A 52827-nucleotide genomic window follows, 5' to 3' on the forward strand; every position below is an offset into this window, starting at 1 on the left:
TCTGGGAAAACCTGGCCAACGATGTGTTTGATGCCGACACCGGCGTCGACACCCACGGCAAACCCCATTCGGTGGTGAATCTCACCGGGCGGCGGGATCGGGTGGCCCTGCTGGCCAACGGCTGCCTGCTGCTGGGCCTGGCCCTGATGGCCCTGGTGGCCTGGCGCAGCACGCCGGCGGTGCTGGCCCTGGTGCTGGCCTGCTGCGGGCTTGGATATGTGTATCAGGGGCCGCCCTTTCGCCTGGGCTACCGCGGCCTCGGGGAGCCCCTCTGCTGGATCGCCTTCGGTCCGCTGGCCACCGCCGCCGCCCTGCTCGCTCTGGCGCCGTCTGGCGCTGCCAGCACCCTGGCCATTCCCTGGGGCACGGCCCTGCTGTTGGGCAGCGGTCCCGCCCTGGCCACCACCCTGGTGCTGTTCTGCTCCCATTTCCACCAGGTGGAGGAGGACGCCGCCAACGGCAAACGCTCGCCCGTGGTGCACCTGGGCACGGGCCTTGCGGCGGCACTGGTGCCCTGGTTTGTGGCCGGTGCCCTGGCCTTGCAATGGGCGCCGGTGCTGGTGGGCCAGTGGCCCCTCACGGCCCTGCTGGGGGTGGTGGGTCTGCCGCCGGCCCGGGATCTTATTCGCCTGCTACAGCAGCAGCATCGCCATCCGGAGCGCATCGCCGGCAGCAAGTTTCTGGCCCTGCGCTTCCAGGCGCTCAATGGGTTGGGGTTGGCCTTGGGTCTGGCCCTGGGGCGCTGGTGGCCGGCTTGATCCGCCTGCAGTGGCGGCCCTTTGGCTTTGCTCTGCCCCAGCCCCTGGCCACGGCGGCGGGCACGGTGCACCAGCGGCGCGGCTGGCTGCTGCGGCTGCAGGGAGAGCAGGGGGGCGCAGGCTGGGGTGAGGCGGCCCCATTGGATGGGTGGCTGGAGCCGGTGGCCGCGGTGATCGAGGCCCTCGGATCCAGCCATCCCCGCCACGGCCTGGAGGCAGCGCTGACGGCCGGCGATCTGCCAGCGGCCCTTGCCTTCGCCCTGGGAGCCGCCCTGGCGGAGCTTGATGGACTGCCGCAGCGCCGCTGGCTGGCGCCGCCGGCATCGGCCCAGCTGCTGCCGGCCGGGCCGGCGGTGTTGGAGGCCCTCGATCGCGGCGCCCCGGCGACCGTGTTCAAGTGGAAGGTGGCCGTGTTTGCTGATCCCCTCGAGCGCGAGCTGCTGGAGCAGCTGCTTCAGCGGCTGCCGGCAGCGGCGCGCTTGCGCCTCGATGCCAATGGCGGCTGGGACCGGCCCACCGCGGCCGCTTGGGCCGAGCGGCTGGCGAGCGAGCCGCGGCTGCAGTGGCTGGAGCAGCCCCTCGATCCCGCCGACCAGGCCGGTCTGGCGGCCCTGGCCGATCGCCTGCCGGTGGCCCTCGATGAATCGCTGCAATGCCAGCCAGCCCTGCGCCAGAGCTGGCCCGGCTGGCAGGTGCGCCGGCCCAGCCAGGAGGGAGATCCTCGGAAGCTGCTGGCGGCCCTGGAGCGGGGTGCCCCGCGGCTGATGCTGAGCACCGCCTTTGAAACCGGCATCGGTCGGCGCTGGCTCGACCATCTGGCGGCCCTGCAGGCCGAGGGCCCCACGCCCGTGGCGCCGGGTCTGGCGCCGGGCTGGCAGGCGCCGGGGGGCCTCGCCAGTGCCGATCCTGAAACGGTGTGGGCCGCCGCAGGGCCGTCTGCTGGAGTGGAGGCTCGATGAGATTCGAGCAGCTGCAGCAGGCTTGGGCGGCCGGCCAGATCGTGGCGCTGGCGGGCCCTGCTCCGCGCGATCAGGAGGCGCTGGCCGCGGCGATCGGGCCCCAGGGGCTGGATCCCTTGCAGCGGCAGTGGGGCCCTGGAGTGGTGCTGGGCAGCGGCGGCAGTAGCGGCGGGAGGCGCTGGTGCCTCCAACCCCTGGCTCACCTGCAAGCCTCCGCCACGGCCACGGGCTCGTGGCTGGAGCAGCAGGGGCTGAACCCGGCGGCTTGCCTGCATCTCAACCCCCTGCCGCTGCACCATGTCAGCGGCCTGCTGCCCTGGCTGCGGGCGCAGCAGTGGGGCGCTGCCCACCGGCACCTGCAGCCGGCCTGGCTGCGCGATCCGGCCCTGTTGGCGGCCGCTGCGCCCGTGGATCCGACTCGCCCCGCCCTGCTGTCGTTGGTGCCCACCCAGCTGCAGCGCTTGATGGCGGCTCCAGAGGGTGTGGCCTGGCTGCAGCAGTTGGGGCTGATCTGGGTGGGCGGGGCGCCGCTGCCTCCCCAGCTCGCAGTGCGGGCGCGTCAGGCGGGGCTGCGGCTTGCCCCTTGCTATGGCGCCACGGAAACGGCTGCCATGGTGTGTGCCCTCCCCCCCAAGCGCTTTCTGGCGGCTGCAGCCGGTTGCGGTGCGCCCCTGGTGGATGTGGAGCTGCGATTGGGCCCGGATGGGGCCGTGGAGGTGCGCAGCGGGCGGCTCAGCCCGGGTTGGCTGGCGAACGGCCAGTTGCAACCCCTGCCCCGCTCCGCCGACGGGTGGTGGCGCAGCGGTGATGCCGGCCGCCTGGGGCCGGCGGGCCTGGTCGTGGTGGGGCGTCTCGATAGCGCCATCCACAGCGGTGGTGAAACCGTCTTTCCTGAGCCTTTGGAGGCCCAGCTGCTGGCGCTGGCCCAGGCGGCCGGTCTGCCCGTGCAGGCGCTGCTGCTGCTGCCTATGCATGATCCCGAGTGGGGCCAGCGCCTGGTGGCCTTGGTGCGGGCTGAGGGGATGCAGCCCTGGCCGGATCTGCAGCGCCAGCTGCGGCAGCTGTGTGAGCCCTGGGCGCCGGCCGAGCGCCCGACGCGTTGGCTGTGCTGCCCCGAGCTGGCCCCCACCGCGCTGGGCAAATGGCAACGCAGCCGTTGGCGGGATTGGATGGATGAGCTAGAAGCAAATCAGAAGTCCCGACCCACATCGGCCGATGTCGACCCTCTCTGACACCGAAATCGGCAACAAGAAGCTGGCGGCGGGACTCACCGGCATCTTCCTGGGTGCCTTTGGTGTGCACAAGTTTGTGCTGGGCTACAACAAGCCGGCCATCATCATGTTGGTGGTGTCGCTGTTGACCTGCGGAGTGGGTTATTTCGTTTTTCAGGTGATTGGCATTATTGAGGGGATCATTTATCTCGCCAAATCAAACGACGAATTTCGAGCTGAGTATCTCGATGCTGAGAAAGACTGGTTCTGAGTCGTCGGCCCAACGGCTGACGCTCGTTGTTTTGTTGGCCCTTGCCGGGGCTATCAGCTTTGTTGCGGCCGGCAGCATTCCCCACGATGGCCTGCATCCGATGGCCCTCATGGCAGCCCTGTTGCCGCTCCAGCTGGCGGCGCTGCTCTACGTGTTCCGCCGGCCCTAAAGCGGCTGAATGCCCTGTCCCAGGCTCGAGGCCTCCAGCCAGCGGTTGATGGGTTCGGGCAAAGGGCAGCGCTGACGACTGCCGGCGCTGATGGCCAGATGCCGGGTCAGCCCCAGCGCCACGCTGCGATCACCGCTCTGGAAGCTGTAGCGCACTTCAAAGGCCCCGGGATCGAGGCGCTGGGGCTCCAGTTGGATGGCCAGGGGATCGCCGCAGGCCAGAGGGGCGAGGAAGTCGGCGCTGCAATGCACGATGGGCAGGGCTACGGCGGGCGCGTGCCCCGGCCGCGGGAAGACATCGGCGGCCGCAAGACCGAACCGTTCCAGGCTCTCTTCGTAGGCCTCGTGGCACCAGCGCAGCAGCTGCTGGAAGTGCATCACCCCAGCGGCATCGGTGTCGCCAAAGCGCACCGTGCGGCAGAGCAGCAACCAGGCGCTTGAATCAGCGATCAACCGACCCCATGATCACGTCGATGGAGCCGAGGATGGCCATGATGTCGGCCACCTTGGCCCCCTTGAGGATGTGGGGCAGGATCTGCAGATTGTTGAAGTCGGCGGCGCGAATCTTGAAGCGCCAGGGGGTGACATCGTTGTTGCCCTGGATGTACACGCCGATCTCGCCCTTGCCGGATTCCAGGCGGGTGTAGAGCTCACCCTCGGGGATCTTGAAGGTGGGGGCCACTTTCTTGGCCACATACTGCAGATCGAAGGCCGAGGAAGGCCCCCCCTTGCCTTCGGCCATCCGTTGGGCTTCCAGGTTTTCGGTGGGGCCGCCCGGGATCATCTGGCAGGCCTGGCGCACGATCTTGAGGGATTCGCGCATCTCCTGAACGCGCACCCGGTAGCGGGCGAAGCAGTCGCCCTCTTTCTCCCAGGCCACGGCCCAGTCGAAGTCGTCGTAGCACTCGTAGTGGTCCACCTTGCGCAGGTCCCAGGGCACGCCGGAGGCGCGCAACATCGGGCCCGAAAGACTCCAGTTGATCGCCATCTCGCGGCTGATCACGCCCAGTCCCTCGATCCGGCGGCGGAAGATCGGGTTGTTGGTGATCAGCTTCTCGTATTCGTCAATCTTGGGGCCGAACCAATCGCAGAAGTCGAGGCACTTCTCCAGCCAGCCGTAGGGCAGATCCGCCGCCACGCCACCGATGCGGAAGTAGTTGTTGTTGATCAGCCGCTGGCCGGTGGCCGCTTCCCACAGGTCGTAGATCATCTCCCGCTCGCGGAAGATGTAGAAGAACGGCGTCTGGGCGCCCACATCCGCCAGGAAGGGGCCAAGCCAGAGCAGGTGGTTGGCGATGCGGTTGAGCTCCAGCATCAGCACGCGGATGTAGCTGGCGCGCTTCGGCACCGGCACATCGGCCAGCCGCTCGGGGGCGTTGACCACGATCGCTTCGTAGAACATGCCGGCCGCATAGTCCATGCGGCTCACATAGGGCACGAACATCACGTTCGTGCGGTTTTCGGCGATCTTCTCCAGGCCGCGGTGGAGGTAGCCGATCACCGGCTCGCAGTCCACCACGTCCTCGCCGTCGAGGGTCACCACCAGCCGCAACACCCCGTGCATCGAGGGGTGGTGGGGGCCGAAGTTGACCACCATCGGCTCCGTGCGCGTCTCCAGCTGCGTCATGGGGCCGTGGCCTAAGGGGTCGAATGCCGAGATCTTAGGAAGGAAGCGCCCGCCGTTCCCGGCTTCCCGCTTGTTCGATTCCCCTGGGGCCTTCGCCCACGTGCCCGTGCTGGCCGAGCCGCTGCTGGCGGCGCTGCCGGGTGGCGGCGGCACGCTGATCGACTGCACCCTCGGCGGCGGCGGCCACAGTGCGTTGCTGCTGCAGGCCCATCCCGGCTTGCGCGTGGTGGGGCTGGACCAGGATCCAAGCGCCCGTGCCGCCGCCGCCGAGCGCCTCGCCCCGTTTGGCGATCGCGCCACGATCGTGGCCACCAACTTCGCCGATTACGTGCCAGCTGAGCTGGCTGTGGCGGTGCTGGCCGACCTGGGGGTGAGCAGTCCGCAGCTGGATGTGGCGGCGCGGGGCTTCAGCTTCCGGCTGGCCGGCCCGCTCGACATGCGCATGAATCCCACGGCCGGTGAGACCGCTGGTGAGCTGATCGATCGGCTCGACGAGACGGCGCTGGCCGATCTGATCTACGCCTACGGCGAGGAGCGGCTCTCGCGCCGCATCGCTCGGCGCGTCAAAGAGCAGGGCCCGTGGGCCCCGCGGGATACCGCTGAGCTGGCCTATCTGGTGGCCGGCTGTTTCCCACCCCAGGCCCGCCGGGGCCGCATTCATCCCGCCACGCGCACGTTTCAGGCCCTGCGCATTGCCGTGAACGACGAGCTGGGCGTGTTGGACAAGTTGTTGCACAGCGCCCCGGACTGGTTGGTGCCTGGGGGGCTTTTGGCGATCATCAGCTTTCACTCCCTTGAAGACCGTCGGGTGAAGACGGCCTTTCTGGCCGATGAGCGGCTGGAGCGGGTCACGCGCAAGGCGATTCAGGCCAGCCCTGAGGAAGCGGAGGCCAACCCCCGCAGCCGCAGCGCCCGCTTGCGGATTGCGCGGCGGCTCAGCTGAGCAGGCCGGTGCGGTCTTCGGCGCCGAACAGCTGGCGGTAGGCGGCGGTGGAGATGCACAGCACCACCGGCACCACCACCAGCAGGCCGCCGTAGCTGAACAGGCCGCCGATGGCGTGGATCACACCTTCGACAATGCCCAGCCACAGCACCATCCACCAGCTGGGGTTCACCACGTTCACGCCTGATCCAAGCGTGTTGGTGGCCTTGGAGGTGCCCAGCAGCGACACCTGGATCAGGAACTTCTGGGTGACCAGCAGCCACACATAAAAGATCGCCACCACGATCATCGGGATGACGGAGAGGGCTTCATTGAGCTTGCCAAGGCCAGCACCGATCAGGGCAGCGATGGCGCCGGCTACGGCCACCACAATCGCCAGCAGAACTGCCGAGCCCAGCAGCCGGGCGCTGGCGGGACGGTCCCAGCGGGTGAAGTCGGCGAAGCAGGGCTTGCGGCCCTCCAGGCTCAGCCAGGCACCACGGGTGAGGCCCACCACGGTCCACAGGGCCACGATCACGTAGCCGATCACGCCTGCGATCAGCGCGATCCAGCCACCCACGGGGTGCACGACCATCAGCTCCTCCACCTTGGCCAGGCGGGCGGCACCGACGGCGGTCAGGGCGGCAAAGGGCAGCAGGATCAGGCCCGCCAGGGCCTGAAACAGCAGGAAGGCCCAGGGAGCCCGGCAGAAGGCGCCCCACCCGTCTTCAACGGCTTGGAGAATGTGCAGGCGGCTGTTGTCGGAGGGGGTGAGGGCCATGACCAAGGGCAGATGGCCCGGACGGTAGCGATGGACACACAAGGGCGCATCCGCTTTGTGAAGCTTTGATGGAAGTAGCGCTCCTCAGCGCAGCTCCCGCACTGCCGCTGCCACCGCGTCGATTGCCAGGGTAATGTCGGACCCGCTGGTTTCCCGGCCCAATCCGAAGCGAATCGAGGCGGCGGCCTGGGCGCGACTGCGGCCCAAGGCCGCCAGCACATGCGAGGGCGACCCCTGGCTGCAGGCCGAGCCGCTGCTCACGGCGATCCGCCCGCGCAGCAGCCGGTGCAGCCGCTGGCCGTCGACGCCCTGCACCGTCACGTTGAGGTTGTGGGGAAGCCGGGGCGTCAGGCCTCCGTTGAGCTCGATGCTTCCGAGGGCCTGCAGGCCCTCCCAGAGCTGGTCCCGCAGGGCCCCGAGCCGCCCGGCCCGCTCCTCCCGGTCGGCCTCCGCCTGCGTCAGCGCCTCCCCCAGTCCCACGATCAGGGGCACCGGCAGGGTGCCGGCCCGGCGCCCGTCCTGTTGACCGCCGCCGTGCAGTTGGGGTGCCAGCCGCAACCCCGGCCTCACCAGCAGGGCCCCCACGCCCTTGGGGCCGTAGAGCTTGTGGCCGCTCAGGCTCAGCAGGTCGATGCCCAGGGCGTCCATGGCCAGGGGGATGTGGCCGGCGGCCTGGGCGGCGTCCACATGCAGCAGCACCCCCCGCTGGCGGCACAACTCGCCGATGGCGGCTAGGGGCTGAAGCACGCCGATCTCGTTGTTGGCGGCCATCACGCTGAGCAGCAGCACGTCGTCGCCCAGGGCGGCTTCGAGCTGGGCGAGATCCACCAGGCCATCGGGGCCCACCGGCAGCAGCTGCACCGGAAAGCCATGGCGTCCCAGATAGGCCAGCGGATCCAGCACGGCCCGGTGCTCGCTCACCAGGCTCAGCAGCCGCCGGCGGGGATGGCCCTGCTCCAGAGCCGCCTCGCACACCCCCTTGAGGGCCAGGTTGTTGGCTTCGGTGGCACCGCTGGTGAAGATCACCGCCTCCGGGGCGGCGCCCAGGGCGCGGGCCAGCTGGCCGCGGGCCCTCTCCACGGCGGCAGCGGCCTCCAGGGCCGGGCGGTAGAGCCGGCTGTCGGGGTTGGCGCAGTGCTCGCTCCACCAGGGCGCCATCGCCGCCACCACCGCCGGATCGCAGGGCGTGGTGGCGTGGTGGTCGAGGTAGGCGAGCATGGAGGTGCTTCTAGACCTCCATGGTGCCAACCAGAACCCTCACCCTGGTGGCCCTGGCCGCTTTGCTGGCATCGCCTGCCTGGGCGGAGGGCGGTGGGGTGCGGCCTCAGGACGCCCGGCCGCCGGGGCTGATCCTGCTGCAGGAGCGCCCCGGCCTGGGCGGCATGCAGGCGGTCGGCATCTACAACGTCGTGGCCGATCCCAGCAGCCCCGGCCTGTGGCGCATCAAGTTTTGGGACGAGCAGCCCAAGGATGTGAAGGTGCGCAGCGAAACGGTCCGCTGCAGCCCGGCCGCACCGATGCGGGTCACCAGCAATGGGGCCTACCTCTTCCTGCGCGAACTCAACCCCGGCGGCCCAATCACCCCGGCCAACCGCATCGACCACCTGGTGTGGTGGGCCACCTGCTTCCCCGAGCAGGCGGGCAAGGATCCGGCCGGCCTGGCGGCTCTGGCGCTCCAGCTGGGCTACAGCGGCACGCTTCGGGAATCCGAGCAGGTGTTGCCTGGACGGCCCCGCTGAGCGCCTGCAGACTTGCGGCCATGAACCTTGAATCCGATCCCACCCAGGCCACCGCGGCTCCGGAAACCCCGGCCACGCCCGTGCGCCTGCTGCTGGTCGACGACGAGCCCGGCCTGCGCACCGCCGTGAAGGCCTATCTGGAAGATGTGGGCTTCGCGGTCACCACCGCCAACGACGGCGAGCAGGGCTGGACGGTGGCCCAGGAGCTGCTGCCCGATGTGATCCTCAGCGACGTGATGATGCCGCGCTGCGACGGCTACGGCCTGCTCAAGAAGCTGCGGGCCGATGAGCGCCTGGGGGGCACGCCGGTGATCTTCCTCACCGCCAAGGGCATGACCGCCGATCGCATCGCTGGCTTCCAGGCCGGCTGCGACGACTACATCCCCAAGCCCTTCGATCCCGACGAGCTGGTGGCCCGGGTTCACAACGTGGTGAACCGTCAGCAGCGTCTGCTGGCCGAGGCCGCCCGCTTCGCCGACGCCGACATCGGCCAGCTCTCCAAGCAGATCACCGAGATCCGCTCGTTGCTCGCCACCGGTGGCACCAAGAAGCCGGCCACCACTTCGGAGCATGTGTTCACGCCGCGGGAGGCCAGCGTGCTGCAGCTGGTGGCCGAGGGAATGATGAACAAGGAGATCGCCCGGCGCCTGGAAACCTCGATCCGAAATGTCGAGAAGTACGTCAGCCGCCTGTTCATCAAAACCGGCACGGCCAGCCGCACCGAGCTGGTGCGCTACGCCCTCGAGCACGGTCTTGTGGACTGAACCGTCTTGTGGATTGAGCTGCCAGCGGCGTTCAACCGGGGCCACGCCTACCGCGATCGCGTGACTCCCCGCGACGGGGGCCAGTTGTTGAGCGCGTTTTACACAGCCCGCTACCCCCATTCCAGTGCGGCGGTGTGGCGACAACGGCTCGCCGCCGGCGAGATCTGCAGGAACAACCAACAGCTCCAGGCCGATGTCGCCCTCGCAGCCGGGGATGGGCTGATCTGGCATCGGCCCCCCTGGCAGGAAGCCGCCGTGCCGGTGTTGCCCGGCCCCTTGTTCGACGACGGCGACCTGCTGGTGTTCGACAAACCCAGTGGCCTGCCGGTGCTGCCGGCCGGTGGCTTTCTGGAGCACACCCTGCTGGCCCAGCTGCAGGCCCGCTGGCCTGACGCTCGGCCCGTGCACCGCCTGGGACGCTTCACCTCGGGGCTGCTGATCTGCGCCCGCCGCAGCGCCACCCGCGCCTGGCTTAGCGCCCAGCTGCGGGAGAGCACGGCACAACAACAGCGCCTTCAAAAAAGCTCCACAACTGTGACCACATTGGTGAGCCCCTGCCGCAAGACCTACCGGGCCCTGCTGCAGCCACCCGCCCCCGGCTCGCCTCTGCTGGCGCTGGAGCCCGGCGAGCTGCTCAGCCTCACCACCCCGATCGGTCGCTGTGCCCATGGGAGCCTGGGCACCATCTGGGCTGCCGCCCCTGCCGCCCCTGCGGATCCCGCCGCACTGCCGGCCTTGAGCGTGCTGCGCCTGCTGGAGCGGCGCGAGCGGGCCTGGTCGGTGGAGGTCACGATCGCCACCGGCCGCCCCCACCAGATCCGCATCCACACCGCCGCCGCCGGGGCCCCGCTGCTGGGCGATCCGCTCTATGGCCCTGGCGGTGGCGCCCAGGCGGGGGCCCTGCCGGGGGATGGGGGCTACCACCTGCATGCCCATCGGCTGCAGTTGGCCTGCCCCGATGGCGGCCTGCTCGAGTTGGAGGCGCCATTGCCCGAGGCCCTGCGCGGTGCCGCCGATGGTTGAGTTTTTGCATTCGGGGCTTGTTGAACAGACTGTTGAACGCCCTGGTCTGCACCTGCGCCACTGGCCGGCCTGGCTGCCGCCGGCCCGGGCGGCCGAGCTCCTGGCGGCGCTGCAGGCCGAGGTGCCGTGGAAGCAGGAGGCGATCACGCTCTATGGCCGGCGTCACCTGCTGCCGCGGCTCACCTGCTGGATGGCTGATCCCGGCTGCGGCTACCGCTACAGCGGCCTGGCCAACGCGATTGAGTCTTGGTCGCCGGCCGCCGCCGAGCTGCGCCAGGCCCTGCACGAGCTCACCGGCTGGCGCTTTAACTCCCTGCTGCTTAACCGCTACCGCGACGGCCGCGATGCCATGGGCTGGCATGCCGACGACGAACCCGAGCTCGATCCCGCTGCGCCGATCGCCTCGCTCAGCTTCGGGGCCCCCCGCGACTTCCGCCTGCGGCCCCGGCCCAGCCCCCGCCGGCCGCCTGGTGCTCCGCTGCCCGAGGGGTATGGCGAGGAGGGCATCAGGCAAGGCGACCCCTGCGCGCCGTTCAACATCGCGTTGCACAACGGCGATCTGCTGTTGATGGAACCCCCCACCCAGTTGTGGTGGCAGCACGCCCTGCCCAAGCGCCTGCGGTTGGAGCAGGAGCGTCTCAATCTCACCTTTCGGGTGGTGCGCTCAGGCGCGCAGGTCTGATCAGGCCCGTTCGAAGGCGATCAGGCGGGAGAAATAGAAGGGCGCCTTGTTGAGGCTGCGGCGCACGGGCCGGAAGCCGGCCTCGGCGGCGGCGGCCACGATGCCCGCCTCGCGCAGGGTGTAGGCCCGGGTGGTTTTGCTGGGGCCCGGGAACAGCTGGCCGATGCCCTTGAGCAGCGCCAGCAGCGGCGTGTAGGGGGCAAAGCTCACGATCAGGTGCTGCTCCGCCATGCCAGCCAGATGGCGCACCATCTCCTCTGCAGGGGCCTGGGGGTAGTGGATGAACACATCCAGGCAGATCACCGTGTCGTAGCGGCCGCTGAGGCTCTCCAGATCGGAGGCCAGGAAGTGGATGCGCCCCGGGGCGATGCCGGCTTCGACGGCGCGGCGCTCGGCTTCCTGCACCATGGCGGCCGACAGGTCGGAGGCGGCGATCGATCCGGCCCCCAGCTGGGCCAGGGGCAGGGTCAGGCTGCCCACGCCACAACCGGCATCACAGAAGCTGCGCTGCTCCAGGTTGCCCTGCTCCTGCAGCCAGGCCAGCACGTTGTCCACCGTTTTCTGGTGGCCGATGCGGATGTTGCGCTGCACCCGGTTGACGTCCTCGGACTCGCTGTAGATGCGGTTCCAGCGGTCGAAACCTGTGGTTTCGAAGTAACCCTTCACCTCGGCTTTTTCGGCTGCTGTTTCGGCTGCGGTATGCATCGAGCGGGGCAATGGGCCTCTGGATGGGCCGGATCCTAGGGAGCTACCCCCGTCTCAGAGCACCTGGAGTTCACGCCGCACGTCTGCCAAGGGGCGTTCGATCCAGGGCCAGAAGTCCCAATGGAAATCGCGGATCGGCCCGGTTGTGGCGCCGCCGCGCTGCAAGGCCTGCGCGAAGGCAGGGGCATCGAGCTGATCTTTCAGTTTTGGTGCAACGCTTCCCGCCAGGGGATCGGCGATGCCCATTTGGAACTGCAACAGTGCCGGCAGGCCAATCAGCAGGGCGTGGTCCGGGAACAAGCCCATCGCGAAGCCCAGCACCTGCAGTTCGCCGTTGGGATTGGTGGCGTACCCGCCGATCACATGGTGCAGGTCGTGGATGGCCACATAGGCGTAAGGAAGGCCCCTGCGACTCCCGGGGTAAGGGAAGTTGTTGTCGATGTAGTAAGCGTGCAGGCCTGCCCCCAAGCTGCCGGCTGGTGCCGCATTCAGGGCGGCGTAGCGGCTTTCGTGTTCCCGATCGATGCCCACGCCCAGCATTGGCAGGATGAAGCGGGCATAGCCCTGCACCACGCCATCGTTGTTGAGCGCATGGAAGGTGCGGCGGTACATGTCGCCGAAGCTCTTGAGCACGTGCCCGCGGCACACCTCCTCCAGATCGGCCATCGTTTCGGGCTCCACCTGGAGCTCGACGGCGATGCGCTTCAGGAGCTGCACCTTGGCCTGATCGAGCCGAGGCTCCAGGAAGGCCAGCAGCGTGAGCAGTTGCATCACCTCCTGCCGCTGGCGGCGGCTGAGCACCAGCCCCGATAACCCCACTGGGATGGTGGCGGCTGGATCTTTGGGCCAGGGTTGGCCCAACAAGGAGGGGAACAGCGTCGCCAGCAGTTCGCGCTCCCGCTCCGTTGGGCGCTCTTTCCCCTCGGCGCTGATCAGGGCCTCACAGGTTTGGGCAACGGCCCGCACCGCAGCGGGTGGCAGGGAAGCCAGGTCGTGAAACGCCATGGCGCCCGGTTGGTCGTCGGCTGTCCTGTCCTATCCACGCTTTGCTCGTACTGCAACACCCCTCGAGCTGGCCTGCATGGCCGCCACCTCCGTCAGGCCAGCGCCATCGAGGCATCGCTGATGCCATGAATCCGTAGGAAGGACTGCAGCGCCTAGATGGAGGCGGCCACGGCCCGCTGCCACACCAGGCCCTCAGCCCCCGCATGCCAGCGCAGGGCCTCGACCAGGGGCGTGCCCAGCAGCAGCTGGGGCAGGCTGCGGTCATCCCCCAGCACCCGGCGCGGCAGCACGGTGGCCGCGGCGATGGCGCGGCCGGGTTCGCCGGTCCACTGCGCCAGGCGGCGCACCCCCTCCAGCAGCGGCAGGGTGACCCCGGCCAGGGTGCCGTCCTGCAGCCGGCAGCTGCCGTCCTGCACGATCAGCAGCCGTTCATCCCAGCGGTGCTGCCCCTCCCCCAGTCCGTAGGGGGCCAGGGCATCGCTCACCAGCACCACCTGCTCCGGGGCCAGCCGCTGCAGCAGCACGGCCATGGTGGGGGTCACGTGCACCCCATCGGCGATCAGGCCGATCGCCACGTCGCCCCGCAGGGCGGCCGCCGCCACCGGCCCCGGTGCCCGGTGGTGCATGCCAGGCATGGCATTGAAGGCGTGGGTGAGCATCGTCACCCCGCGCGCAAAGGCCTCTTCGGCCTGGGTTTCGCTGGCGGCGCTGTGGCCCAGGCTCACCACGATGCCTCGCTCGGCCAGGGCGGCGATCACCGCTTCGGCTCCGTCGAGCTCCGGGGCGAGGGTCACCAGATCGATGTCGTCCTCGAAGCCGTCGATGCGCTCCAGCAGCGCCGCCAGGCTCGGGGCGGCCAGGTGCTGGGCGGGATGGGCGCCGCGCCGCGTTGGCTCCAGGAAGGGGCCTTCCAGATGGGCCCCCAGCAGCTGGCAGCGGCCCGGGCGATGCCGCGCGCGTGCTTCGGCCAGCACGGTGAGGGCCTGGCGCAGCGGCGCGACGCCGCAGGTCACCAGGGTGGGACAGATCGCTTCGACGCCATCGCGCCAGAGCAGCTCCAGCAGCTGCTCCAGCTGAGGTAGATCGGTGGCGGTGAGTTCCGGGAAGGCCAGCCCCAGGCCGCCGTTGATCTGCAGGTCCACCCCGGCCGGGCTGAGCCAGTCGCCGCCCCAGTCGTCACCGGTGGCCCGGCTGCCATCCGGCAGGGGTTCCACCAGGGCGATCAGGTTGTCGTCGTCGAGGCCAATGCGCCAGCGCTGCTCGGCGCCGTGGCTGCAGCGCCGAGCCTGGGGCAGGCGAACGTTGCTGAGCCAGTGCATGGGCAGAGGAGCGCAGGTGTGGCGTCTGGGCGGTCAGACGTGACAATGCCATTCTCTGCCTGCGCCTGCGTGGTTGCGCTTCCTTCCCCTGGATCGTCTGCGCCGGATCCCGCCCCCCGCGTGGCGGTGGTGATGGGCAGCGATTCCGACCTGCCCACCATGCAGCCGGCGGTGGAGGTGCTGGAGCGCTTCGGGGTGGTGGTGGAAGTGCGGGTGCTCTCGGCCCATCGCACGCCGCTCGAGATGATGGATTTTGCCCAGCAGGCCGCTGGCCGCGGCCTGAAAGTCATCGTTGCCGGCGCGGGTGGGGCCGCCCACCTGCCCGGGATGGTGGCCGCGCTCACCACCCTGCCGGTGATCGGCGTGCCCGTGCAGAGCCGGGCGCTCGCCGGGGTGGATTCGCTCCACTCGATCGTGCAGATGCCGGCGGGCATCCCCGTGGCCACGGTGGCCATCGGCAACGGCACCAACGCCGGCCTGCTGGCTGTGCAGATCCTGGCCACCGCTGACGAACGCCTGGCGGCCGCCATCGCGGCCTATCGCGCTGAGCTGCACGCCCAGGTCACCAGCAAGGACCGCCGCCTGGTGGAGCTCGGCAGCCGCGCCTACCTGGAGCAGATGGGCTGATGCTCGAGCGCCTTGTCCTGCCCCCCTGGTTGAAGGCCGGCCTGGCCCTGCCCCTGCTGGTGCTCAACCTCTGGGTGCTGCGTCAGCTGCTGCTACCCCTCGCCCCCTTCCCGGCGCTGTTTGTGGGAGCCGCCCTGATCGCCTTCCTGCTCGATTTACCCAGCCGCTGGCTGATGGGCCGCGGTCTGCCGCGCTGGCTGGCCACCGCCTTGGTGGTGGGTCTCAGTTTCGGGCTGCTTGCTTTGGCGGCTGTCTGGCTGGTGCCGCGGCTGATTGAGCAGCTGGGCGAGCTGATCACGGCCTTGCCCGGCTGGTTGGCCCAGGGCGAAACGCTGCTGCAGCAATTGCAGGCCTGGGCTGGCACCCGGGGGCTGCCCACAGATTTCGGCGACCTCAGCAGCGAATTGCTCACGCGCACCAGCCTGCTGGCCCGTCAGGTCAGTCAGCAGCTGCTCGGATTGCTCGGCGCCACCGTGGGTCTCACGGTGAACACCGTGATCGTGCTGGTGTTGGCGGTGTTTCTGCTGTTGGGCGGGGAGGGCATCAGTGCGGGCCTCGCCCAGTGGCTGCCGCCAAAGGTGCGGGAGCTGGTGGTAACCACCCTCAATCGCACCTTCCGGGGATACTTCGCCGGCCAGGTGGTGCTGGCGTTGATCCTCAGCGCCGCCCAGATCGTGGTGTTCACGCTGCTGGGCATTCCCTATGGCGTGCTGTTTGCGGTGGCGATCGGCTTCACCACCCTGGTGCCCTACGCCAGCGCCCTGACGATCGTGGTGGTCAGCCTGCTCCTGGCCCTTGACGATCCCCGCACCGGCCTGGAGGTGCTGGCGGCCGCCATCAGTGTGGGCCAGGTGGTCGATCAGGTGATCCAGCCCCGGCTGATGGGACTGATCGTTGGCCTGCAGCCGGCCTGGCTGCTGATCAGCCTGCCGGTGGGGGCCCGGTTGGGCAGCCTGCTGGGGCTGGGCGATCTACTGGGCCTGCTGCTGGCGGTGCCCACGGCCAGCTGCGCCAAGACTTTCCTCGATGCCTGGGGCGACCAGCTGCGGGCTGGGGAGTCGCTCAGCCCGCCTGGGGAATCACGCCCTGGCTTGCCAGGTAACTGAGCACCTGCGCCACCGAGTCCTCCAGGCTCTGGCTGCCGGTGTCCACCCGCAGCTCGGGCTGCTCGGGGGCCTCATAGGGGCTGGAGATGCCGGTGAACTCCTTGATCTCGCCGGCCCGCGCTTTGGCGTAGAGCCCCTTGGTGTCGCGCTGCTCGCACACGTCCAGGTTGGCGGCGCAGTGGATCTCGATGAAGTCGCCGGCGTCCACCAGGTCACGGGCCTTGTCACGGTCGGCCTTGAACGGTGACACGAACGCCGTCAGCACCACCACGCCCGCATCCAGAAACAGCTTGCTGACCTCGCCGATGCGGCGGATGTTCTCCTCCCGGTCGGCGTCGGAGAAGCCCAGGTCTTTGCAGAGGCCGTGGCGGATGTTGTCGCCATCCAGCACGTAGCAGGCCAGCCCCCGCTCAAACAGGGCCGAATTCACGGCATTGGCCAGGGTGCTCTTGCCGGCGCCGCTGAGGCCGGTGAACCAGAGAATGGCGCTGCGGTGGCCCCGCTGCTCGGCCCTGGCAGCCCGGTCCACGGAGGTGTGGTGCCAGGCGATGTTGGTGGAGGCTCCCTGGTTGGTGAGTTCGCCGTAGGGGACCGTTGGCGGGATTGGGGAGGCGGCCATCGCGCTCTGCTGCAGGCTGATGGGCCAAGTATCCCCCGCTGCCGGCGCGGGCCCGAGTGCTCAGCCTCCCGCCTGCTTGGGTCGGTAGCCGGCCTTCTCCAGGGCGGCCAGGGCCGGCGCCACCTGGTCGCCCTGGAGCTCAATCACCCCGTCTTTCACGGTGCCGCCCGTGCCGGCGGCAGCCTTGAGCTGCTTGAGCAGGGTCTTGAGTTCGGCTTCCAGCGCCTCCAGTCCGGTGATCGCCGTCACCAGTTTTCCGCCCTTGCCCGCCTTGGTGCGCTGCACCCGCACCCGCTGCTGGGCCTTGGGGTTGGGCCCGCCAGCGGCACTGCCGGCCGCGGCGCGTTGCAGGCTTTCCGGCTTGCTGAATTCCTGCCAGCCGCCCTTGGCCATGGCTGCTTCTTACGCTGCACTGATCTTGCTCCGCCGCTGGTGACCAGCATCGTCCCCCCCGTGTCGTCTGCTGGCGGCCTGTCTTCGGCTACCGGCCCCGATCCCGCCGCCCTCGAGCTCGCCGCCCGCCCCAATGGCCTGGGTCGCTATGGCCAGTTTGGCGGTCAGTACGTGCCGGAAACCCTGATCCCTGCCCTGGCGGAGCTGGAGCAGGCCGCTGCCGAGGCCTGGAAGGATCCGGCTTTCACCGACCGGCTCAACCACCTCCTGCGCACCTATGTGGGGCGGCCCAATCCTCTTTATGAAGCGGAGCGGCTCAGCGAGCACTACCGCCGCGCCGAGGGCGGCCCACGCATCTGGCTGAAGCGCGAAGACCTCAACCACACCGGTGCCCACAAGATCAACAACGCCCTCGGGCAGGCGCTGCTGGCTCTGCGCATGGGCAAGAAGCGGATCATTGCCGAAACCGGCGCCGGCCAGCACGGCGTGGCCACCGCCACCGTGTGCGCCCGCTTCGGCCTGGATTGCGTGGTGTACATGGGCGCCGAAGACATGCGCCGTCAGGCCCTCAACGTGTTCCGCATGCGCCTGCTGGGGGCCAGGGTGCAACCCGTGACGGCCGGCACCGCCACCCTGAAGGACGCCACCAGTGAGGCGATCCGCGACTGGGTGACCAACGTGGAGACCACCCACTACATCCTCGGCTCGGTGGCGGGCCCCCACCCCTTCCCGATGCTGGTGCGCGATTTCCACGCCGTGATCGGTGAGGAAACCAAGCGCCAGTGCCACGAGGCCTTCGGCCGCAATCCCGATGTGCTGGTGGCTTGCGTGGGCGGTGGCTCCAATGCCATGGGTCTGTTCCACCCCTTCGTGCCCGACACATCCGTGCGGCTGGTGGGCGTGGAAGCGGCCGGCGATGGTGTGGCCACCGGCCGCCACGCCGCCACCATCACCGAGGGGCGGGTGGGCGTGTTGCACGGTGCCATGAGCCTGTTGCTGCAGGACGAGGAGGGCCAGGTGCAGGAGGCCCACTCGATCAGCGCCGGCCTCGATTACCCCGGGGTGGGCCCGGAGCACAGCTACCTGAAAACCATCGGCCGCGCCGAATACGGCGCCGTCACCGATGCGGAGGCCCTCGAGGCCCTGCAACTTCTGTGCCGCCTGGAGGGCATCATCCCGGCCCTGGAAACGGCCCACGCCTTCGCCTGGCTGGAGAAGCTCTGCCCCACCCTGGCCCCCGGCACCGAGGTGGTGCTCAACCTGTCGGGTCGCGGCGATAAGGACGTGAACACCGTGGCCGAGAAGCTCGGTGATCAGATGGGGGGCTAACCCAACAGCCGTTCCAGCACCTGGGCCACCGACTGCACCGCGGCCCGGGCAGTGGCATAGGCCATCCGCATCGGACCCACCAGGGCCACCTGGCCGATGCCGCCATCGCCGCTGCGGTAGTCGGCCTGCACCACCGCGCACTGATGCAGGGCCCGGTGCGGATGCTCGGCGCCAATCCAGATGCCCGGTTGGGGCAGGAGCTGTTGGGGGGCATCCTCCACCAGCTCCACCAGGGGCCGCAGGCTGAGGGTCTGGCTGAATTCCGGTTGCGCCAGCAGGCCCGCCAGGCCGGTGGTGACGGCGCTTTCACCCTCCAGCTGCCGCGATTGCCCATGGCTGGTCAAGGCCTGGCGCAGCACGGCGCCGCTGCTGCGCAGATGGGACGGCAAGGTGCCCCAGTCGATCGCCCCGCCCTGGAGCTGGGCGCTGACCCAGCGCTCCAGGGCGGCCAGCTCGGCTACGGCCTGGGCGGGCAGCCGCAGGTTGAGGCTGCTGGCGGTCGCGCCCCCCTCCACCAGAAACACCAACAACCGCTCGCCACTGGCCACCAGCCGCAGCGCCTGCAGCTGGGGTTGGTGGCGTTGGGGGCGGGTGATCAGGCTGAGCAGGCCGGTGAGATCGGCCAGGCGCCGGCTCAGGTGCAGCAACAGGTCGTCGAGGGCCGCCCACTGCAGGCTCAGCCCGGTGAGCTCTCGCTCGAGCTGCAGGGCCGCTGCGCCGGGGGCGGGCAGCAGCTGGTCGACATAGGTGCGGTAGCCCTGCTGGCTGGGGATCCGGCCGGCGGAGGTGTGGGGCTGGGTGAGCAGGCCGCGTTGCTCCAGGGCCCCCATCGCCGAGCGCACTGTCGCCGGACTGGCTTGCAGCCCAAAGCGCCGCACCAGGGTTTGGCTGCCCACCGGTTCCATGGTGTCCACGTAGTGCCGCACGGCGAGCTGGAGCACCTCCTGCTGCCGAAGAGGCAAGGGGCGGGGGGACGGAGACTGCAAGCGAACGCTGCAGGGGTGCGGCGATCGTAGGCAGACACCGCTGGTCTCAGTAGCGGGGCACGCCGGGATCCACTTCGATGCTCCAGGCATCGATGCCCCCCTGAACGTTCCACACTGCGCCGTAGCCGTGTTCCTGGATCAGCCAGCAGCCCAGGTGCCAACTGCGCACGCCCGCATGGCAGAGCACCGCCACGGGGCGGTCGCGGTCGAGCAGCTGGTGGAGGTTGCCGATCCAGTCGGCGGAGCGGCTCAGGGGGAGGTGCACCACGGGGCAAGCCAGTTGGGCCAACTCCAGTTCGGCGTCTTCGCGCACATCCACCAGCTGGATCGGCTCGCCCTGCTCCAGTCGGGCCTGCAGCTCGCGCGCCCGGATGGTCTGCGGTGTGCCGGCCTCGGGGCGGTCTGGATGGTGCATCTCGGGCACGGGGGGTGGGTTGGGGTCAAGATGGGCCCATCCTGCGTGGGGCGCATGAAGGCCCGCCCGTTTCTGGCGGTCGTGCTGGCGGTAGCGTTGCTGTTGCTGAGCCTGGCGGCCGGCGGCTGGTGGCTGGTGCTGCAGCGCTCCCCGTTGCAGTTGCAGCATCAGGCCCTGGTTCCGCCGCAGGCGGCCCGATTCGTGCCCCGGCAGGCCGCGCTGAGCCTCTACCTGCTCACCGATGGGAAGCAACCTGTGGGCTACGCCCGGGCGGTGGCGCCCACCCGCGAGCGGCGGGCGGCTGTGGCGGCGGTAGCAGGCCTGCGGGACGGCGCCTTCGCGGCGGCAGGCCTGGATTACCCCGGTGAGCTGGCCCCCTGGCTGGGCCGCGAACTGGGTCTGGCCCTGTTGGCCTCCGAGCCTGGTGCGGCCCCCGATGGTTGGTTGTTGTCGCTGCGCAGCCGCGATGCCGATGGGGCCCGCCGCTTCCTGCAGCGCTTCTGGCAGACCCGCAGCCTGGCCGGCACCGATCTGCAGATCAGTAGCTACCGCGGCATGGGGCTGATCAGTGGCCGCGGCGCCCTGGTGGGCACCACGCCGGTGCCGATCGCCACCGCGCTGATCAACGACGACCTGGTGCTGATCGCCTCCGGCCGCGGCGTGCTCGAGCAGGCCCTCGACGTGTCCCAGATCGACGAACTCAACCAGGCCGCCAGCCCCCGCTTCCGCCAGGCCGTCCAGCGCCTGGGCCAGGGTGCTGCCCTGCTCACGGCCCGCCCGGAGGCCCTGGGGTCCTGGCTGGGCCTGCCTCCTGCATTCACGGCGCCGGGAGCCGTGCAGGAGCTGGTGGCCAGCCTGCGCCCCGATGGCCGCTCACTGGTGCTGGATGGTTGGCTGCAGGTCGGCCCGGATGTTGAGCCCAAGGCTCTTCTGCCCGTCCCCGCTGCAGGCGCTGCCACCGGTGCCGCCCTGCTGGAGGCCCTGCAGGCCCCTTCCGACAGCCTGGCGCTCGTGCAACAGCCCGCGGCCTGGCCCGCGCTCTGGCAACCGCTGCTGGCGGCGGTGCTCCAGGTGCCCGAGGGATCCTTGCCAGCGCAGGTGGCGGCGGCCGATGCCGGCCCGCTGCTGTGGAGCCAGAGCCGCCAGGGCTGGTTGCTCGGCACCGCCGCCGACCAACCCGATCCCGCCGTGCTCGATGGGGCCCTGGCCGCTGAGGGCTTGATTGCTGCCCCCCTGCCTGTGGAGGGTGACACCAGCGTTCGGGTCTGGACCCGCTTGGAGGCGCCGCAGGGCGGTCGTCGTGCGACGCGGGCCGAGTCAGACCAGCTCCAGGCGAGCCTGGCCGGTGCCCGCTCCAGCCAGGGGCGCCTGGCTTGGTGGGGGCAGACCCTGGCGGTGCTTCAGGAGCAGCGCGACTCCCGCCAGCCTCCCCGGTTGCGGCTGGAGCAAGTTGCCGCTCTCGATCTGCCCCAGGCGCCCCTGCAATGGGCGATGGGTGGTGAGCGGGCCCGGTCTCTGTTGCAGCGCTGGAGCACCTGGCAGCTGCTCTCGGGCTTGGCGGGCCATCCCCTGGCTCCGGGGGTGCAGGGGCTCAGCCTCGGCCTCGCCGCGGCCCCAGATGCCCCCCCCGACGGGGGAGCCGGTGTGCACCTCAAGGCGCGCCTGGGTTTTGGCTGAGCGCGAACTGCTGCTTTGGCGCCATGGCCTGGCCGAGGAGCGTCACCCCGACCTCCCGGATAGCGCGAGGGCCCTCACGCCCGAGGGGATCCGCCGCACGGCGGCGGTGGCGGAGCAGCTGCACCGGCTGCAGCTCGATTGCGATCAGCTGCTGAGCAGTCCCCTGCGGCGGGCGGTGCAGACCGCGGAGCTGGGCGTGGCAGCTGGCCTGGCCGCCGGTTTCGTGGTGGAGGCCAGCCTGGCCCCAGGGGGCGATCCGCGGCCGCTGCTGCAGCCAGGCGCCTGGCGGCGGTTGGGCCTGGTGGGCCATGAGCCGGATCTGGGCCACCTGGCCTCCAGCCTGCTGGGGGCGCCGGCGGGCACGCTCACCCTCCGCAAGGCCGGCATCGTGATGATCAGGCTCGGGGCGGCTGGTGCCCGCCTGGAGGCCCTGATCGGCCCTCGGTTGCTGCGGCTACGGCAGTCGTCGCGCCGGTCGCCGTAGGTTCGCAGCATCGATCGCGTCGCGCATGGCAGCAAGCGGAGCTCAGGCCCCGAGCCTTTTTCGCCCTGGGTTGGAAGGGGTGCCGGCCACCCAGTCGTCGATCTGCGACATCGACGGCCAGCTGGGGGTGTTGACCTACCGCGGCTACCGCGTGGATGAGCTGGCCTCTCAGAGCACCTTCCTGGAAACGGCCTATCTGCTGATCTGGGGTGAGCTGCCCACGGCGGATCAGTTGCGGGAGTTTGAGCACGAGGTGCAGATGCACCGGCGGGTGAGCTTCCGCATCCGCGACATGATGAAGTGCTTCCCCTCAGGCGGACATCCGATGGATGCCCTGCAGAGCAGTGCGGCGTCGTTGGGGCTCTTTTATTCCAGGCGCGCTCTGGACAACCCCGAATACATCGTTTCGGCGGTGGTGCGGCTGATCGCCAAGATCCCGACGATGGTGGCGGCGTTCCAGCTGATCCGTAAGGGCCAGGACCCGATCCAGCCCCGCGACGACCTGGCCTATGCGGCCAATTTTCTCTACATGCTCACGGAGCGGGAACCCGACCCCCTGGCGGCCCGCATCTTTGATGCCTGCCTGATCCTGCACGCCGAGCACAGCCTCAATGCCAGCACCTTCAGCGCCCGGGTGACGGCCAGCACCCTCACCGATCCCTACGCGGTGGTGGCTTCAGCGGTGGGCACCCTGGCGGGCCCCCTGCACGGCGGTGCCAACGAAGATGTGCTGGAGATGCTGGAGAGCATCGGCACGGAAGATCAGGTGGAGCCCTGGTTGGATCGGGCGATCGCTGGCAAGCAGAAGATCATGGGTTTCGGCCACCGCGAGTACAAGGTCAAGGATCCCAGGGCCGTGATCCTGCAGAAACTGGCCGAGGAGCTGTTCGATCGCTTCGGCCACGACCCGATGTACGACCTGGCCCGCAAGCTCGAGGAGGCCGCCGCCCAGCGCCTGGGACCCAAGGGCATCTTCCCCAACGTCGACTTCTATTCAGGCCTGGTGTATCGCAAGCTCGGCATCCCGGAAGACCTGTTCACGCCGATTTTCGCCATTGCCCGCACAGCTGGTTGGCTGGCCCATTGGAAGGAGCAGCTGGGTGCCAACCGCATCTATCGACCCTCCCAGATTTATACCGGTGAGGCTGGGAGAGACTGGCAGCCCATTGGTGCCCGCTAAGTTGCCCCCATCTGAGCTGCCGCCATGCTGACCAACACGGCTCCAGGCCTGGATCTGGAAGCCAGCTTTGAGCAGGCCCTGCAAGGGCTAGGGCTGAGCCCGGCTGCGGCCCACATGCTCTGGCTGCCGCTGCCGATGGTGCTGGTGCTGGTCGCCGCCGTGGTGGGTGTGCTGGTGAACGTGTGGCTGGAGCGCAAGATCTCCGCCGCCGTGCAGCAGCGCATCGGCCCGGAATATGCCGGTGCCCTCGGTGTGCTGCAGCCGATCGCTGACGGCATCAAGCTCGTCTTCAAGGAAGACATCATCCCGGCCAAGGCTGATGGCCTGCTGTTCACCCTGGGGCCAGTGCTGGTGCTGATCCCGGTGATCCTCAGCTGGCTGGTGGTGCCCTTCGGGCAGCACCTGCTGATCAGCAACGTGGGGATCGGCATTTTCCTGTGGATCTCGCTCAGCAGCATTCAGCCGATCGGCCTGCTGATGAGCGGCTATGCCTCAAACAACAAGTACTCCCTTTTGGGTGGCCTGCGAGCCGCTGCCCAGTCGATCAGCTACGAGATCCCCCTGGCACTGGCCGTGCTGGCGGTGGTGATGATGAGCAACTCGCTCAGCACCGTTGACATCGTCAACCAGCAGACCGGGGCCGGCATCCTCAGCTGGAACATCTGGCGCCAGCCGGTGGGCTTCGTGATCTTCTGGATCTGCGCCCTGGCCGAATGCGAGCGCCTTCCCTTCGACCTACCGGAGGCCGAAGAGGAGCTAGTGGCTGGCTACCAAACCGAGTACTCCGGCATGAAGTTCGCCCTCTTCTATCTGGGCAGCTACATCAACCTGGTGCTCTCGGCCCTGCTGGTGTCGGTGCTCTACCTGGGTGGCTGGGGCTTCCCGATTCCTGTGGAGTGGCTGGCCGGTTGGCTGGGTCAGCCGATCGATGCGCCCTTGGTGCAGCTGATCACCGGCTCCGTGGGCATCGTCATGACCGTGCTCAAGGCCTACCTGCTGGTGTTTCTGGCCATCCTGCTGCGCTGGACCACACCGCGGGTGCGGATCGACCAGCTGCTCGACTTGGGCTGGAAGTTTCTGCTGCCGATTGCCCTCGTCAACCTGCTGATCACCGCGGCCCTCAAGCTCGCCTTCCCGATGGCCTTCGGCGGTTGACCCCCTGTTTCGGCAGGCCTCCGGCCCGGCCCCACTCCAGACCAGCCATCATGGGCTGACACTCTCCGACCGCATTCCCCCTCAGAGCCAGCTCCATGTTTGGGTTCCTCAAGAAAGTCGGCGACTACACCCGCGATGCTGTGGGTGCGGCCCAGTACATGACCCAGGGTCTGGCGGTGACCTTTGACCACCTACGGCGCCGGCCGGTCACCGTCCAGTACCCCTACGAGAAGCTGATCCCCTCGGAGCGCTACCGCGGCCGGATCCACTACGAATTCGACAAGTGCATCGCCTGCGAGGTGTGTGTGCGGGTCTGCCCGATCAATCTGCCAGTGGTGGATTGGGTGATGAACAAGGCCACCAAGAAGAAGGAGCTGCGCAACTATTCGATCGATTTCGGGGTGTGCATCTTCTGCGGTAATTGTGTGGAGTACTGCCCCACCAACTGCTTGTCGATGACCGAGGAATACGAGCTGTCCACCTTCGACCGCCACAGCCTCAACTACGACAACATTGCCTTGGGTCGTCTGCCCACCAGCGTGACCAGCGACCCTGCAGTGGTGCCATTGCGGGAGTTGGTCTACCTGCCCAAGGGAGTGATGGATCCCCACGGCGTGCCCGACACAGCCCCCCGCGCCGGCAAACTGCCGGAGCAGGTGCTCGAAACCCTGCCGAAAGCCGAGCCCAAAGCTCCCTCCCAGCCCAGTGGAGACGCGTCATGACCATCGCCTCCACCACCCAGCTGATCTGTTTCGTGGCCCTCTCCGCCACGCTTGTGCTCGGGGCCCTTGGGGTGGTTTTGCTGCCCAACATCGTCTACTCCGCCTTTCTGCTGGGCGGGGTGTTTCTGTCGGTCGCAGGTCTGTACCTTCTGCTCAATGCCAGCTTCGTGGCAGCTGCCCAGGTGCTCGTCTATGTGGGCGCTGTCAACGTGTTGATCCTGTTCGCGATCATGCTCGTGAACAAGAAGGAAAACCTCGCGGCCATTCCAGGCCTGGGGGTGCGTCGTCTGTTGTCGGGCGCCGTCTGCGGTGGTCTGTTTGTGTTGCTGATCCGGGTGGCCTTCACCACGCCCTGGGCCCTGCCTGGACCCGAGCCGGTTGGCGAGGAGGCGACCATCCGGATCGGCGAACACCTGTTCAGCGACTATCTGCTGCCCTTTGAGCTGGCCTCGGTGCTGCTGTTGATGTCGATGATCGGTGCGATCGTGCTGGCGCGCCGCGATGTGCTCAGCAGCGATGTGATCACCGGCGAAGCGGCGGATCAGGGCCTGATCGAGAAGGAGCGCACTCCGTTGCTGCTGGAAAAGTCTCCCCGTTGAGGGGGCATTTGATCCCCCGTCTGCTTGATCCAGTCCCCACCGACCCATCTGCTCATCCCCCCCAGCTCCATGGAGATCACCCTTCCCAGCACCATCCCCCTGCAGGCCTATCTGGCCCTGGCTGCCGTGTTGTTCTGCACGGGAGTCTGGGGTTTGATCAACAGCCGCAATGCGGTGCGGGTGTTGATGAGCATTGAGCTGATGCTCAATGCGGTGAACATCAATCTGATGGCCTTCTCCAGCTATCTCGATGGCCAGCTGATTCACGGTCAGGTGTTTGCCATCTTCGTGATCACCGTGGCGGCGGCGGAGGCGGCTGTGGGTCTGGCAATCCTGCTCTCCCTCTACCGCAACCGCGAAACGGTTGACATGGAGCGCTTCAATCTGCTGCGTTGGTAACCCGGCCCTTCCCCGATGCGGCTTGAGAGGGTCTGGTTGATTTCACGGTCGGGCAGCCAGGCTGCCCATCGCCAGGCCAAGCGCTGCGCCGAAGACCTGGCGGCCCAGGGGGTGCATGTGGTGGTGGCCTCCAGTGGCCTGGCCCGCAACCCCTTTCCCGGCCTGCTGGCCACCGAAGCCCATCTGCCCGATCTGGCCCTGGTGCTGGGCGGTGATGGCACCGTGCTTGGTGCCGCCCGTCATTTGGCCCCCCTGGATGTGCCGATCCTCAGCTTCAATGTCGGTGGCCACCTGGGTTTTCTGACCCACGACCGCCGCTTCCTGCGCCTCAGCGCTGATGCCGGCAAGTCGGAGGAGGAGAGCCTCTGGGAGCGTCTGCGCAACGACCGGTTTGCTCTTGAGCGCCGGATGATGCTGCAAGCCCACATCGACCGCGGTGATGGGGTGGACCAGGCCGATGGCCCCCACCTGGCCCTCAACGATTTCTATTTTCGGCCCTGCCTCGATGAGGTGTCTCCCACTTGCGTGCTCGAGCTGGAGATCGACGGCGAAGTGGTGGATCAATACCGCGGCGACGGCTTGATCATCGCCACCCCCACCGGCTCCACCGGCTATTCGATGGCGGCTGGCGGGCCCATCCTCCACCCCGGTATCGAGGCGATCGTGGTCAATCCGATCTGCCCGATGAGCCTCTCCAGCCGCGCTGTGGTGGTGCCGCCGCGGGCCCAGCTTTCGGTGTGGCCCCTGGGGGAAACCAGCCGCCGGGTGAAGCTCTGGAAAGACGGTGCCCATGCCACGGTGCTGGAGCCGGGGGATCGGGCCGTGGTGGAGCGCAGTCCCCATCCCGCCCTGCAGGTGCTGCTGGAGCAGAGCCCGTCGTATTACCGCACCCTCACCCACAAGCTGCATTGGGCCGGCAGCCTTACGGCTGTCGAGCCCTCCCACAATTAGCCCCCCTGCTGAGGTGTGCCATGGCCCTGGAAATCGAACGGCGCTTTCTGGTGCAGGGTGACGACTGGCGCCAGCACATCCGCTGGCAGGCCTGGCTGCAGCAGGGCTACCTGGTGGCGGCGGCCGATGGCGTCACCGTGCGGGTGCGCAGCGCCAGTGGGGTGCCCGCCGTGGCAGGAGCCTGGCTCACCCTCAAGGCGCGACCAGGGGGGCTGCCCGCGGCGGCGGTTGGGTTGCCGGAGGGCCTGGTGCGCCACGAATTCGAGTACCCCATTCCCACCGGCGATGCCGAGGCTCTGCTGGCCCTGGCTCCCCAGCGGCTCAGCAAGTGGCGCTACGGGCTGGATCTGCCTGGCGGTGAGTGGGTGCTGGATGTGTTTGAGGCGGAGAATGCCCCGCTCGTGGTGGCAGAAGTGGAGCTGGCGCCCGCCACATGGGAGCGCAGCCTGGTGGAGCTGGAGCCCCCAGCCTGGTGCGTCCGTGAACTGACCGGCCGCCACGAACTCAGCAATGCGGCCCTGGCGCGCTCCCCCCTGGCCCATTGGCCTGAGGCTCAACGGCGAGAGTTGCTTGAGGCCGTAGGATAAATCCGAAGAAATTCCAAAGACGCTGCGTGACCGGTCTCTACGACAACCAGGGCATGCTGCGTTTTACTGGGCGTGATCAAGCCGACTGCCTGGCCTATGCCGAGTTGTTCGGGCTCGGGACTGATGGCTACAGCCTGGCGGCGCTTGCCGATGATGGATCCACTCCCCTGGAGGTAGCCCCGGCTGCCTGACCGTCAGTTGGTCTGAGCCTTTCTGCCGTCGATTGCGCAGCAATTGAAGCCATCCCGGCAGATCTTGCCGTGATCCATGGCCCAATTCAGCAGGGCTACGCGATTTTTGGCGCCGGTTTTGGTGAAAATGTTGCTCACGTGGTTGTCCACGGTGCGCTTGCTGATGGTGAGCGCAGCAGCGATCTCCTGGTTGGTGAGCCCCTGGGCTACCAGCTCGATGATTTCGATTTCCCGCTCCGAGAGTTCATGGCGGCCCTGGCCCAGTGAGCCAGCCGTGGAGCGATCGGAATCCATTGGCCCAGGCCGCAGGCTGAACCCCACTGTAGGCAGGGCGTTGTTCCATGATGGGTCCGAGAAGAACGGTTTGGCTTGCTGTTTCAACAGGCCCTGGCCAGCGGTGAACCAGCCCTCACCGCCGAGGTGATGCCGCCTCGAGGCGCAGATCCATCCCGTGCCCTGGAGGCCGCTGGGGCCCTGCGGAGCTGGGTGCATGCCGTGAACGTCACCGACGGCAGCCGCGCCGTGATGCGGATGAGCAGCCTGGCCCTGTGTCGACTGCTGCTGGATGCGGGGATCGAGCCCGTGCTGCAGCTGGCCTGCCGCGATCGCAACCGCATTGCCCTGCAGGCCGATCTGCTGGGCGCCCATGCCCTGGGTGTGCGCAATGTGCTCTGTCTCACCGGTGATCCGGTGCGGGCCGGGGATCAGCCTGGAGCCCGTCCGGTGAATGAGCTGGAGGCGGTGCGGCTGCTGCAGTTGGTGCAGCAGTTCAACGCGGGCGAGGATCCGGTGCAGGGACTGTTGCCCGATGGGCCCACCGCCCTGTTTGCCGGTGCTGCGGCCGATCCCCAGTCGCCCAGCTGGAGTGGCCTCAAGAGCCGCCTGGCGCGAAAGAAGCAGGCTGGAGCGCGCTTCGTGCAAACCCAGATGGTGATGGACGCCGAAGCCCTCAAGCGCTTTGTGGGCGAGCTCGCGGCCCCCTTGGAGCTGCCGGTGTTGGCCGGGGTGTTTCTGCTCAAGTCGGCCCGCAATGCGGCCTTCATCAACCGGGTGGTGCCAGGGGCCAACATTCCCCAGGCCGTGATCGACAGGCTGGCTGCGGCGGCGGATCCGGCGGCTGAGGGTGTGGCGATTGCGGCGGAACAGGTGGCGGACTATCTGCAGATCGCCCAGGGGGTGCACCTGATGGCGATCAAGGCCGAGGAAAAGATTCCGGCGATCCTGCAGCAGGCCGGCCTGGCCCCCCTGCAGCCTGCTTAGCTGGCGTTGCTCAGGGCCAGGTCGGTGCCGAGCAGCTCGGCCATGGCCTTCTGCTGGGGTGAAGGAGCCACCACATCCTGACGGCGCACGTCGGTGATCAGCCAGTCGAGCGCCGCTTCCTGCAGGTCGAAGTGGTCGCCGTTGCGGTCGACGCAGTAGCGGCCAAACACCAGCTTCTCCACCAGCCGCACCCCCGCTCCGATGCGCGAGTAGTCAAAGATGATCGAGTTGTCGATCGTGGCTCCCTCGCAGATGTGGCAGTTGGGGCCGATCATCGCCGGGCCAATGATCGTGGCACCGTTCTCGATGCGGGTCATGCCGCCCACATAGATGGGGCCGGTCACCTTGATCTGGTCCCAGTCAGCCGCCACGTTGAGGCCGGCAAACACCCCCGGTCGCACTTCCTTGCCCGGAATCTGCACCTGGCGCACCTGGCCCTGCAACACGCTGCGGATCGCCTGCCAATAGTCGGGCACCTTGCCGATATCCACCCACTCAAACTCCATCGGCAGGGCGTAGAAGGCCGCCCCTGCTTGCACCAGCTTGGGGAAGAGGTCGGAGCCGATGTCGAAGGGCTGGTCACTCGGCACAAAGTCGAGCACTTCGGGCTCAAAGATGTAGATGCCGGTGTTGATCATGTCGCTGGCGGCTTCATCCACCGCCGGCTTTTCCTGGAAGGAGCGCACCCGACCGTCGTCGGTGGTGACCACCACGCCGTAGCTGCTCACCTGGTCTTTGGGGACCCGTTTGGTGATCAGGCTGGCCATGGCTCCCTTGGCCTTGTGGCGGCGTACCGCTTCGCTGAGATCCAGGTCGATCAAGGCATCGCCGCAGAGCACCACAAAGGTGTCGTCGAAGAAGTGCTGGAAGTTCTGAATCTTCTTGAGGCCTCCGGCTGAGCCCAGGGCGTCGCCGATCAGCTCTCCATCTTCAATCCGACCTTCGAAGCTGTAGGCAATCTCCACGCCGAAGCGCTGGCCATCGCGGAAGTAGTTTTCGATCTCCTCGGCGAGGTGGGAGACGTTCACCATGATCTCGGTGAAGCCGTGCTCCCGCAGCAGCTCCAGCAGAAACTCCATCACGGGTTTCTGCAGGATGGGGATCATCGGCTTGGGAATGGTGTGCGTGATGGGACGCACCCGTGTTCCCTTGCCGGCCGCCAGGATCATCGCCTTCATCGGCGTTTGCTCACATCGGTCGGAGCAACCAGCCTAGTCGGCTTGCTCAGGCTGCCATCAGCGTTTCCGCCGCCCCGATCTCTGGCACGAGGGGCAGCTGGCGGCTTTCGCCGGCGCTAAGCAGGCGCCTGAGCCGCAGCGGCCCAAACAGCCCACCCTGTTGGTCGAGGTCCACCTTGCCCTGGTGGCAGAGAAACAGCAGGGCCCAGAACACGCCCACCCGATCGCGGTCTAAGTCGGCATCGGCGCGCCGCGACTCCACGTTGGCAGCCCAATCCTGCACGAGGTCGTTGAAGGCAGCCCAGTCATGGGCCGGTTCCCAGCTGAGCAAGAACTGGCTGAGCGCGGCGGTGGTTTCCGGCAGTTTTTCGCGGTGGGCCAGGGCGGCCACCTGTTCGATCGCGGCCCGTTCGCTGTAGCGCTTGGGGCGATGGCGCTGCCGGGTGCGGCCCTCGTCCTGCTCCAGCCGCTCGGCGATGTCCTCCAGCTGGCGGATCAACTCCCCCAGGGTCACGGGGCGCTGCAGGGGCGGGGGCGCCACAGGGCGGCGCCAGAGGTGCCGTTCCGGACGCTGCGGCAGTTCCATCCCCGGGCTCACCAGCCAGCCCTGGCCATCGGCGTCGAAGTCAAAGCCGAAGTCCTGATCGTCGAGGGGTTCCGGCGGGAAGGTGGCCGCCTCGAGCACCTCGGCCTTGAGGCTCACCAGCACCGAAGCGGCCAGGAAGGCCTCGCTGGTTTCGGCCAGATCCTGCTCGTAGCTGCCGCCCCGGCTCGCCCCTGCCGCGGCCACCAGGCGCGGCACTTCGATGCGCTGGCGCAGTTGGTCGAGGAAGCCATCCACCACGGCGATCACGTCCACGTCCCACGGGTCGAGTTCGCCCCGCTCCGCTGCGTCTTGCAGCAGACGGATGGCCAGCCTGGCGCCTCCTTCAGCCAATCCGCTCTTTCAATCCAATGTGAATGATGGATATGCTACCGGTATTGCCTGAACCGGGCTAGCGGCGCCGTCCGGCCACTACCGGTGGTGCCTGCGCTGGGCTGGGCCCTTCAGCTCACCGACACCGTCATCGACTCGCTGCGGGCGGCCTCTTCAGCCTGGCCAGGATCACTGGGAGCCGAGCTCTCGCCAGCGGCGGGCAACAATCCTAATTGGGCATCGACGGTGGCCCGATAGCGCTGGAGGTCGTTTTCCAGCTCCTGGATCCGCACCTGCTGGGCGGCAAATTCGCTCTGGTTCTGCAGTGTTTCCACCTTGCGCACCACGCCGGTCCACACGGCAAACACCCAGGCGGCAGCAGCGCCGACGCCGCCCACCAGCAACAGCAGCGCCGCCAAGGGCAGGGTGCCGCTCAGTCCGGGCAAGAAATGGACCGTGGTGGGGGCCGTGTTTTCCAGGGTGAACATCACCGTGGCCAGGCCGAAGCTGAAGATCAGCAGGAAGTTCAGCTGTTTCATCGCGGGGTCTCCCAGGGGCGTCGCGGTGGAGAGGCGGGTGGCGCGGAGCTCCAGAGCTGAGCAGGAGCGTAAGGAGGGCAGCCGGGGGTGGCATGTCCTGGCGTCGATCTGCACAGTTTTGTTACCGCCCTCCGGTGTTGGTGGGTCAGGCCGGCAGGGGCGGGGCCACCAGCAGTGGCTGGCGGATCAGATCGCCCGGCGGGGGCTGGATCACCTTGGCCAGCGCCGTGGTTTCCCGTTGCACCAGCGCTTCGATGGAGGCGCGGTAGGTGTCGGTCATGATCCGGGGATAGAGGCCGATGCCCACGATCGGCACCAGCAGGCAGCTCACCACGTAGATCTCGCGCGGTTCGGCATCCACCAGGTGGGTGTGGGATGCCAGCTCGGCGTTTTCCTTGCCGAAGAAGATTTCCCGCAGCATCGAGAGCAGGTAGACCGGCGTGAGGATCACCCCCACCGCCGCCAGCGCCGCCATGACGATGCGGAAGCTGAGGGAATAGGCCTCACTGGTGACGAAGCCGGTGAACACCATCAGCTCGCTCACGAAGCCGCTCATGCCTGGGAGGGCCAGGGAGGCCAGGGAGCAGATGGTCCAGAGAGCAAACATCTTGCGCATCGTCTGGCCGACGCCGCCCATCTCGTCGAGCTGCAGGGTGTGGGTGCGGTCGTAGGTGGCGCCCACCAGGAAGAACAGGCTGGCCCCGATCAGGCCGTGGCTGATCATCTGCAGCATGGCGCCGCTGGTGCCGAGGGCACTGAAGCTGCCGATGCCGATCAGCACGAAGCCCATGTGGCTGATCGAGCTGTAGGCGATCTTGCGTTTGAGGTTGCGCTGGGCAAACGAGGTGAGCGCGGCATAGATGATGTTCACCACCCCCAGCACCACCAGCAGCGGCGCAAACTGGGCGTGGCCTTCCGGCAGCAGCTGCACGTTGAAGCGCAGCAGGGCGTAACCGCCCATTTTGAGCAGGATGCCGGCCAGAAGCATGTGCACCGGCGCCGTGGCCTCGCCGTGGGCATCGGGAAGCCAGGTGTGCAGCGGCACGATCGGCAGCTTCACTCCGAAGGCGATCAGCAGGCCTGCATAGGCAAAGAGCTGGAACTTCGTCGAGAAGTCCTTGGCCATCAGGACCGTGTACTCGAAGCTGGGAGTGCCCCCGCCGTAGAAGGCCATCGCCAGGCCCACCACCAGGATGAACAGCGAGCTGCCGGCCGTATAGAGGATGAACTTGGTGGCGGCGTACTGGCGCTTCTTGCCGCCCCAGATGGCCAGCAGCAGATACACCGGCAGCAGCTCCAGCTCCCAGGCCAGGAAGAACAGCAGCATGTCCTGCACCGCGAACACCGCGATCTGGCCGCCATCCATGGCCAGCAGCAGGAAAAAGAAGAGTTTCGGCTTGAACGTCACCGGCCAGGCCGCCAGGGCCGCCAAGGCCGTGATGAAGCTGGTGAGCAAGATCAGCGGCATCGAGATGCCGTCGGCCCCCACCGACCAGGCCAGACCCAGGCTGGGTAGCCACTGCACCCGTTCCACCAGTTGCAGCCCCTCCACCGAGGGGTCGTAGCCGTTGAGGTAGCCCCCCACCGTGAGCAGGAAGGTGGTCAGTGCGACGCCGAGGGCATACCAGCGCACACGCTTGCCATCGCCGGCATCTGGAATGAAGGGGATGAGCAGGGCGGCGGCGATCGGGAACAGGATCGACGCGCTCAACCAGGGGAAGGGCACGAACCAGGCCTCACCGTTTGGCGGAGTGTAGAAATTCCAGCCGGCCTGTCCCTGTTGTGATGCGGGGAGTCACACAGACCGTTGGTTTTTTGCGCGCCCTTGGCCGTGCTGGCGTCACGCGCTGCGCGCTCACGCCGCCTGCACGGCCAAGGGCGCGCAAAGCTGGGGGAGAGGGCTCTGTGCGCTGGAGGGAGGGTGCTGGTTGGCTAGAGAGCCGGCCCCTCGGCGGTGTTCGGCTCGCTGGGCTGAGCGGTTGCGCTCAGCCCAGCGAGCCGAACAACACCACCAGAGCGATGACACCGCCAAACACGATCAGGGCATAGAACTGGGCCCGGCCGGTTTCGAAGTACTTGAGACCCTCGCCGCTGCCGAGGGTCACCAAGCCTGTGAGGTTGACGACCCCATCCACCACCTTCGAGTCCACCTCCAGCACCTGGCGGGCCAGCTTGCGGCTGCCCTGCACGAACAACTTGTCGTTGATGGCATCGAGATACCACTTGTTGGCCAGGAAGGCGTTGACGGCCGGGAAGCGGGCCGCCACCGCGGTGCCCAGATCGAGTTTGTGCAGGGCGTAGGCCAGCACCGCCACGCTGATGCCGGCCACGGAGATGCCGACCGAGGCTCCGGCGAGGGGCAGAAACTCCCCCCAGCTGAAGTGCTCGGCCACTTCGGCGGCCTCCTGGGGATCCAGCAGATTGCCGAAGCGGCTGTTCCACGGGGTGCCGAGCAGGCCGATCAGCGCCGACGGCACCGCCAGCACCGCCAGGGGCATGGCCATCTGCCAGCCGGATTCGTGGGGGTGCTTGGCTTGGCTGTGACCACGGTCGTCGCTGTGGCCATGGTCATCGCCGTGGTCCTCAGCGGTTTTACCGGCAGCCGCCATCAGTTGGGCTGCCATCGCCTTGTCGCCGCCGCGGAACTCGCCCTCAAAGGTGAGGAAGTACAGCCGGAACATGTAGAACGCCGTCATGCCGGCGGTGACGAAACCGGCCACCCACAGGATCGGGAACTGGCCGAAGGCCACCCCCAGGATTTCGTCCTTGCTCCAGAAGCCTGCCAAGGGCGGAATGCCGCTGATGGCAATGCAGCCGATGAAGAAGGTGGTGCTGGTGATCGGCATGAACTTGCGCAGGCCGCCCATCAGGCGCATGTCCTGGGCCAGCACCGGCTCATGGCCCACCACCTCTTCCATGGCGTGGATCACCGAGCCGGAGCCTAAAAACAGCATCGCCTTGAAGAAGGCGTGGGTGACGAGGTGGAACATGCCCGCCACCGGGGCGCCGCAACCCATCGCCAGCATCATGTAACCGAGCTGGGAGACGGTGCTGTAGGCCAACCCCTTCTTGAGGTCCATCTGGGTGAGGGCGATCGAGGCCCCCAGAAACAGGGTGATCGTGCCAATTACCGCAATCGTGGCCTGCACCGCCGGGAAGGGCTCGTACACCGGCTGCAACCGGGCCACCAGGAACACGCCGGCGGCCACCATCGTGGCGGCGTGGATCAGGGCTGAGATCGGCGTCGGGCCCTCCATGGCATCGGGCAGCCACACATGCAGGGGGAACTGGGCCGATTTGGCCATCGGGCCCATGAACACCAGCAGGCACAGCAGGATTGCCGCAGCGTTGGAGAGACTGCCGCCGGCCACGGCCTCCTGCAGCCGGCTGCCGATCTCTTCAAAACCGAAGCTGCCGGTGGCCCAGAACAGGCCGAGGATCCCCAGCAGTAGGCCGAAGTCGCCCACACGGTTCACCACGAAGGCTTTCTGGGCGGCATTGGCGGCGCCGTCGCGGTCGTACCAGAAGCCCACGAGCAGGTAGGAGCACATGCCCACCAGCTCCCAGAACACGTAAATCTCCAGCAGGTTGGGGCTGATCACCAGGCCCAGCATCGAGCTGCTGAACAGGGCCAGATAGGTGAAGAAGCGCACGTAGCCCTTGTCGTGGGCCATGTAGCCATCGGAATAGACCATCACCAGCACGGCGATGGTGGTGACCAGCGACAGCATCACCGCTCCGAGGGCATCCACCCGGAAGCCCATCTGCAGGTTGAACGTGCCGGCGCTGGCCCAGTTGAACAGCACCTCGGTGGGGCCGGCTCCGGCCAGCTGCTGGGCCAGCACGGCATAGCTGAGCACCGCCGCGGCGCCAACGCAGCTGATCAGCAGCCAGGCCACGGGTTTGCGCAGCCGATTGACGGTGCGGTTAAAGCTGATCAGCCCCAGGCCCGTCAGACAGGCTCCGGCCAGGGGCAGCACCGGGATCAACCAGGCGAGTTCGGCGGCTGACGGCATGCGGCGCAGGCTGGTTGGGGGAAGTGTAGGCAGCCGTTCAGGTTGGGCCTCTGCCCTGTGCGGGGGCGCCCATCAGGCCAACCCTCAGGCCAGCCAGTGGCCCAGGGCCGACCGGGAGAAGGCGGTGGCTCCAAGGCCGATGTAGCGGTGGGCCCACCAGAACACCGCCACGGCAATGCCGATGCCCAGCTGGGCCGGCCGCAGGAATTCGGAGAGCACCAGCTGCTGGCGGCCATCGAGCACGGCCTTGAAGGGAAGCACCGAGGTGCTGGCCTTGAGTTCCTCGAAGGCAGCCCCGAAGCGGTTGGCCAGGCGACGGTCGCCATTCCACACCGCAAACAGGTGGTGGGCGATCAGGCCGGCGCAAGTGGCCACCATGAAGCTGCTGCCGATCCAGAGCAGGTGGGTGGCGCACCAGAGGATCTGTCCGACGGCCTGGGGGTGGCGGCTGATGCGGATGATTCCCGTGGCGTAGAGCCGCACCTGGGGTTTGAGCACCGCGGGGATCTCCAGCAGGTTGTAGGTGGCTGGATACAGAAACAGGAAGCTGATGGCGGTGCCGGTCCACACCAGCGGCACGATCCAGGGCTGGTCTTGCAGGTTCCAGAGGCGGATGCCGTCGTAGCGGTGGGCCAGGAAGTAGCCGATTACCACCACTGCCGAGGGAATGCTCACGGCGGCAAACAACAGCCGCCAGGCCCGCTCACCGATGCGCTCCACGCCCCAGGCCCGCAGCGAGGCGCCCCCGCTGTGGATCACGGCGAAGGCCAGCAGCAGGCCGAGCATCACCCAACTGCTGTGGTGGAGAGAGCTGGGGGGCACAGGCCGGGTGGGGAGTTGTGAAGTTTCTGATTCTCGCTGCCCAACTTCCCCCCTAGAGTTTTCTCCTCGCCAGCCGGCAGGCCCAGGCCCACCCAGGCAACCCGATGGCAGATCTGCCTTTCACCCTTGATCAGCTCCGCATCCTGCGGGCTATCGCCTCGGAGGGCAGCTTCAAGAAGGCCGCCGACAGTTTGTACGTCACCCAGCCGGCGGTGAGTCTGCAGATCCAGAACCTGGAGAAGCAGCTGAGCGTCAGCCTGTTTGATCGCGGTGGGCGCAAGGCCCAGCTCACCGAGGCCGGCCACCTGCTGCTCAGCTACTGCGACCGGATCCTCAGCCAGTGCCAGGAGGCCTGTCGAGCCCTGGAAGACCTGCACAATCTTCGCGGTGGCTCGTTGATCGTGGGCGCCAGCCAGACCACCGGCACCTATCTGATGCCGCGGATGATTGGCCTGTTCCGCCAGAAATACCCGGAGGTGGCCGTGCAGCTGCAGGTGCACAGCACCCGACGCACGGGCTGGAGCGTGGCCAATGGCCAGGTTGATCTGGCCATCATCGGCGGCGAGCTGCCCACCGAGCTCGGTGAGCTGCTGCAGGTGGTGCCCTATGCCAGCGACGAACTGGCCCTGGTGCTGCCGGTGAAGCACCCCCTGGCCCGCCTGCCCGAGCTCACCAAGGACGACCTCTACCGACTGGGCTTTGTCTGTCTTGATGCCCAGTCGACGACCCGCAAGATGGTCGACCAGCTGCTGGCCCGCTCCGGCCTCGATGTGGGCCGCCTCAAGATCGAGATGGAGCTCAACTCCTTTGAGGCGATCAAAAACGCCGTGCAGTCGGGCTTGGGGGCTGCGTTCCTGCCGGTGGTGTCGATCGAGCGGGAGCTTTCGGCCGGCACGCTGCACCGCCCCCAGGTGGCTGATCTGCTGGTGCGCCGCCAGTTGAAGTTGATCACCCACCCGGCCCGCTATTGCTCACGGGCCGCCGATGCCTTCCGCAAGGAGGTGCTGCCGGTGTTCGCCAGCCCCGATAGCCCCCTGCGCCGGCCGCTGCAGCAGGAGACCCCTGCCGCTGCCACTCAGAACTGATCGGCTTCAGGGGTGATGCCCACGGTGTCGTCAGCGACGCCCTTGGTGAGGAATTTGTTCTCGCTGATGTCGGTCTGATACACGCAGCGCACGATCGGTTTGTCCTTGACCGAGCCGATGTAGGCGAAGGTGTTCATCCGCTGCTTGCACTGCCGCATCTGCTCGGCGGTAACGGCCCCTTCCTTCTGCAGCACGCTCCAGTTCTCCCGGCGGATCACGCAGCCCGGCTTGAGTGCCGGCTGGGTCACAAAACTCGAGCTGGGGTTCATGGTCGTGTAGAGCTCGATGTCCATCACGAAGGCGCTGGCGCCCCACTGCTTGCAGAATTCCGGATCGGGCACAGCCAAGTCGAGCTGCTGGGAGCTGGCGATGTTGCCCTGGTCGCCCTGGGTGGTGCTGGAGATCGCAGTGCCGATGCCGATGCCCACCACCAGCACGCCGGCCAGGATCGCCAGGGTTCCTACGTTGAATTGAAAGGGGCCGTTGCCACCAGGTCCGTTGCCACCGGGGCCGCCCCCTGGAGCGCCCTTGCCCCCACCCCCGCTGCGCCCTGCTGGCCGCCGCGGTTCTCCTCGCCCATAGGACCCAGGGCCATAGCGGTCGTCGTCAAAACGCTCCTCGGCGTAGCGACCGCTGCTGGATCGACTGCCGCCGGAGCGGCCATTGCCGTAGTCGGACGGGCGGGAGCGGCTCACAGGGTTTCGGTGCTGCGGGGCAGGCCCATGGAGTAGTTGAGCACGCGGGCATCCGAGTTGTAGCGAAGCTCCCCGGCCTGCAGCAGCTGGCGGATCAGGCCTTCGAGCTCTGAGCCGATCTGGCGCAGGGTGTATTCCGTGAGGTCGGCGCCGGCCTGGGCTGCCACCAGCTCCCGGAAGCGCTCCTGCACCTTGGCCAGCACCGGGGCGTCCCAGAGGAATTCGTTGTCTGGATCCACATCCATGGTGAGCTGGCTGGGATCCGCCACCAAATTGCCGTTGTCAACCCGGGCTGTGAACAGCCGCACGTGACGGGTTGTGGACTTCAGCAGGGTCTCTGCGTTCGGAGCTGCAGCAGTGAGAGGGTCGGCAGGGCTTAAGTCGGCCATGGGGAAGCAGTTGCGGGCACCCGATCAGCCAACTCTAGAAACCCTCCAGGCCGCGAAGGTCGGAAGCCCCCCTTTAAGGTTGTCATTGGATTCAAGGATGGGTATGCGCGTCGTCATCGCCGGAGCAGGACTGGCCGGGTTGTCGTGTGCCAAATACCTCTGTGATGCCGGCCACACCCCGGTGGTGGTGGAGGCTCGAGATGTGCTGGGCGGCAAGGTTGCGGCCTGGCAGGACGAAGACGGCGACTGGTACGAGACCGGTCTGCACATCTTTTTCGGCGCCTACCGCAACATGCGCCAGCTGTTTAAGGAGCTGGACATCGAAGACCGTCTGCAGTGGAAGAGCCACTCGATGATCTTCAACCAGAAGGAAACCCCCGGCACCTACAGCCGCTTCGACTTTCCTGATATCCCAGCCCCTTTCAATGGGGTGGCCGCAATTCTCGGCAACAACGACTTGCTCACCTGGCCCGAGAAGATCTCCTTCGGCCTCGGCCTCGTGCCGGCGATGCTGCGCGGTCAGCAGTACGTGGAGGAGTGCGATCAATACTCCTGGACCGAGTGGCTGCGGCTGCACAACATCCCCGAGCGGGTGAATGACGAGGTGTTCATCGCCATGGCCAAGGCGCTGAACTTCATCGATCCTGAGGAGATCTCCAGCACGGTGGTGCTGACTGCCCTCAACCGCTTCCTGCAGGAGAGCGATGGCTCCAAGATGGCGTTTCTCGATGGCAATCCGCCCCAGCGGCTGTGCCAGCCGATCGTCGACTACATCGAGGCCCGTGGCGGGGAGGTGCACCTCAATGCCCCCCTACGCCAGATCGAGCTCAATGCCGACGGCAGCGTGAAGGCGTTCCAGATCGGTGGCATCAAGGGCCAGGAGCCGCGCACGCTCACGGCGGATGCCTATGTGAGTGCCATGCCGGTGGATCCCTTCAAGCTGCTGCTGCCCGAGCCCTGGAAGGAAATTCCTTATTTCAAGAAGCTCGATGGCCTCAATGGTGTGCCGGTGATTAACATCCACCTCTGGTTTGACCGCAAGCTCACCGAGATCGATCATCTGCTGTTCAGCCGCAGCCCGCTGCTGAGCGTTTATGCCGACATGAGCAACACCTGCAAGGAATATGAAGACCCTGAGCGTTCCATGTTGGAGTTGGTGTTTGCCCCGGCCAAGGATTGGATCGGTCGCCCCGATGAGGAAATCGTGGCCGCCACCATGGAGGAGCTGAAGCGCCTGTTCCCGATGCACTTCACCGGAGACAACCAGGCCCAGCTGCGCAAGTCGATCGTGGTGAAAACGCCCCTGTCGGTTTACAAAACCGTGCCGGGTTGCCAGCAGCTCAGGCCCGACCAGGCGTCGCCAATCCCCAACTTCTTTCTGGCCGGCTGCTACACGATGCAGCGCTACCTGGCGTCGATGGAAGGAGCGGTGCTGAGCGGTAAGCAGTGCGCCCAGGCGATCGCCACGTCCCCCGTGGCCCAGTCGGCGGCAGGGGTCCCGGTGGCGGTCTGAGCGTGGTTGTTTCCTCGGTTCCAAACCTGGAGGAGGCCTATGAGGCCTGCCGCCGCGAGACGGCGGAGTGGGCCAAAACCTTTTATCTGGGCACCCTGCTGATGCCCTCTCCCAAGCGGCGGGCGATCTGGGCGATTTACGTGTGGTGCCGCCGCACGGATGAGCTGATGGACAGCCCGGAGGCGATGGCTCGCCCGGTGGAGGAGCTGGCGGCCCGGTTGGACAGCTGGGAGCGGCGCACCCGGGAACTGTTCGCGGGCAAGGTGCGGGATGGCCTGGATCGGGTGATGGTTGACACGATCGAGCGCTACCCCCAACCGATCCAGCCCTATCTCGACATGATCGAGGGGATGCGGATGGACCTCACCACCAGCCGCTACGCCACGTTTGAGCAGCTCAAGCTTTATTGCTATCGGGTTGCGGGCACCGTGGGCCTGATGACCCAGGAGGTAATGGGCGTGGATCCCGCCTACACCTCAGCTCCATGGAGTGCGCGGCCCGACACCAGCGAGGCCGCTGTGGCGCTGGGGATCGCCAATCAGCTCACAAACATCCTGCGCGATGTGGGTGAAGATCGCGGCCGCGGCCGCATCTATCTGCCCCAGGAGGACCTCACCCGTTTCGGCTACAGCGAGGCTGAGCTGATGGCCGGCACCCTCAACGACAGCTGGCGTGAATTGATGCGGTTTCAGCTTGCCCGCGCCCGCGACTGGTTCGCCCGTTCAGAGGCAGGCGTGCGCTGGCTGGCGCCCGATGCCCGCTGGCCGGTTTGGGCATCGCTGCGCCTGTATCGCGGCATCCTCGATGTGATCGAGGAACTGGATTACGACGTGTTCAACCACCGGGCCTATGTGCCCACCTCAGGCAAATTTCTGGATCTGCCGCGGTCGTTTGTGATCGCCCAGGCGCGCTGAGCTGATCAGGCTTGGCCAATCCAGTTGAGCAGGATTGGATTCACCTGCTCAGGCGCTTCATCGTGGGGGCAGTGGCCCAGCCCTGGCAGCACGTTCAGCTCTTGGATGCAGGCAAAGCTGTCAGCCCAGCGGCTGGCTTCGGCGGGATCTTCCCAGGGGTCGGCTTCGCCCCAGAGCATCCGTACCGGCACTGGTGGGTCGGCGGCAGTGAGATCGGCGAGCAGCTGCGGGGCCAGGTGGTCGTTGAACAGGTTGACGAAGCCTCGGAAGCTTTCGGTGGCCCCGGGATCGGTGCTGGGGCGATGCAGCAGGGTCACCAGTGCGTCGTCAATGTTGGCTCCGCTGGGGTAGGCCCGCGCCAGCACGCTGCGGATAAAAGCCGGCTTGGCCAGCAGGCGAAACAGGGGGGCGATCACCCAGCGTTGCCGCACCAGGCTTTTCACCAGGGGGCGACTGGCCCGCTCCCAGCCTGGGAGTTGGGCGGCCCGTTTGTCGTCGAGGGTGCGCTGGGCGCAGTCGATCAACACCACCTGGGCCGGTGGGGTGCCCTCGCGCAACAGCACTCTGGCGGCCGTCAGAGCAACCATGGCGCCGATCGAGTTGCCCACCAGGTGCACGCGTGGGGCTGTACCTGCCCCGTGCGGAAGCAACCGCTCGCGCACCAGATCGGCCACCAGCTGACCCCAGAGGTCGAAGTTGTACTGCACGGCGCCCGGCTGCTCGGGTTCGTCGGCCAGCCGGGAGCGTGGTTTGTCACTGGCACCGAAGCCCAGCAGATCAACCGCCAGAACATGGGCCTGGCGCGCCAATGCCGGCACGTTGTGACGCCAGTGACCCACGGAGGCGCCGAAGCCATGGATCAACAGCACCTTGGTGCTGTTGCCGGGATCGCCGGCCTCCACCAAGTGAATCCTGTGGTCTTGCCAGGTCCAGGGGATGGGGGTGGTCAGACTGCGGCCGTTTGGTTGGCCAGCAGTGACTTGAGCTTGGCCAGTTCGCCGGCCCAGCGGGGATCGGGGGCTTCGCTATCGACGTTGTCGGCATGCACCACCTTGTTGACGGCCTTGCGGGCTGCGGTGGGAGCGCTGCCGTTGCGGCGCTCGCTGGGGGCTGCGCTGCGGCTGTCCTTGCGCTCAGAGACCTCGATCCGCAGGGCGTTGCCGCCGAAGTCCTTGCCGTTGAGCTGCTCGATCACGGTGTCGGCCAGCTTCTGATCGTCAACGTTGGCAAAGCCGAAACCGCGGCAAGCGCCGGTGTCACGATCGTTGACGGCCTTGAAGCGCACCCCTTCGCCCACGGCGCTGAACAGAGCCTCAAGCTCCTTGGCATCGAAGGTCTGCGGCAGGTTGCCGACGTAGAGGCGAATGCTCATGGGGAAGGGGTAGGAAAAACTTTCTGCAGGCGAGGAGAAGCCTCTCGATGCGCCTTTGCTCAGAAAGTTAATCACGCCGGCTGTCCAGCCCGTCGCTCCCTTTCTGCTGCATCCACCAGCGTTGTGCTGCCGCCAGGGCCGTGGAGCGCTCCTTCGGGCCGTCTCCCAGTCGGCCGAAGGCCCGCTCCAGGGTGAGGTGATCCAGCAGCCGCCCCAGCTCGGGTCCGGCCGGGATCCCCAACTGCTGTTGGAGTTGGCGGCCATCCAGCGGCGGGCGTGGATGCAGCAGCGGATCGTGGGGGTTGCGCCAGCGTTCCAACAGGTTGCCGGGGGGCTGGGTCAGCAGCAACAGCAGGGCGGGCAGATCGCCGTCCAGGTCCCGATGCAGTGCCACGCGGTTGGGCTCCGCCAGCGCAGTCCAGCCGCCGGCATCCTCCAGTTCCCCACGCCAGCGCCGCAGGGCCCGGCAGCGCTGCTGCAGCTTTCGGCTGCTGCGCAGTGCCATCAGGGCCTCGGGGGGTAGCAGGGCGCTGAGCCGCGCCAGCGGCAGGGCCCAGGCCACTTCGGCGTCCAGCAGCCCCTGCCGCTGCGCCTGCTCCTGGCTGAGGGCGCTCAAGGCCGGGGCGGCGGCGGCATCGGCGCGCCAGCCCTGCACCAGTCCGCAGCGCAGGGCGAGCACCAAGCCCCGCTCTCCTGCGGGGGCCTCGGCCAGCTTCTCCAGCTCCGCCAGCACCCGCTCGCCGGCCACTGCGCTCAGCTGGCTCGCATGGCGCTCAATCCAGGCTTGGCTGGTGGGCTCCAGGCTGAACTCGAGGCTGCAGGCCAGGCGGATGCCCCGCAGCAGCCGCAGGGGGTCGGCCAGCAGGTTGGCTTCGCTCACGGCCACCAGTTGGTGGCGCTGCAGGTGAGCGAGGCCACCGGTGGGATCCACCAAGCCGGCTGGGCTGCCTGCGCTGGCGGGCAGGGGCAGGGCCATGGCATTGACGGTGTAATCCCGGCGACCCAGGTCGGCCTCCAGGGTCGCGCCGTCCCGCTGGGCCAGGTCGATGTTCCAGCCCTTCACCACGAGCCGGGCGATGCCATGGTCGGCATCGAGCACCACGGCGCTGCCGCCGTGGTGCCGGGCCAGCTGGCGGGCCAGGGTGATGGCATCGCCCTCCACCACGAAGTCGAGGTCGGGTTGGGGCGCGAGGCGGCCCAGCAGGGCATCCCGGATGGCGCCCCCCACCAGGGCTGTGCCTGGTGGCAGCGCCGCCAGCGGCAGCGGCCAGGGCTCGGCCAGCAGGCGCTGCCACAGCTGGTGAGCCACCTCGCCGGCAGAACGGTCAGCCGTCACAATGGGCGCCTGGCTCGGCCTGGGCAGCATGTGCATCTGCGTGGATTGCCACTGGGTCGACCGCTGTCAGGCCTACCACGCGGTGGAGCGGCAGCACGGTGTGCCCCACCTTGCCCTCCAGCCCGATTTCACGCCCGAGGAGCCGCGGATCCACGTCCAGGTGCAGGATTTGCCCCAGGGCGGCGTGGGCGTGGAATGGGATGTGCGGGCCTGCGCCAGCTTCCAGCGCGATGCCGGCCGCTGGCAGCGGTTATGCCCGGGCGCTGCCCTGCCCCGATGAGGTGCTGCTGATGGGTGCTGTCTTGGCTTTGCACAGTTCCAGCGACGTGCTCGGCGTGGGGGTGCGCTGGCTTGATGCTGGCTCGGGCGGCGGCGAGGTGCGTGCCTTCCCGCTCGGTCGCGGCCTCTCCAACCAGCTGCTCAGCTGCGTCGAGCAGGTGTTGCCGGCCCACCAGTGGCCCCAGCTCACCCGCCTGGCAGTGGCCACGGGGCCCGGGGGCTTCACCGGCACCCGGCTCACCGTGGTGCTGGCCCGCACCCTGGCCCAGCAGCTGCAGCTTCCCCTCGATGGGGTGGGCAGTTTTCTGCTGGTGGCCCAGCGCCTGGGGATCAGGGAGCCCACCTGGCTGGTGCAGGAGCTGCCCCGTCGCGGTGTGGTGGCGGGCCTCTATGCCCCAGCGCCCGGCGGTGCCGGGGCGGGCTGCCTCGAGTTGGAGGCGCCGCGGTTGTTCGCCCCGGGCACGCCCGTGCCGCCGGGCCCGCAGCTGCCATCCGCCGCCCAGCTGCCCGACGATGTGGCGCAGTTGCTGGAGCTCAGCGTGCGGGCCCACGTCCAGGGTCTGGAGGCCCCCTGGCAGCCCGTGTTGCCGCTCTATCCCACCTCGCCGGTGGCCGGGCTCTGATGGGGCGAGAACCCCAACGGCCTCGGCGCCACCGCCGTTCCAGTCGGCCGCTCCTCCGGCCCCGGGTGGGGGTGGTGCTGCTGCTGGCGGGAGGCCTGATCTGGCTATCCCGCGGATGGTGGAGGCCGGCCCCGCCGCCACCCCAGATGATCCTGGTGCTCGGCGGCGATGTGGCGCGGGAGCAGCGGGCTGCGGCCCTGGCAGCCCGTCAGGGCCTGCCGGTGGTGGTGAGTGGCGGCAGCAATCCTGAGTACGCCCGCTGGTTGTTTGAGCAACGCCAGGGGCTGCCGCCCAGCCAGGTGCAACTCGACTACCGCGCCCGCGACACCCTCTCCAACTTCACCTCTCTGGTGGACGATCTTCGCCGCGCCCGCATCCGTCATGCCCTGCTGGTGACCAGCAGCGACCACATGGATCGGGCCCTGCTGGTGGGCCGGATTGTGGCGGGCAGCCGCGGCATTCACCTCACGCCCGAGTCCGTCGACTGCGCCGATCGCTGTCAGCCTGAGGGGCGCCGCAAGATCTGGGGCGATGGGCTTCGGGCGGCCCTGTGGGTGCTGAGTGGCCGCGACCTCAAGAGCTGGGCGGCAACGCAGCGCGTTCCAGGCCTGGGGCCAGCTGCCGCCCGCTGATCAGGCCCTGATCCAGGAGGGCATTGATCTGGGCCTGGCAGGCGGCGGTGGCGGCGTCGAGGTCGGGGCGGCGACGCGAGGCGGGTGGTGGGATCGGCGTGCCGATGCGGATGTGGATCGGCACCAGGCGGGCGCCCTTCTGGCCTGGGCCGAGAGCCCGGTGGCTGTTGATGATCGCCACCGGCAGCAGGGGCACACCGGCCCGGGCTGCCAGCAGGGCTGCACCGGCCTGGGGATCGTTGACCCGGCCGTTGCTCTGGCGGCTGCCGTCGATGAACACGCCGGTGGCCCAACCCTCCAGCAGTCGGTCGGTGGCGGTGCGGATCGCCTCGCGGTCGCTGGCGCCGCGGGACACCGGATAGGCCCCGCAGGCGCGGATGATCGGCCCCAGGATCGGCACCCGAAACAGCTCAGCCTTGGCCATGAAAGCCACGGGACGGCCGAGGGCATGGCCCAGCAGCGGTGGATCGAGGTGAGAACCGTGGTTGGCCACCACCACCAAGGCGCCTTCCATCGGCACGTTGGCGTTGCCAGCGGTGCGGCCCCGGAACAGCAACCGGTACACCGGAAACACCAGCAGGTAGCTGATCAGCCGGTAGGTGAGGCTGGGCCGGGGTGTGCGGATCAGGGCCGGCGGCTCTGCCGGTTTGCGGCGGCGCAGGGCCCGCCTAACGGCAGCGACAGGGCGATTCACAGGCCGATTCCCAGCCCCAGGTCAGCGCCGCCGCCGATCTGGGCGGTGGTGATGCCGTCGCAGCTGCGCTTGATCAGCCCGCTGAGCACGGCGCCGGGGCCGATCTCCACAGCGGTGCTGATGCCCAGGGCGCTGAACTGCTCCATGGTTTCGCGCCAGCGCACGCCGGTGGTCATCTGGTGAATCAGGCGGGCCTTGAGGGCTGGGCCGCTGGTTTCCGGGGTGGGATCGGTGTTGCTGAGCACCGGGATCGCCGCATCGGCGAAGGGCACCGCCTCCAGCTCGGCGGCAAAGGCGGCGGCTGCATCAGCCATGAAGGGGGAATGGAAGGCGCCGCTCACCGCCAAGGGAATGGCCCGCTTGCACTGGAGCTGGCCACTCACGGCCGCCACCGCTTCCGGGCTGCCGGAGAGCACCACCTGGGCGCTGCTGTTGTCGTTGGCGATCACCACGCCATCGTTAGCGGCCACCAGGGCCTCCAGCTCGCCGCGATCGAAGCCCATCACGGCCGTCATGGCGCCGCCGCCCGCGGCGGCCATCAAGGTGCTGCGGGTTTTCATCAGCGCCAGGCCGGTGGCGAAGTCAAACACCCCGGCCACGTGCAAAGCCACCAGCTCGCCGAGGCTGTGGCCTGCCACCACCTGGGCCGTGCGCCCCTGGGCCTTGAGCCCATCAGCCAGCAGGCTTTCGATTACGCACAGGGCCGGCTGGGTGTTGCGGGTGTCGTTGAGGTCGGATGGCTCGCCCTCGGATGACCCGTCTGCCGTGCCCGCGCAGATGGCCAGCAGGTCGCGGCCCAGCAGGGCTGACGCCTGCTCGAAGCGCTGCTGGGCTCCAGGAAGCTCCAGCACGGCCTCAGCCATGCCGATTTTTTGTGAGCCCTGGCCAGGAAACACCCAGGCAATGCCCATGCTGCCGCTCTCCGAGGAAGACGGCTGGAGATTAGGTCTCGGCCACCCGTCGCTCCTTGTCAGGGTTGTGGCCCACCCCAGCGCAGCAGGGCCGCGCCCCAGCTGAGGCCGGCGCCAAAGCCGCTGCTGGCCAGCAGATGGCCCGGCTGCACCCGGCCGTCTTTGACCGCCTCATCCAGCATCAGCGGGATGGTGGCGGCTGAGGTGTTGCCGTAGTGGGCCAGGTTGCTGAGCACCTGGGCATGGGGCATGGCGAAGCGGTCGGCCACCGCATCAAGGATGCGCTGGTTGGCCTGGTGCAACAGCAGCCAGTTGAGCTGCTCTGGGGCGGTGCCGGTGGCCTCCAGCAGCTCGCTGAGGATCGCCGGCACTTCGCGCACCGCGAATTTGTAGACCTCCTGCCCGTTCATCTGGATCGGGGCGAAGCCGCCCTGTTGGGCCGTGAGACCGCCGAGCAGGGGGGCATGCCGATCCACCTGGGCCAGGGTGAGGCAGGCATTGCGGCTGCCGTCTGAGCGCATGCGGAAGCCCAGCAGGCCCGTGTCGCTCGCCGCGCAGGCCTCCACGGCCACCGCTGCGGCTCCATCACCGAAGAGCACGCAGGTGGTGCGGTCGTCCCAGTCGACCCAGCGGCTCAATTGGTCGGCGCCAATCACCAGGGCCCGTCGCATCGCGCCGCTGCCCAGGTATTGGCCAGCGGTGATCAGCGCAAACAGAAAGCCGCTGCAGGCAGCGGTGAGATCAAAGGCCACGGCGTTGGTGGCCCCCAGGGCCCCCTGCACCCGCGGCGCCGTGCCGAATAGATCGTCGGGGCTGGAGGTGGCCAGCAGGATCAGGTCGAGATCCTCCGGTGCCCAGCCGGCGTGGTCGAGGGCGGCCTGGGCGGCACGGGTGGCTAGGCAGGTGAGGGATTCGCCAGGGCCGGCGACCCGACGGGCGCCGATGCCGGTGCGGGTGCGGATCCAGTCGTCGTTGGTGTCAACCCGCTCGCTGAGTTGCTGATTGCTGATGCTGGCTGCCGGCACGGCGCTGCCGGAGCCCACCAGGGCCATGCCGCCCAGCCCCGCTGATGTGTTGACTCCGCCGAGCGACACCGGGATCAGCCCACAGTGGGGTCAGTCAACCACAGCTGTACAGAGGGCATGCAGGTTGGCCATCACGCCATGGCTGGCGGCGGAGTGGGCCAGGCGCAGGGCGCTCAGCACCGAGAGGGCCTTGCTGCTGCCGTGGCCGATCACGCACACTCCGTCAACGCCCAGGAGCAGAGCGCCGCCGTGCTCGGCGTGGTCGAGGCGCTTTTTGATGCGGCGCAGGTTGTTGATCAGAAAGGCTGAGCCCACCTTGCCGCGGCGGCCCCGGGGCAGCTCCTCCTTGATCACATCCAGCAGCACACTCCCGACGCTCTCGAGGAATTTCAGCAGCACGTTGCCGGTGAAGCCATCGCACACCACCACATCGAAGTTGCCTGAAAGGATGTCGCGGCCTTCGCAGTTGCCGGCGAAGTCAAAACGCTGCTCCTCCGCCAGCAGCGGGTAGGTGCGCAGGCAGAGCTCGTTGCCCTTGCACTCCTCTTCGCCGATGTTCACCAGGCCGATGCGGGGGCGGGCCACCTGCAGCACATCGCGGCTGTAGATGTGACCCAGCAGGGCCCACTGGTGCAGGTAACTGGGCTTGCAATCCATGTTGGCGCCCACATCCAGCACCAGCACCTGTTGTTCGGTGTCCTTGGTGGGGAACAGGGCGCCGATGGCCGGGCGATCGATGCTTTTGAGCCGGCCGAGCCGGAAGATTGCCGACGCCATCACGGCGCCGGAGTTGCCGGCGGAGTAGACCGCGGTGGCCTGGCCCTGTTTGACCAGGTCCATGGCCATGTTGATGCTGGCGTCGCGCTTTTTGCGCACCACCGTGGCCTCCTCGTCCATGCCCACCGAGGGGCCGCTCGGCACTAGCTGGATCAGGCCTCTCGCCACGGCCGCATCGAGCTGCTCCTGGAGGCCCATTTCGGCCATGGCGGCGTCCAGCCGGTCTGTTTCGGCCACGAACCGCACCCGCAGGGGCAGCAGCTCCACCGCCCTCAGGCAGCCTTCCAGGATCGGTCCGGGGGCGTCGTCGCCTCCCATGCCGTCGACGGCCACCCAGAGGCGGTCGGCGTCGTTGATCGGTTTGTCCTCATCGGGTCCGCCCAGCCCCCGCTGCAGGCGCCGCAGCGGATCAAACACCAACGGCTGCAGCACCGTGTTGGCTATGCTAGCTGCCGCGCTGGTGGCGGCCCCGGCTGCTCCGGCCATGCTGCCGGCCATCGTCCCCGCCATGCTCCCGGCGGTGCTGGCGGCAGAGGTGGCGGCGGTGGCGGCGGTGTCCACCAGGCTGGTGACCGCCGCGTTGCGGCGATACCAGATCACCAGCCGGCGGATGGCCCGGCTGGGCTTGGCGCGCTTGTCAGGTTCCTTCGGAGGCAACGGCGTCAACGATGCGTTGGAACAGATAGCCGGTGCCGCGAGCCGTGAGGATCAGCTCGGGGTTGGCCGGATCGTCTTCCAGTTTGGAGCGCAGCCGGGAGATATGGACATCCACGACCCTGGTGTCCACATGGCGCTCAGGGGTGTAGCCCCAGACGTCCTTGAGGATTTCGCCGCGGCTGAAGGGTTCGCCACTGCGGCTCACCAGCAGCTCCAGCAGGCTGAACTCCATGCCGGTGAGCCGAATGCGCTCGTCGCCTCGGTACACCTGGCGTTTGTTGGTGTCGATCCGCAGGTCGCCTACGGCAATCACGCCGGAATTGGGGATGCCGGCCACGGCTTCCTTCTCCACGCGGCGCAGCACGCAGCGGATGCGGGCTTCCAGCTCCTTGGGGCTGAAGGGCTTCACCACATAGTCGTCGGCCCCGAGTTCCAGGCCGGTGATGCGGTCGGCCACATCGCCTAGGGCCGTGAGCATCACGATCGGCACATCCGATTCCTTGCGCAGCTCCTGGCAGACGCCGTAGCCATCGAGCTTGGGCATCATCACGTCGAGCACCACCAGGTCGGGCTGGGTGGTCTTGAACAGCTCCAGGGCTTCGACGCCATCGCTGGCGGTGACCACCTGGTAGCCGATCATCGAAAGCCGGGTTTCCAGAATCCGCCGGATGCTGGCTTCGTCATCGACGACCAGGATGGTCTCTTTGCCGTGGTGGGTTCCGGAGATGGTGGAGGGGGCGGAAGCCGTCATCACTGCAGCCGGGCTGCTACATCAGATAGCCCCTACTGAAAAGGCCAGAGGGGCAAACTTTTCAATCAACGCCACCTTTCTTCATACAGCCCCTCTTCCCAGCCCTTCCTCGCAGCCCTGCCCGTGGCCAAGCCCAGCTCCGTTTTTGTGTGCACCAGCTGTGGGGCCCAGGCGCGCCAGTTTTTTGGCAAGTGCGCCAGCTGTGGCAGCTGGAACACCCTGGTGGAGCAGAAGGCGGCGCCGGCTGCCGATAGCCGGCGCCGCCGGCCGTTGGCGGAGTCGTCCGCGGGGCTGGCGGCCGCCGCCGGCCAGCCGCGGCGCTCCGAGCCGATCCAGGCGGTGGGGGAGCGGCCTTTGCAGCGGCTCAGCAGCGGCTACGGCGAGCTGGATCGGGTGCTGGGCGGCGGGCTGGTGCCGGGGTCGCTGGTGCTGGTGGGCGGTGATCCGGGCATCGGCAAGAGCACCTTGCTGCTGCAGAGCGCCCGCGCCATGGCCAGCCGGGCTTCCGTGCTCTATGTGAGCGCGGAGGAATCGGCCCAGCAGGTGAAGCTGCGCTGGCGCCGGCTGGCCCAGGTTGCCTCAAACGAGTCTGATGCAGGCGGCGAGCCCGAAGCAGGGGCCGATTTTCAGCTGCTCTCGGAAACCGACCTGGAGCTGGTGCTGCAGGAGCTGGAGGCCCTGCGGCCCGCGGTGGCGATCATTGACAGCATCCAGGCCCTGCACGATGCCGAACTGGGTAGCGCCCCCGGTTCGGTGTCCCAGGTGCGGGAATGTGCCGCCGCCCTGGCCCGCATCGCCAAGCGCCAGGACACGGCCCTACTGCTGGTGGGCCACGTGACCAAAGAGGGTGCCCTGGCGGGCCCCAAGGTGCTCGAACACCTGGTGGATGCGGTGCTCACCTTTGAGGGGGACCGCTTCGCCAGCCACCGGCTGCTGCGGGCCGTCAAAAACCGCTTCGGCGCCACCCACGAGCTGGGGGTGTTTGAGATGCGCGATCGGGGTCTGGCCGAGGTGACCAATCCCAGCGAGCTGTTTCTCGGCAGCGACGAGCCCAGTGCCGGCACCGCCACGATCGTGGCCTGCGAGGGCACCCGCCCCCTGGTGGTGGAGCTCCAGGCCCTGGTGAGCACCACCAGCTACGCCAGCCCGCGCCGCAGTGCCACCGGCATCGCCGCCAATCGCCTGCACCAGATCCTGGCGGTGCTGGAGAAGCATCTGGGCCTGCCCTTGTCGCGCTTCGACTGCTACCTGGCGGTGGCCGGGGGACTGGAGGTGGAGGAGCCGGCGGCGGATCTGGGCGTGGCCGCGGCGGTGGTGGCCAGCTACCGCGATCTCACCCTGCCGCCCGGCACGGTGCTGGTGGGGGAGCTGGGCCTGGGCGGCCAGTTGCGGCCCGTGGGGCAGCTGGAGCTGCGGCTGCAGGAGGCGGCCCGGCTGGGCTTCACCCGGGCGGTGGTGCCCAAGGGCTCCGGCCTGGCCAAGGCGGCTGCTGGGCTGGGCCTGCAGCTGCTGGAGGCCGGTGCCGTGGCCGAAGCGCTGGTGGCGGCGCTGGGGGTGAACCCGGCGGATGATCGGGTTTGATCATCAAGATGCATGGCTTGCGCACTAAGATGGACTAATGCGAACGACGCTCACCATCAATGACGCCCTCTACGAGCAGGCAAAGGTCCAGGCCGCTCGTGAAGGCAGCACGGTGGGCTCGGTGTTTGAGGCAGCGCTGCAGGCCTATCTGAATCGTGCCCACCTGCTGAAACAGGCCGCGCTGCCCCCGTTGCCTGTTCATGCCGGTGGCATGCTGCGCCCAGGTGTCGACCTTGACGACCTCTCCACCGTGCGGGCGTTGCTCGACGAAGGGCTGCCCCTGGATCAGTTGCATTGACCTGGATCATCTGGACTGACGAAGATGCATTGCGTTGACGTCAATGTCCTGGTGCAGGCCTGTGTGGCCGCTTCTCCGCGCCACGCAGTAGCCCACTCCTGGTTGCTGGCCCATCGCGCTGACCCGGAAGGCCTGGGTCTCTTCTCCGTTGTGGTCAGCGGCTTTCTGCGGGTGGCCACCGATCGCCGTGTCTTCAGCGAGCCCCTCGATCCAGCGGCGGCCTTGGCCTTCATCGACAGTCTCTTGGCGTCGCCAGCGGTATCCATCCTTGATCCCGGGCCCAGGCACTGGGGCCTGTTCCGCCAGCTGGTTCTGGAGTATCGGCCCAGCTCTGTCGACATGACCGACGTGTACCTGGCGGCAGCGGCCCTGGAGGTGAATGCCACCTGGGTTTCCTTTGACCGCGGTTTTGCCCGCTTCAAAGCGCTGCGCTGGCTCAACCCTGCCGATCTGTGAACCGGATCAGAAATACACGTCGACGCTGCCGCGGCCGCTGGTCTTGAGCCAGTTCTGGGCTTCGATGTAGTTGTTGGGGGCCAGGCGAATTGCCTTGCCCCAGAAGTCGGCGGCCTGGTCGAAGCAGCGGTCGGCCTCATCGGCGTCGCCGCGCTCCTCGGCGATCGAGCCCAGGTGGTGGTGGATCACCGCCATGTTGTTGAGGGCCTGGGGCATCTTGCTGTTGAGATCCAGGGCCTGGCTGTAGAAGTCGAGGGCCTTGGCGTGCTCGCCGTTGCTGGCGAATACCAGGGCCATGTTGTAGAGGATGAAGGCTTTGTCGTTGGGGTCGTCCTCGAGTTTGAGGGCTTCCTCGTAGTTCTCCAGCGCCTCGGCGTATTCGCCGTCAGCCTGGGCGCTCATGCCATCGCGGTAGTAGGCGAAGGCCTCCTTGGCGCGCCGGTTGGTGGGCAGCACCTTGAGGATCAGGTCAGCCATCACCGTGAAGCTCTTGTCGATGAAGTTGTCGTTGCGTTGGCTGCGGGGCACGGTGACGTCGGTGAGCGGCGTGGATCCCATCCTGGCGGATCTCCCTAATGTGAGTCCATCGTTGCCCCCTTCAGGCCTTGTCCCCGCTCCAGGAGCCTCTCCCGCTGGAACCTCTCCCGCTGGAGCCCCTCCTGCTGGAAATAGAGGGCATGAAGTGCGGTGGCTGCGTGCGGGCCGTCGAACAACGGCTGCTCGATCAGCCCGGCGTGCGCCAGGCCAGCGTCAA

Annotated in this window: 63 protein-coding genes (2 of these 63 running past the window's edge); 34 read left to right on the top strand and 29 right to left on the bottom strand. The window is 67.9% G+C overall.

The window, feature by feature from the left end; genetic code table 11:
- The 5 genes in view from menA to KBY70_RS08285 are tightly spaced (at most 34 nt apart) and all read left to right on the top strand, a layout consistent with a single transcriptional unit that may run on beyond the window.
- Nucleotides 1-758, top strand: the 3' portion of a protein-coding gene (menA, locus tag KBY70_RS08265) for a 2-carboxy-1,4-naphthoquinone phytyltransferase (protein ID WP_409996038.1). It extends 118 nt beyond the left edge of the window; 758 of the gene's 876 nt are visible here — the last part of the coding sequence; its start codon lies off the left edge, out of view; the stop codon is at nucleotides 756-758.
- Nucleotides 746-1717: an o-succinylbenzoate synthase gene (gene menC, locus KBY70_RS08270; protein ID WP_254988099.1), complete on the top strand. Its 972-nt coding sequence runs from the start codon at nucleotides 746-748 to the stop codon at nucleotides 1715-1717. Before menA ends, menC begins: the two co-directional genes overlap by 13 nt.
- Nucleotides 1714-2949, top strand: coding sequence for an AMP-binding protein (locus KBY70_RS08275; RefSeq protein ID WP_254988100.1), 1236 nt, complete (start codon nucleotides 1714-1716; stop codon nucleotides 2947-2949). Before menC ends, KBY70_RS08275 begins: the two co-directional genes overlap by 4 nt.
- Nucleotides 2933-3199, top strand: coding sequence for a TM2 domain-containing protein (locus KBY70_RS08280; protein ID WP_254988101.1), 267 nt, complete (start codon nucleotides 2933-2935; stop codon nucleotides 3197-3199). Before KBY70_RS08275 ends, KBY70_RS08280 begins: the two co-directional genes overlap by 17 nt.
- 34 nt (nucleotides 3200-3233) lie before the next feature.
- Complete coding sequence (locus KBY70_RS08285; RefSeq protein ID WP_254988103.1) at nucleotides 3234-3368, top strand: hypothetical protein; 135 nt, start codon at nucleotides 3234-3236, stop codon at nucleotides 3366-3368.
- Here the strand turns inward: KBY70_RS08285 and KBY70_RS08290 are convergent.
- The gene (locus tag KBY70_RS08290; protein WP_409996039.1) at nucleotides 3365-3817 is read right to left on the bottom strand and encodes an acyl-CoA thioesterase; all 453 of its coding nucleotides are present in this window, start codon (nucleotides 3815-3817) and stop codon (nucleotides 3365-3367) included. The genes KBY70_RS08285 and KBY70_RS08290 overlap by 4 nt on opposite strands.
- Nucleotides 3810-4994, bottom strand: coding sequence for an NAD(P)H-quinone oxidoreductase subunit H (locus KBY70_RS08295; RefSeq protein ID WP_254988106.1), 1185 nt, complete (start codon nucleotides 4992-4994; stop codon nucleotides 3810-3812). Before KBY70_RS08295 ends, KBY70_RS08290 begins: the two co-directional genes overlap by 8 nt.
- 70 nt (nucleotides 4995-5064) lie before the next feature.
- On the opposite strand from KBY70_RS08295, the gene rsmH reads away from it, so the two are divergent.
- Nucleotides 5065-5937 (top strand): 16S rRNA (cytosine(1402)-N(4))-methyltransferase RsmH, encoded by an 873-nt coding sequence (gene rsmH / locus KBY70_RS08300; protein ID WP_254988107.1) that lies wholly within the window; start codon nucleotides 5065-5067, stop codon nucleotides 5935-5937.
- On the opposite strand, the gene KBY70_RS08305 is transcribed toward rsmH, so the two are convergent.
- Both KBY70_RS08305 and KBY70_RS08310 read right to left on the bottom strand, forming a co-directional pair.
- Complete coding sequence (locus tag KBY70_RS08305) at nucleotides 5930-6697, bottom strand: hypothetical protein (RefSeq protein WP_094560793.1); 768 nt, start codon at nucleotides 6695-6697, stop codon at nucleotides 5930-5932. The two genes, rsmH and KBY70_RS08305, sit on opposite strands and share 8 nt — an antisense overlap.
- An 84-nt stretch (nucleotides 6698-6781) precedes the next feature.
- Entirely contained in the window at nucleotides 6782-7915 is a 1134-nt protein-coding gene (locus KBY70_RS08310; protein ID WP_254988109.1) for a cysteine desulfurase family protein, read from the bottom strand.
- Between the two features lie 20 nt (nucleotides 7916-7935).
- Here KBY70_RS08310 and KBY70_RS08315 point away from each other — a divergent pair, with 20 nt between their 5' ends.
- From KBY70_RS08315 to KBY70_RS08330, 4 genes are read left to right on the top strand one after another with little or no spacing between them, the layout of a single operon-like run.
- Complete coding sequence (locus KBY70_RS08315) at nucleotides 7936-8436, top strand: hypothetical protein (RefSeq protein ID WP_254988111.1); 501 nt, start codon at nucleotides 7936-7938, stop codon at nucleotides 8434-8436.
- Between the two features lie 20 nt (nucleotides 8437-8456).
- The gene (locus tag KBY70_RS08320) at nucleotides 8457-9200 is read left to right on the top strand and encodes a response regulator transcription factor (protein WP_254988112.1); all 744 of its coding nucleotides are present in this window, start codon (nucleotides 8457-8459) and stop codon (nucleotides 9198-9200) included.
- Between the two features lie 6 nt (nucleotides 9201-9206).
- On the top strand, nucleotides 9207-10223 hold the full coding sequence (locus tag KBY70_RS08325; protein WP_261356027.1) for a pseudouridine synthase: 1017 nt from the start codon (nucleotides 9207-9209) through the stop codon (nucleotides 10221-10223).
- Nucleotides 10216-10905, top strand: a complete 690-nt coding sequence (locus KBY70_RS08330; protein WP_254988114.1) for an alpha-ketoglutarate-dependent dioxygenase AlkB family protein — start codon at nucleotides 10216-10218, stop codon at nucleotides 10903-10905. Before KBY70_RS08325 ends, KBY70_RS08330 begins: the two co-directional genes overlap by 8 nt.
- On the opposite strand, the gene bchM is transcribed toward KBY70_RS08330, so the two are convergent.
- The 3 genes from bchM to KBY70_RS08345 all read right to left on the bottom strand — a co-directional run bounded on the left by bchM (nucleotide 10906) and on the right by KBY70_RS08345 (nucleotide 13934).
- Complete coding sequence (gene bchM / locus KBY70_RS08335; protein WP_254988115.1) at nucleotides 10906-11610, bottom strand: magnesium protoporphyrin IX methyltransferase; 705 nt, start codon at nucleotides 11608-11610, stop codon at nucleotides 10906-10908.
- Nucleotides 11611-11664: 54 nt separating this feature from the next.
- Complete coding sequence (locus KBY70_RS08340) at nucleotides 11665-12615, bottom strand: hypothetical protein (protein WP_254988116.1); 951 nt, start codon at nucleotides 12613-12615, stop codon at nucleotides 11665-11667.
- A 152-nt stretch (nucleotides 12616-12767) separates the two neighbouring features.
- Entirely contained in the window at nucleotides 12768-13934 is a 1167-nt protein-coding gene (locus tag KBY70_RS08345; protein WP_094560779.1) for an N-acetylglucosamine-6-phosphate deacetylase, read from the bottom strand.
- Between the two features lie 69 nt (nucleotides 13935-14003).
- Here KBY70_RS08345 and purE point away from each other — a divergent pair, with 69 nt between their 5' ends.
- Nucleotides 14004-14561: a 5-(carboxyamino)imidazole ribonucleotide mutase gene (gene purE, locus KBY70_RS08350; protein ID WP_254988117.1), complete on the top strand. Its 558-nt coding sequence runs from the start codon at nucleotides 14004-14006 to the stop codon at nucleotides 14559-14561.
- Nucleotides 14561-15667: an AI-2E family transporter gene (locus KBY70_RS08355; protein WP_094560775.1), complete on the top strand. Its 1107-nt coding sequence runs from the start codon at nucleotides 14561-14563 to the stop codon at nucleotides 15665-15667. The genes purE and KBY70_RS08355 overlap by 1 nt, the downstream gene beginning before the upstream one ends.
- Here KBY70_RS08355 and cysC read toward each other — a convergent pair.
- Together cysC and KBY70_RS08365 are read right to left on the bottom strand one after the other, a co-directional pair.
- Complete coding sequence (gene cysC, locus KBY70_RS08360; RefSeq protein WP_094560773.1) at nucleotides 15624-16286, bottom strand: adenylyl-sulfate kinase; 663 nt, start codon at nucleotides 16284-16286, stop codon at nucleotides 15624-15626. The two genes, KBY70_RS08355 and cysC, sit on opposite strands and share 44 nt — an antisense overlap.
- A gap of 60 nt (nucleotides 16287-16346) precedes the next feature.
- Nucleotides 16347-16679, bottom strand: a complete 333-nt coding sequence (locus KBY70_RS08365) for a translation initiation factor (RefSeq protein ID WP_094560771.1) — start codon at nucleotides 16677-16679, stop codon at nucleotides 16347-16349.
- A gap of 78 nt (nucleotides 16680-16757) precedes the next feature.
- Between KBY70_RS08365 and trpB the strand changes: the two genes are divergently transcribed.
- A complete protein-coding gene (trpB, locus tag KBY70_RS08370; RefSeq protein WP_094560914.1) occupies nucleotides 16758-18008 on the top strand; it encodes a tryptophan synthase subunit beta in 1251 nt (416 codons plus the stop codon).
- Here trpB and KBY70_RS08375 read toward each other — a convergent pair.
- Together KBY70_RS08375 and KBY70_RS08380 are read right to left on the bottom strand one after the other, a co-directional pair.
- Complete coding sequence (locus KBY70_RS08375) at nucleotides 18005-18913, bottom strand: HrcA family transcriptional regulator (RefSeq protein ID WP_233128627.1); 909 nt, start codon at nucleotides 18911-18913, stop codon at nucleotides 18005-18007. The genes trpB and KBY70_RS08375 overlap by 4 nt on opposite strands.
- Before the next feature lie 127 nt (nucleotides 18914-19040).
- Nucleotides 19041-19409, bottom strand: a complete 369-nt coding sequence (locus KBY70_RS08380) for a rhodanese-like domain-containing protein (RefSeq protein WP_094560912.1) — start codon at nucleotides 19407-19409, stop codon at nucleotides 19041-19043.
- Nucleotides 19410-19463: 54 nt separating this feature from the next.
- On the opposite strand from KBY70_RS08380, the gene KBY70_RS08385 reads away from it, so the two are divergent.
- The 10 genes from KBY70_RS08385 to KBY70_RS08430 all read left to right on the top strand — a co-directional run bounded on the left by KBY70_RS08385 (nucleotide 19464) and on the right by KBY70_RS08430 (nucleotide 27354).
- Nucleotides 19464-21086: a DUF3352 domain-containing protein gene (locus KBY70_RS08385; protein WP_254988118.1), complete on the top strand. Its 1623-nt coding sequence runs from the start codon at nucleotides 19464-19466 to the stop codon at nucleotides 21084-21086.
- Nucleotides 21079-21570 (top strand): SixA phosphatase family protein, encoded by a 492-nt coding sequence (locus tag KBY70_RS08390; RefSeq protein WP_254988119.1) that lies wholly within the window; start codon nucleotides 21079-21081, stop codon nucleotides 21568-21570. Before KBY70_RS08385 ends, KBY70_RS08390 begins: the two co-directional genes overlap by 8 nt.
- Nucleotides 21571-21595: 25 nt before the next feature.
- Entirely contained in the window at nucleotides 21596-22750 is a 1155-nt protein-coding gene (locus KBY70_RS08395) for a citrate synthase (RefSeq protein WP_254988120.1), read from the top strand.
- Nucleotides 22751-22774: 24 nt separating this feature from the next.
- Nucleotides 22775-23905, top strand: a complete 1131-nt coding sequence (nuoH, locus tag KBY70_RS08400) for an NADH-quinone oxidoreductase subunit NuoH (protein ID WP_094560761.1) — start codon at nucleotides 22775-22777, stop codon at nucleotides 23903-23905.
- A 95-nt stretch (nucleotides 23906-24000) separates the two neighbouring features.
- A complete protein-coding gene (gene ndhI / locus KBY70_RS08405) occupies nucleotides 24001-24627 on the top strand; it encodes an NAD(P)H-quinone oxidoreductase subunit I (RefSeq protein ID WP_094560759.1) in 627 nt (208 codons plus the stop codon).
- Complete coding sequence (locus tag KBY70_RS08410) at nucleotides 24624-25226, top strand: NADH-quinone oxidoreductase subunit J (protein WP_094560757.1); 603 nt, start codon at nucleotides 24624-24626, stop codon at nucleotides 25224-25226. Before ndhI ends, KBY70_RS08410 begins: the two co-directional genes overlap by 4 nt.
- A 69-nt stretch (nucleotides 25227-25295) precedes the next feature.
- Nucleotides 25296-25625 carry an NADH-quinone oxidoreductase subunit NuoK gene (gene nuoK / locus KBY70_RS08415; protein WP_254988121.1) on the top strand — a complete coding sequence of 110 codons (330 nt, stop codon included), beginning with the start codon at nucleotides 25296-25298 and terminating at the stop codon, nucleotides 25623-25625.
- 15 nt (nucleotides 25626-25640) lie between these two features.
- Nucleotides 25641-26576: an NAD(+) kinase gene (locus tag KBY70_RS08420; RefSeq protein ID WP_094560753.1), complete on the top strand. Its 936-nt coding sequence runs from the start codon at nucleotides 25641-25643 to the stop codon at nucleotides 26574-26576.
- A 20-nt stretch (nucleotides 26577-26596) separates the two neighbouring features.
- Nucleotides 26597-27163, top strand: a complete 567-nt coding sequence (locus KBY70_RS08425; protein WP_254988122.1) for a CYTH domain-containing protein — start codon at nucleotides 26597-26599, stop codon at nucleotides 27161-27163.
- Nucleotides 27164-27189: 26 nt separating this feature from the next.
- Nucleotides 27190-27354, top strand: a complete 165-nt coding sequence (locus tag KBY70_RS08430; RefSeq protein WP_254988123.1) for a hypothetical protein — start codon at nucleotides 27190-27192, stop codon at nucleotides 27352-27354.
- Nucleotides 27355-27357: 3 nt separating this feature from the next.
- Here the strand turns inward: KBY70_RS08430 and KBY70_RS08435 are convergent, their stop codons facing one another.
- Entirely contained in the window at nucleotides 27358-27648 is a 291-nt protein-coding gene (locus KBY70_RS08435; protein ID WP_254988125.1) for a helix-turn-helix domain-containing protein, read from the bottom strand.
- A 129-nt stretch (nucleotides 27649-27777) separates the two neighbouring features.
- On the opposite strand from KBY70_RS08435, the gene KBY70_RS08440 reads away from it, so the two are divergent.
- Nucleotides 27778-28614, top strand: a complete 837-nt coding sequence (locus tag KBY70_RS08440; RefSeq protein ID WP_409996040.1) for a methylenetetrahydrofolate reductase — start codon at nucleotides 27778-27780, stop codon at nucleotides 28612-28614.
- Here KBY70_RS08440 and KBY70_RS08445 read toward each other — a convergent pair.
- The 6 genes from KBY70_RS08445 to KBY70_RS08470 all read right to left on the bottom strand — a co-directional run bounded on the left by KBY70_RS08445 (nucleotide 28611) and on the right by KBY70_RS08470 (nucleotide 36049).
- Nucleotides 28611-29792, bottom strand: a complete 1182-nt coding sequence (locus tag KBY70_RS08445; protein WP_254988128.1) for an NDP-sugar synthase — start codon at nucleotides 29790-29792, stop codon at nucleotides 28611-28613. The two genes, KBY70_RS08440 and KBY70_RS08445, sit on opposite strands and share 4 nt — an antisense overlap.
- Nucleotides 29793-29838: 46 nt before the next feature.
- Nucleotides 29839-30729 (bottom strand): segregation/condensation protein A, encoded by an 891-nt coding sequence (locus KBY70_RS08450; RefSeq protein ID WP_254988129.1) that lies wholly within the window; start codon nucleotides 30727-30729, stop codon nucleotides 29839-29841.
- A 110-nt stretch (nucleotides 30730-30839) separates the two neighbouring features.
- On the bottom strand, nucleotides 30840-31247 hold the full coding sequence (locus tag KBY70_RS08455; RefSeq protein ID WP_094560741.1) for a lipopolysaccharide assembly protein LapA domain-containing protein: 408 nt from the start codon (nucleotides 31245-31247) through the stop codon (nucleotides 30840-30842).
- Between the two features lie 145 nt (nucleotides 31248-31392).
- Nucleotides 31393-32973: an NAD(P)H-quinone oxidoreductase subunit 4 gene (locus KBY70_RS08460; RefSeq protein WP_094560738.1), complete on the bottom strand. Its 1581-nt coding sequence runs from the start codon at nucleotides 32971-32973 to the stop codon at nucleotides 31393-31395.
- Nucleotides 32974-33232: 259 nt separating this feature from the next.
- Nucleotides 33233-35263, bottom strand: a complete 2031-nt coding sequence (locus KBY70_RS08465) for an NAD(P)H-quinone oxidoreductase subunit 5 (RefSeq protein WP_254988133.1) — start codon at nucleotides 35261-35263, stop codon at nucleotides 33233-33235.
- Between the two features lie 84 nt (nucleotides 35264-35347).
- Complete coding sequence (locus KBY70_RS08470; protein WP_094560910.1) at nucleotides 35348-36049, bottom strand: NnrU family protein; 702 nt, start codon at nucleotides 36047-36049, stop codon at nucleotides 35348-35350.
- A 140-nt stretch (nucleotides 36050-36189) separates the two neighbouring features.
- Here KBY70_RS08470 and KBY70_RS08475 point away from each other — a divergent pair, with 140 nt between their 5' ends.
- The gene (locus KBY70_RS08475; protein ID WP_094560734.1) at nucleotides 36190-37170 is read left to right on the top strand and encodes a LysR family transcriptional regulator; all 981 of its coding nucleotides are present in this window, start codon (nucleotides 36190-36192) and stop codon (nucleotides 37168-37170) included.
- Here the strand turns inward: KBY70_RS08475 and KBY70_RS08480 are convergent.
- Nucleotides 37161-37865 carry a DUF3172 domain-containing protein gene (locus KBY70_RS08480; RefSeq protein ID WP_094560732.1) on the bottom strand — a complete coding sequence of 235 codons (705 nt, stop codon included), beginning with the start codon at nucleotides 37863-37865 and terminating at the stop codon, nucleotides 37161-37163. The genes KBY70_RS08475 and KBY70_RS08480 overlap by 10 nt on opposite strands.
- Nucleotides 37862-38254, bottom strand: coding sequence for an NAD(P)H-quinone oxidoreductase subunit M (locus KBY70_RS08485; protein WP_094560730.1), 393 nt, complete (start codon nucleotides 38252-38254; stop codon nucleotides 37862-37864). The genes KBY70_RS08480 and KBY70_RS08485 overlap by 4 nt, the downstream gene beginning before the upstream one ends.
- A 103-nt stretch (nucleotides 38255-38357) precedes the next feature.
- On the opposite strand from KBY70_RS08485, the gene pds reads away from it, so the two are divergent.
- Both pds and KBY70_RS08495 read left to right on the top strand, forming a co-directional pair.
- A complete protein-coding gene (pds, locus tag KBY70_RS08490) occupies nucleotides 38358-39767 on the top strand; it encodes a 15-cis-phytoene desaturase (RefSeq protein ID WP_094560728.1) in 1410 nt (469 codons plus the stop codon).
- A 2-nt stretch (nucleotides 39768-39769) separates the two neighbouring features.
- Entirely contained in the window at nucleotides 39770-40681 is a 912-nt protein-coding gene (locus KBY70_RS08495; protein ID WP_409996036.1) for a phytoene synthase, read from the top strand.
- A 5-nt stretch (nucleotides 40682-40686) separates the two neighbouring features.
- Here the strand turns inward: KBY70_RS08495 and KBY70_RS08500 are convergent, their stop codons facing one another.
- The 3 genes from KBY70_RS08500 to KBY70_RS08510 all read right to left on the bottom strand — a co-directional run bounded on the left by KBY70_RS08500 (nucleotide 40687) and on the right by KBY70_RS08510 (nucleotide 43389).
- A complete protein-coding gene (locus KBY70_RS08500; RefSeq protein WP_233128617.1) occupies nucleotides 40687-41583 on the bottom strand; it encodes an alpha/beta fold hydrolase in 897 nt (298 codons plus the stop codon).
- 44 nt (nucleotides 41584-41627) lie between these two features.
- Complete coding sequence (locus tag KBY70_RS08505) at nucleotides 41628-42053, bottom strand: RNA recognition motif domain-containing protein (RefSeq protein WP_094560726.1); 426 nt, start codon at nucleotides 42051-42053, stop codon at nucleotides 41628-41630.
- A 67-nt stretch (nucleotides 42054-42120) separates the two neighbouring features.
- Nucleotides 42121-43389: a CCA tRNA nucleotidyltransferase gene (locus KBY70_RS08510; RefSeq protein ID WP_254988136.1), complete on the bottom strand. Its 1269-nt coding sequence runs from the start codon at nucleotides 43387-43389 to the stop codon at nucleotides 42121-42123.
- A gap of 28 nt (nucleotides 43390-43417) precedes the next feature.
- On the opposite strand from KBY70_RS08510, the gene KBY70_RS08515 reads away from it, so the two are divergent.
- From KBY70_RS08515 to KBY70_RS08525, 3 genes are read left to right on the top strand one after another with little or no spacing between them, the layout of a single operon-like run.
- Complete coding sequence (locus KBY70_RS08515) at nucleotides 43418-43669, top strand: Ycf34 family protein (RefSeq protein ID WP_254988167.1); 252 nt, start codon at nucleotides 43418-43420, stop codon at nucleotides 43667-43669.
- The gene (tsaB, locus tag KBY70_RS08520; RefSeq protein WP_315859712.1) at nucleotides 43620-44291 is read left to right on the top strand and encodes a tRNA (adenosine(37)-N6)-threonylcarbamoyltransferase complex dimerization subunit type 1 TsaB; all 672 of its coding nucleotides are present in this window, start codon (nucleotides 43620-43622) and stop codon (nucleotides 44289-44291) included. Before KBY70_RS08515 ends, tsaB begins: the two co-directional genes overlap by 50 nt.
- The gene (locus tag KBY70_RS08525) at nucleotides 44291-44923 is read left to right on the top strand and encodes a YdcF family protein (protein ID WP_254988137.1); all 633 of its coding nucleotides are present in this window, start codon (nucleotides 44291-44293) and stop codon (nucleotides 44921-44923) included. Before tsaB ends, KBY70_RS08525 begins: the two co-directional genes overlap by 1 nt.
- Here the strand turns inward: KBY70_RS08525 and KBY70_RS08530 are convergent.
- The 5 genes from KBY70_RS08530 to rpaB all read right to left on the bottom strand — a co-directional run bounded on the left by KBY70_RS08530 (nucleotide 44865) and on the right by rpaB (nucleotide 49738).
- Nucleotides 44865-45617: a lysophospholipid acyltransferase family protein gene (locus KBY70_RS08530; protein WP_254988138.1), complete on the bottom strand. Its 753-nt coding sequence runs from the start codon at nucleotides 45615-45617 to the stop codon at nucleotides 44865-44867. The two genes, KBY70_RS08525 and KBY70_RS08530, sit on opposite strands and share 59 nt — an antisense overlap.
- Nucleotides 45614-46528 (bottom strand): ACP S-malonyltransferase, encoded by a 915-nt coding sequence (gene fabD / locus KBY70_RS08535; RefSeq protein WP_254988140.1) that lies wholly within the window; start codon nucleotides 46526-46528, stop codon nucleotides 45614-45616. The genes KBY70_RS08530 and fabD overlap by 4 nt, the downstream gene beginning before the upstream one ends.
- Before the next feature lie 59 nt (nucleotides 46529-46587).
- Entirely contained in the window at nucleotides 46588-47580 is a 993-nt protein-coding gene (locus KBY70_RS08540; protein WP_094560714.1) for a beta-ketoacyl-ACP synthase III, read from the bottom strand.
- A gap of 63 nt (nucleotides 47581-47643) precedes the next feature.
- Nucleotides 47644-48987 carry a phosphate acyltransferase PlsX gene (gene plsX, locus KBY70_RS08545; protein ID WP_254988172.1) on the bottom strand — a complete coding sequence of 448 codons (1344 nt, stop codon included), beginning with the start codon at nucleotides 48985-48987 and terminating at the stop codon, nucleotides 47644-47646.
- A complete protein-coding gene (gene rpaB / locus KBY70_RS08550) occupies nucleotides 48968-49738 on the bottom strand; it encodes a response regulator transcription factor RpaB (RefSeq protein WP_094560710.1) in 771 nt (256 codons plus the stop codon). The genes plsX and rpaB overlap by 20 nt, the downstream gene beginning before the upstream one ends.
- A 123-nt stretch (nucleotides 49739-49861) precedes the next feature.
- Between rpaB and radA the strand changes: the two genes are divergently transcribed.
- From radA to KBY70_RS08565, 3 genes are read left to right on the top strand one after another with little or no spacing between them, the layout of a single operon-like run.
- A complete protein-coding gene (radA, locus tag KBY70_RS08555) occupies nucleotides 49862-51319 on the top strand; it encodes a DNA repair protein RadA (RefSeq protein ID WP_254988143.1) in 1458 nt (485 codons plus the stop codon).
- A gap of 37 nt (nucleotides 51320-51356) precedes the next feature.
- Entirely contained in the window at nucleotides 51357-51617 is a 261-nt protein-coding gene (locus tag KBY70_RS08560) for a hypothetical protein (RefSeq protein WP_094560706.1), read from the top strand.
- Nucleotides 51618-51641: 24 nt separating this feature from the next.
- Nucleotides 51642-52073 (top strand): TA system VapC family ribonuclease toxin, encoded by a 432-nt coding sequence (locus tag KBY70_RS08565; RefSeq protein WP_094560704.1) that lies wholly within the window; start codon nucleotides 51642-51644, stop codon nucleotides 52071-52073.
- Between the two features lie 6 nt (nucleotides 52074-52079).
- On the opposite strand, the gene KBY70_RS08570 is transcribed toward KBY70_RS08565, so the two are convergent.
- Nucleotides 52080-52601 carry a photosystem I assembly protein Ycf3 gene (locus KBY70_RS08570; RefSeq protein ID WP_094560902.1) on the bottom strand — a complete coding sequence of 174 codons (522 nt, stop codon included), beginning with the start codon at nucleotides 52599-52601 and terminating at the stop codon, nucleotides 52080-52082.
- A 77-nt stretch (nucleotides 52602-52678) separates the two neighbouring features.
- Here KBY70_RS08570 and KBY70_RS08575 point away from each other — a divergent pair, with 77 nt between their 5' ends.
- On the top strand, nucleotides 52679-52827 hold the 5' portion of the coding sequence (locus KBY70_RS08575) for a heavy metal translocating P-type ATPase (RefSeq protein ID WP_409996037.1). Its footprint extends 2182 nt past the window's final position; the window shows 149 of its 2331 coding nt (coding positions 1-149); it begins with the start codon at nucleotides 52679-52681; its stop codon lies off the right edge, out of view.

The sequence above is a fragment of the Cyanobium sp. ATX 6E8 genome (genome assembly GCF_024346335.1).
GTDB lineage: Bacteria > Cyanobacteriota > Cyanobacteriia > PCC-6307 > Cyanobiaceae > Cyanobium_A.

What these genes read in the sequence shown, in the direction of transcription:
- KBY70_RS08315 (WP_254988111.1), top strand. Translation starts at nt 7,936, where the DNA reads ATGGTGCCAACCAGAACCCTCACCCTGGTGGCCCTGGCCGCTTTGCTG.
- KBY70_RS08440 (WP_409996040.1), top strand. Translation starts at nt 27,778, where the DNA reads ATGCCGCCTCGAGGCGCAGATCCATCCCGTGCCCTGGAGGCCGCTGGG.
- KBY70_RS08455 (WP_094560741.1), bottom strand. Translation starts at nt 31,247, where the DNA reads ATGAAACAGCTGAACTTCCTGCTGATCTTCAGCTTCGGCCTGGCCACG.
- nuoK (WP_254988121.1), top strand. Translation starts at nt 25,296, where the DNA reads ATGGAGATCACCCTTCCCAGCACCATCCCCCTGCAGGCCTATCTGGCC.
- KBY70_RS08465 (WP_254988133.1), bottom strand. Translation starts at nt 35,263, where the DNA reads ATGCCGTCAGCCGCCGAACTCGCCTGGTTGATCCCGGTGCTGCCCCTG.
- fabD (WP_254988140.1), bottom strand. Translation starts at nt 46,528, where the DNA reads ATGGGCATTGCCTGGGTGTTTCCTGGCCAGGGCTCACAAAAAATCGGC.
- KBY70_RS08425 (WP_254988122.1), top strand. Translation starts at nt 26,597, where the DNA reads ATGGCCCTGGAAATCGAACGGCGCTTTCTGGTGCAGGGTGACGACTGG.
- KBY70_RS08435 (WP_254988125.1), bottom strand. Translation starts at nt 27,648, where the DNA reads ATGGATTCCGATCGCTCCACGGCTGGCTCACTGGGCCAGGGCCGCCAT.
- KBY70_RS08385 (WP_254988118.1), top strand. Translation starts at nt 19,464, where the DNA reads ATGAAGGCCCGCCCGTTTCTGGCGGTCGTGCTGGCGGTAGCGTTGCTG.
- KBY70_RS08565 (WP_094560704.1), top strand. Translation starts at nt 51,642, where the DNA reads ATGCATTGCGTTGACGTCAATGTCCTGGTGCAGGCCTGTGTGGCCGCT.
- KBY70_RS08330 (WP_254988114.1), top strand. Translation starts at nt 10,216, where the DNA reads ATGGTTGAGTTTTTGCATTCGGGGCTTGTTGAACAGACTGTTGAACGC.
- KBY70_RS08310 (WP_254988109.1), bottom strand. Translation starts at nt 7,915, where the DNA reads ATGCTCGCCTACCTCGACCACCACGCCACCACGCCCTGCGATCCGGCG.
- KBY70_RS08295 (WP_254988106.1), bottom strand. Translation starts at nt 4,994, where the DNA reads ATGACGCAGCTGGAGACGCGCACGGAGCCGATGGTGGTCAACTTCGGC.
- KBY70_RS08345 (WP_094560779.1), bottom strand. Translation starts at nt 13,934, where the DNA reads ATGCACTGGCTCAGCAACGTTCGCCTGCCCCAGGCTCGGCGCTGCAGC.
- pds (WP_094560728.1), top strand. Translation starts at nt 38,358, where the DNA reads ATGCGCGTCGTCATCGCCGGAGCAGGACTGGCCGGGTTGTCGTGTGCC.
- KBY70_RS08445 (WP_254988128.1), bottom strand. Translation starts at nt 29,792, where the DNA reads ATGAAGGCGATGATCCTGGCGGCCGGCAAGGGAACACGGGTGCGTCCC.
- ndhI (WP_094560759.1), top strand. Translation starts at nt 24,001, where the DNA reads ATGTTTGGGTTCCTCAAGAAAGTCGGCGACTACACCCGCGATGCTGTG.
- KBY70_RS08280 (WP_254988101.1), top strand. Translation starts at nt 2,933, where the DNA reads ATGTCGACCCTCTCTGACACCGAAATCGGCAACAAGAAGCTGGCGGCG.
- KBY70_RS08515 (WP_254988167.1), top strand. Translation starts at nt 43,418, where the DNA reads ATGTGCATCTGCGTGGATTGCCACTGGGTCGACCGCTGTCAGGCCTAC.
- bchM (WP_254988115.1), bottom strand. Translation starts at nt 11,610, where the DNA reads ATGCATACCGCAGCCGAAACAGCAGCCGAAAAAGCCGAGGTGAAGGGT.
- cysC (WP_094560773.1), bottom strand. Translation starts at nt 16,286, where the DNA reads ATGGCCGCCTCCCCAATCCCGCCAACGGTCCCCTACGGCGAACTCACC.
- nuoH (WP_094560761.1), top strand. Translation starts at nt 22,775, where the DNA reads ATGCTGACCAACACGGCTCCAGGCCTGGATCTGGAAGCCAGCTTTGAG.
- KBY70_RS08275 (WP_254988100.1), top strand. Translation starts at nt 1,714, where the DNA reads ATGAGATTCGAGCAGCTGCAGCAGGCTTGGGCGGCCGGCCAGATCGTG.
- KBY70_RS08470 (WP_094560910.1), bottom strand. Translation starts at nt 36,049, where the DNA reads ATGCTCGGCCTGCTGCTGGCCTTCGCCGTGATCCACAGCGGGGGCGCC.
- KBY70_RS08420 (WP_094560753.1), top strand. Translation starts at nt 25,641, where the DNA reads ATGCGGCTTGAGAGGGTCTGGTTGATTTCACGGTCGGGCAGCCAGGCT.
- KBY70_RS08340 (WP_254988116.1), bottom strand. Translation starts at nt 12,615, where the DNA reads ATGGCGTTTCACGACCTGGCTTCCCTGCCACCCGCTGCGGTGCGGGCC.
- KBY70_RS08485 (WP_094560730.1), bottom strand. Translation starts at nt 38,254, where the DNA reads ATGGCCGACTTAAGCCCTGCCGACCCTCTCACTGCTGCAGCTCCGAAC.
- KBY70_RS08540 (WP_094560714.1), bottom strand. Translation starts at nt 47,580, where the DNA reads ATGGCCCTGGTGGGCTCCGGCAGCGCCGTGCCGGCAGCCAGCATCAGC.
- KBY70_RS08505 (WP_094560726.1), bottom strand. Translation starts at nt 42,053, where the DNA reads ATGAGCATTCGCCTCTACGTCGGCAACCTGCCGCAGACCTTCGATGCC.
- tsaB (WP_315859712.1), top strand. Translation starts at nt 43,620, where the DNA reads ATGCCGGCCGCTGGCAGCGGTTATGCCCGGGCGCTGCCCTGCCCCGAT.
- KBY70_RS08375 (WP_233128627.1), bottom strand. Translation starts at nt 18,913, where the DNA reads ATGGAACCGGTGGGCAGCCAAACCCTGGTGCGGCGCTTTGGGCTGCAA.
- KBY70_RS08380 (WP_094560912.1), bottom strand. Translation starts at nt 19,409, where the DNA reads ATGCACCATCCAGACCGCCCCGAGGCCGGCACACCGCAGACCATCCGG.
- KBY70_RS08355 (WP_094560775.1), top strand. Translation starts at nt 14,561, where the DNA reads ATGCTCGAGCGCCTTGTCCTGCCCCCCTGGTTGAAGGCCGGCCTGGCC.
- KBY70_RS08560 (WP_094560706.1), top strand. Translation starts at nt 51,357, where the DNA reads ATGCGAACGACGCTCACCATCAATGACGCCCTCTACGAGCAGGCAAAG.
- KBY70_RS08410 (WP_094560757.1), top strand. Translation starts at nt 24,624, where the DNA reads ATGACCATCGCCTCCACCACCCAGCTGATCTGTTTCGTGGCCCTCTCC.
- KBY70_RS08320 (WP_254988112.1), top strand. Translation starts at nt 8,457, where the DNA reads ATGAACCTTGAATCCGATCCCACCCAGGCCACCGCGGCTCCGGAAACC.
- KBY70_RS08525 (WP_254988137.1), top strand. Translation starts at nt 44,291, where the DNA reads ATGGGGCGAGAACCCCAACGGCCTCGGCGCCACCGCCGTTCCAGTCGG.
- KBY70_RS08395 (WP_254988120.1), top strand. Translation starts at nt 21,596, where the DNA reads ATGGCAGCAAGCGGAGCTCAGGCCCCGAGCCTTTTTCGCCCTGGGTTG.
- KBY70_RS08475 (WP_094560734.1), top strand. Translation starts at nt 36,190, where the DNA reads ATGGCAGATCTGCCTTTCACCCTTGATCAGCTCCGCATCCTGCGGGCT.
- KBY70_RS08305 (WP_094560793.1), bottom strand. Translation starts at nt 6,697, where the DNA reads ATGGCCCTCACCCCCTCCGACAACAGCCGCCTGCACATTCTCCAAGCC.
- rpaB (WP_094560710.1), bottom strand. Translation starts at nt 49,738, where the DNA reads ATGACGGCTTCCGCCCCCTCCACCATCTCCGGAACCCACCACGGCAAA.
- KBY70_RS08365 (WP_094560771.1), bottom strand. Translation starts at nt 16,679, where the DNA reads ATGGCCAAGGGCGGCTGGCAGGAATTCAGCAAGCCGGAAAGCCTGCAA.